Origin of the sequence: Polaromonas sp. AET17H-212 (genome assembly GCF_002379085.1) — a bacterium.
GTDB lineage: Bacteria > Pseudomonadota > Gammaproteobacteria > Burkholderiales > Burkholderiaceae_C > Polaromonas.
This window is the reverse complement of sequence record NZ_NBZW01000022.1, coordinates 1-55,182: the sequence shown is the minus strand read 5'-3', so window position 1 is coordinate 55,182 and position 55,182 is coordinate 1. Positions and strand designations below refer to the sequence as shown.

The following is a 55,182-nucleotide window of genomic DNA, read 5'->3' as shown; positions in this document are numbered from 1 at the left end:
TGCTCATCTTAAGCCGCGCACGCACGCTCCATGCCACTTTTCCCCAGCCGTTGGTGTTGGTCATGTCGGGTCACGGGCCGCCCCGGCCGGGCACTGCTCGCCTTGGTCGCCGGTGGCCTGGCGGCCTGTTGGCTGGCGGCCGGTCCGCCGGTGTTGGCGCAGACAGCGTCGGCCCCGGCCGCCGGATGGCTGGGCCGGCAGGGCGAAGCGCTGGTCCTGGTGGATACCTCGGGTGAGCAGACGCTGGAGCAGGTTCAGCAGCGCTTTGCTCGCGGCGAGGCCACACCGGCCAGCGCCGAGCGCATCATGCCGGCCGGCGGCGCCGTGGCCCTGTGGTATCAGTTGGCCTTGCCTGCTGTCAGTGAACCGACCCCGATGGTGCTGGCGCTGCTGCACCCCGGCATGAACCGCGTGGACCTGTACCGGCCCGCAGCCGATGGCGGCTGGCGTGCCCTGCGTTCGGGCGATTCGATCCCGGTCGCGCAATGGCCCTTGCCCTACCTGCATCCGGCGTTCGAGTTGGTGCAGCAGCCGGGGAAGGCCCGGCCCAGCTACCTGCGGGTGCAGCACAGCCATCCCATCAGCGTGCGCTGGACCGTGTGGTCCGCGCGCGATTTCCAGGCGTCCAGCAAGCGCTGGCATTTTCTGCTGGGCGCCTATGTCGGGCTGGTGGCGCTGGTGCTGGTGGTCTGTACCGTCAACGCCTATTTCTGGCGCGACTCCGTTCATTTCTATTACGCGGCCTATGTGCTGGTGATGGCCTTGGGCCAGCTCTCGCTCACGGGCCTGGCCGGCGAGTATTTCTGGCCCGACAACCCCTGGTGGAATGACGTGGCATCCAATGTGCTTCCGGTGACGGGTGCAGCGCTGGGCCACCTCTTCATGCGTGAGCTGGTGCGCGGGCGCGGCGCCCGCTGGGCCACCCGCCTGATGCTGGTGATGGGGGGCGCCGGTGCCGTACTGGCGCTGTGTTTCCTGTTTGTCGGACGCAACCCGTTTTTTGCGATCTCCGGACCCTACTACCTGGCCAGTTTCGCGATTTACCTCGGTGTGGCGCTGTGGTACGCCTGGCGCATTCCGGGCGTCGGCCTGTGGGTGCTGGCCGGCGTGCTGGCGATGCTGGCTGGCGCCGTGTTCCCGGTCCTGCGCAACATGCAGCTGGTGCCCGTGTCCTTCATGACGCAATACGGGGCGCAGCTGGGCGTGGCCCTGGAGATCCCGTTGCTGCTGGTCGCCCTGTACCTGCGCAACCGGGAATGGCGCGACAACCGGGCGCGTATCGACACCATGGACCGGATTGACCCGCTGACCGGTGCGGTCAACCACCGGGTAATGCTCGAGCGTTTGCAACAGTTGCTCATTGCCCAGCTGCGCGAGCCGGCTTCGGGGGCGGTGCTGCGCGTGCGCATCGGCAACATCCAGGCGATCCGCGACGAATACGGCCTGCAGGTGGCGCAGATGGCGCTGGTCCATGCGGGGGCCTGCATCACGCGGGTGGCCCGGGAGGGCGACACCGTGGCGCGCCACCGCGACGGCGATTTTGTGCTGATCCTCAAGGGCCGCGTCACGCGCGACCAGCTCTCGGACATGGGGCAGCGCCTGATCGCGCGCGGCCTGGCCCCCAGCGAACTGCTGCCACCGGGTGCGGTGTTGCAGCTCAAGGTTGCCATCGCTGTGGCACCGTTTCAGGCGGCGGGGGTGGCCCTGCTGCTGCAGGCGCTGGAGGCGGCGGTCACCGAGATGGCGGCCCGTCCGGGCAAGGCCCTGCGATTTGTCGCCTGAGCTTGAGGAAGCGCCGAACAAGTCCCCTGCGGCGCGCGATCAGCCGGGCTCGGGCGGTCTGCGACGTTGAATTTCTTGCCAATAGCCAACTATTGGCTGCGAAATCCGCCTTGCATCCCATCCCGATCCGGCTGCCGCTCATCCGCCAGGACTCATTCAGCGCTTCCTTACCTGACCCGCATGCCGGGCTGCGCGCCGGGCAGGGGCTCGAGTACAAAGATGCCCGGCTCGGCTTTTTCATTGGCGTGGCTGGCGGCCAGCACCATGCCTTCGCTGATGCCAAACTTCATCTTGCGCGGCGCCAGGTTGGCGACCATCACCGTGTGTTTGCCGATCAGGTCTGCCGGTTGGTAGCTGGAGGCGATGCCGCTGAAGACGTTGCGCAGGGTGCCTTCGCCCACGTCCAGGGTCAGGCGCAGCAATTTGGTCGAGCCCTCCACGGCCTCGCAGTTGATGATTTTGGCAATGCGCAGGTCGATCTTGCTGAAGTCGTCGATGCTGATGGCAGGGGCGATATCCTCACCGCCGGGCGCTATGGATTCTATAGCTGAAGGTGCAGAAAATTCCTGGGCTGGGGGCTCAAACAAGGCATCAAGCTGCTTGATGTCCACGCGTTGCAGCAGGTGTTTGTAGTCACCGATGGCGTGGCCGCTGCCCAGGCCGGCGGCGGCATCGGCAAACGACAGCGGCCCGGTTTTCAGGAAGCCCTCAACCTCGGCTGCCAGTGCCGGCAGCACCGGTTTGAGGTAAATGGTGAGCAGGCGGAAGGCCTCGATACACACCGTGCAGACATCCTGCAGGCGCGTGTCCATGCCGGCCTGCTTGGCCAGTTCCCAGGGCTTGTTCTGGTCCACATAGGCGTTGACGCGGTCGGCCAGCAGCATCACTTCGCGCAGGGCCTTGGCGAATTCACGGAATTCATACAGCTGTGTGATGGTGTCGCTCTGGGCGCGCAGCACGGACAGCAGCGCATCCCCGTCGGCGGAAATTTCCCCCAGCCGGCCGGCGAAGCGCTTGGCGATGAAGCCGGCCGCGCGGCTGGCGATATTGATGTATTTGCCGACCAGGTCGCTGTTGACGCGGGCCATGAAATCGTCGGCATTGAAGTCGATGTCCTCGTTGCGCGCATTGAGCTTGGCCGCCAGGTAATAACGCAGCCATTCCGGGTTCATGCCCAGGCTCAGGTACTTGAGCGGGTCCAGCCCGGTGCCGCGGCTTTTGCTCATCTTCTCGCCGTTGTTGACGGTCAGGAAGCCATGGACAAAGATGTTGTCCGGCGTCTTGCGGCCGCTGAAATGCAGCATGGCCGGCCAGAACAGGGTATGGAAGGTGACGATGTCCTTGCCGATGAAGTGGTACTGCTCGAGTTTGGGGTCGGCCATGTAGGCCGCGTAGTCCTCGCCGCGCTTGTCGAGCAGGTTTTTCAGCGACGCGAGGTAGCCGACGGGCGCATCCAGCCAGACGTAGAAATACTTGCCCGGCGCGTCGGGGATCTCGATGCCGAAATAGGGCGCGTCGCGCGAGATGTCCCAGTCGCCCAGGCCTTCGCTCTGGCTGCCGTCGGCGTTGTCGCGCACCGAGAACCACTCCCTGACCTTGTTGGCCACCTCGGGCTGCAGCTTGCCGTCCTGCGTCCACTGCTCCAAAAACTCGACGCAGCGCGGGTCGGACAGCCGGAAGAAAAAGTGTTCCGAACTCCGGAGCACCGGCGTGGCGCCCGACAGGGCCGAGTAGGGATGGATCAGGTCGGTCGGTGCATACACCGCGCCGCAGACCTCGCAGTTGTCACCGTACTGGTCTTTCGCGCCGCACCTGGGGCACTGGCCCTTGATGAAACGGTCCGGCAGGAACATGTTCTTTTCGACATCGAAGAACTGCTCGATGGTTTTGGTCGAAATCAGGCCGGCCTTCTTCAGGTCCAGGTAGATCTGCTGGGCCAACTGGTGGTTTTCCGGCGCGTCGGTCGAGTGCCAGTTGTCAAAGCTGATGTGAAAGCCGTCGAGGTAGGGCTTGCGTCCCGCGGCAATGTCGGCCACGAACTGCTGCGGCGTCTTGCCGGCCTTCTCGGCCGCAATCATGATGGGCGCGCCATGGGCGTCGTCGGCGCCGACAAAATTCACCGCATGGCCCTGCATCCTCTGGAAGCGCACCCAGATGTCGGCCTGGATGTACTCCATGATGTGGCCGATGTGGAAATTGCCATTGGCGTAGGGCAGGGCGGTGGTGACGAAAAGGCGGCGCTGGGGCATGGTGGTGCTTTGGTGAGCTGTGAGAGCTTGCTGAGGCTAACCCATGATTTTAAGTCGGACCGCCCTGCCGCGTCCGCAGCGCCTGTGCGGGTCACCCGGCCGGCGCTCCTTGGGCGGGAAGCGCTTCCTTTGCTTGATGCAAGTCAACATGAACGCCCGGGCCCCCGTTTTCCGCGCCGCAGGCCGTGGCTATACTGAAATCGGCCCTGTCTCCACCGCGGAGGCGGTCGCCTCCCCGGGCAATGCGCTGCTGTCCGGGAACCACCGGCGGGAGGCTCTGCCACTGCCGGTTGCCAGCCGCCTGGCCTGTTGCGGCTCCAGCGTACTTGAGTGACATCCATGCAAGACGAGGTGACCGATGGACTTGCCAGACGCCAATCCACTGACGCTGCCCGAGGGGGTGGTTGCCTTGGTGCCGATGCGCAATGTGGTGCTGTTTCCGCACGCGCTGGTCCCGATCACCGTTGGCCGGGAAAAATCCATTGCGGCCATCGAGCACGCGAGCAGGAGCGCCACCCCGGTGGGCATCGTGCTGCAGCGGGACGCCCGGGTGGATGATCCCGGCCGCGACGCCCTGTGCGATGTCGGAACTTTCGCCAAGGTCCTGCAGCATGTGGATACCGGTGAAAAACTGCAGCATGCCGTCTGCCAGGGCGTGGCGCGTTTCCGGATAGAGGCCCTGGTCGAGGGGTACCCGTTTCTGGCCGCTCGCGTGGAACCCATTGAGGAGCCGTCCACCGTCTCCACCCAGGCAGAAGCCCTGGGGCTGCAGTTGCGCGAACGTGCCGTGGAAATCCTCTCCCTGTTGCCGGGCGCGCCGGCCGAACTGGCCCACACCCTGCAAACCGTGCGGGCACCGTCGCATCTGGCTGACATCGTGGCCAGCCTGCTGGATACCGAAATCGCGGAAAAACAGATGCTGCTGGAGACGGTGGATTCCGAGGAACGGCTGCAGAAAGTGCTGCAGATCCTGGCGCGACGCATCGAGGTGTTGCGGCTGTCGCAGGAAATCGGCGAGCGCACCAAGGAGCAGATGGATGACCGCCAGCGCAAATACCTGCTGCGCGAGCAGCTCAAGACCATCCAGAAGGAGCTCGGCGAGGACGGCGACGGAGAGGATGTCGCGCGCATCGGCGAGCTGATCACCAAGGCCGGCATGCCCCCCGATGTGGAGGCGCAGGCGCGCAAGGAGTTGGGGCGCCTGCAGCGCATGCCGGAAGCCTCCGGTGAACATTCGATGCTGCGCACCTACCTCGAGTGGATGACCGAGCTGCCCTGGGCGGCGCCGGAACCCGCCCCGATCGACCTGGCCGAAGCGCGGCGGATTCTGGAGGCGGACCATTACGGGCTGGAGCGCATCAAGCAGCGCATTGTCGAGTTCCTGGCGGTGCAAAAACTCAACCCGCAGGGGCGCGCCCCCATCCTGTGTTTTGTCGGCCCCCCCGGCGTGGGCAAGACCTCGCTCGGGCAAAGCATTGCACGCGCGCTGGACCGGCCCTTTGTGCGGGTGTCGCTGGGCGGCGTGCATGACGAAGCCGAGATCCGCGGCCATCGCCGCACCTACATAGGCGCCATGCCGGGCATGATTGTGCAGAGCCTGCGCAAGGCCGGTGCGCGCCACTGCGTGATGATGCTGGACGAAATCGACAAGGTCTCGCCGAGCGCCCACGGCGATCCGTCGGCGGCGCTGCTGGAGGTGCTGGACCCGGAGCAGAACTCGACCTTCCGGGACAACTACCTCGGCGTGCCTTTCGACCTGAGCCGTGTGGTGTTCATCGCGACGGCCAATGTGATGGACCACGTGCCCGCGCCGGTGCGCGACCGCATGGAGGTGATCGACCTGCCAGGCTACACGCAGGAGGAAAAGCTGCAGATCGCGCAGCGTTACCTGGTGCGGCGCCAGCGTGAAGCCACCGGCCTGCACGAGGGCCAGTGTGAGCTGACCACCGCGGCCCTGCAGGCGCTGGTGGCCGACTACACCCATGAGGCCGGGGTGCGGCAGCTCGAGCGCGAGATCGGGCGTGTCATGCGCCACGCCGCGGTGCAGATTGCCGATGGTTCGAAAGTGCTGGTGCGCGTCGATGCGGCGGACCTGGACGCGTTGCTCGGCCCGGCGAAATTCGAACACGAAATCGCCTTGCGCAGCAGTTTGCCGGGTGTGGCGACCGGGCTGGCCTGGACGCCCGCGGGCGGCGACATCCTGTTCATCGAGGCCACCCGCGTCGCCGGCAGCGGCCGCCTGATCCTGACTGGCCAGCTCGGCGACGTGATGAAGGAAAGTGCCCAGGCCGCCCTGACGCTGGTGAAGTCGCGCGCGCCGCTGCTGCGTATTGCGGCGGCCAGTTTCGACGCCGTCGACGTGCATGTGCATGTGCCGGCCGGTGCCATTCCCAAGGACGGGCCGAGCGCCGGGGTGGCCATGTTCATTGCGCTGGCGTCGCTGTTCACCGACCGGGCGGTGCGCCACGAGGTGGCAATGACCGGCGAAATCAGCCTGCGCGGCCTGGTGCTGCCGGTGGGCGGCATCAAGGAAAAGGTGCTGGCGGCGCAGCGCGCCGGCGTACGGACCGTGCTGCTGCCAAGGCGCAACGAAAAGGACTTGCGCGACGTGCCCGAAAGCACGCGGCAGGCTCTGGCCTTCGTCTGGCTCGATCATGTGGATGACGCCATTGCGGCGGCACTGGGCGGCGATGCAGCGCCGGATGCCGGCGGCTTTGTGCTGGTGTGAGGGCGGTGCCATGCCCTGGACGGCTCAGCGTTACCCGGTGTCCATGCGCGGGTTGCCTGAACCCGTGCGCCTCAAGGCGATAGAAGTGGCCAACGCGCTGCTCGCCGAGGGCATGGACGAAGGGCGCGCCATCCGCATCGCCATCGCCAAGGCCCGGCAGTGGGCCGCGCGACGGATGTGATGCCAGCCCATAACGCCGACATCGCCGCGGCCCTGAACGACATCGCGGATCTGCTCGACATCGAGGGGGCGAATCCATTTCGCATTCGCGCCTATCGCAACGCCGCCCGCACGGTCGGCGAACTGGGCCAGCCGGTGCCGGTCATGCTGGCCCAGGGGGCCGATCTCGATGACCTTCCCGGTATCGGCCCGGACCTGGCGGCGAAGATCCGGGAGATCGCGGAAACCGGCTCCTGCGCGCTGCTGGGGCGCCTGCGCCAGGAGCTCCCGCCCGCCATCACCGAACTGCTGAAAGTGCCGGGTCTGGGCCCGAAGCGGGTGCGGGTGCTGCACCATGAGCTCGGTGTCCAGACGATCGAACAGCTGCACCAGGCGGCCCGGGAGGGACGGGTGCAGGCGATTCACGGCTTCGGTCCCAAAAGCCAGCAGGCCATTCTGGATGCGACCGCCGCTCAGTTACAGGAGGAGCGGCGCATTCCACTGTGGCGGGCGGACCAGACGGCCGGGGCGCTGCTGGCGGAGCTTGCGACCCTGCCCGGCGTGGCGCGCGCTGTGGCCGCCGGCAGCCTGCGGCGGCGGCGCGAGACGGTGGGGGATCTGGACCTGCTGGTCAGCCTGAGCGGCCGCAGTCCGGTGATCGAGCGTTTCGTCGGGGGCGAGGATGTGAGCCGGGTGCTGGCCCACGGCAGCACCCGGGCCAGCGTGGTTCTCAAGAGCGGGCTGCAGGTCGACCTGCGGGTCGTGCCGGCGGAAAGTTTCGGTGCGGCCTGGGTCTACTTCACCGGCTCGAAGGCGCACAACATCGCCTTGCGCCGGCTGGCGCAGGAGCGTGGGCTGAAAATCAACGAATACGGGGTCTTCCGGGGCCGGGATCGCCTGCCCGGCGCCACCGAGGAGGCGCTTTACCAGGCCATCGGCCTGCGTTACATCGAACCCGAACTGCGCGAGGACCGCGGCGAAATCGAGGCGGCGCGCCAGGGCCGGCTGCCGGTGCTGGTGGTCCTGGGAAACCTGCGGGGCGACCTGCATGTACACACCCGCGAAAGCGATGGCCAGGACAGCCTGGAAGCCATGGCTGCAGCGGCCCGCGCGCGCGGCCTGCAGTACCTCGCCGTCACCGAGCATTCACGCCGCTTGGGCGTCGCCCATGGCGTCGATCCGGCCCGGCTGGCCAGGCAGATCGATCGCATCGACCGGTTCAACGCGCAGTCGCCGGGCTTCACGGTGCTCAAGGGGGTGGAGGTCGACATCCTCGAGGACGGCACGCTGGACCTGCCCGACACCATCCTGCAGCGGCTGGACCTGGTGGTGGGTGCGGTCCACCATCGTTTTGACCTGCCGCGCGCCCAACAGACCGCGCGGCTGTTGCGGGCGATGGACAGCAGGTATTTCACGCTGCTCGCGCACCCGGGCGGGCGCCTGATCGGCGAGCGACCCGCCTGTGACTTCGATCTGTTGCGGGTGCTGCGCAAGGCGCGGGAGCGGGGCTGCTTCGTCGAACTCAATGCCCAGCCGGCGCGGCTCGATCTGACCGACACGGCCTGCCAGATGGCCAAGGCCGAAGGTGTGCTGGTCTGCATCAACTCGGATGCCCACAGCACGCTGGAGTTCATCCACCTGCCCTCCGGCATCGACCAGGCACGGCGCGGCTGGCTTGAAAAAGCCGATGTGCTGAACACGCGCACGCTGGAAGACCTGCGGCCTCTGCTTGCCCGCACCATGCAATGAATCCCGGGCGGCATCGCCGGCCTGCCGCCGCCGTCGGGCACCCCTGCCATCTGCAGGGGCGTTGATCAACATCACGGCCGGCTTGCCAGCAGGGGACACACTGCACAAAATGGGGTTTGTTGATAGCAATGCCCCGTGCGGGCAAGTGGCCCACTGTCGCCATGGAAGGAGGACGAATGACACGCAAGACAAGTATCCCGGCGGACGCCCGGCACCACCAGGACGAGGACGGCGAGGATGTTCCCGAGGCCTTGCCTGAAGCCGCCGAACCCGTTGAGGAAGCGGGCCGGATCGTGGCCCGCCCGGACGGCTACCACTGGCTGGCGCAGGACGGCAAACAGGAGTTCGGCCCGTTCGAGACGCTGGAGCAGGCGCAGCAGGACATGGATGCCGCCGACGGCGGCGAGCTGGAGCCCACCCTCAGCCTGCAGGAGGCTGAACGCGAGATCGGCATCGGCGAATGGCTGGATCCCGAGACCGGCGAGCCCGCCGAAGGCCCGTCTCCGCCCCACCCGGAAGGGGAGTGACCGTGGCGTCCGCCGCAGGGCGGCAGATTGACGTCTGCAACGGCGATGCCGACGGCCTGTGCGCCGTGCTGCAATGGCGGCTGCAGTGGCCGGCACCGGCCGTGCTGGTCACCGGGCTCAAGCGCGATATCGCGCTGCTGAACCGGGTGCAGGCCGGACCGGGCGACGAGGTGCTGGTGTGCGACGTGTCGCTGCAGCGCAACCGCGCGGCCTTGCTGCGCCTGCTTGCCGCGGGCGCACGGGTGCGCTACTTCGATCACCACGCGCCGCCCGATGTGCCGGACCATCCGAACCTGGAAACCCACATTGACCTCGACAGCCAGACCTGCACCAGCCTGCTGATGGACCGCCACCTCGGCGGGGCCCACCGGGCCTGGGCGCTGGTGGGGGCTTATGGCGACAACCTGACCGGTGTGGCCGACGCGCTCGCCGCGCAGACCGGCATGAACACCGGGGACAGTGACCGCCTGCGCATGCTCGGCGAGGCCATCAATTACAACGCTTATGGTGAAGAGGAGAGCGATGTTTTCATGGCGCCGGCGCGGCTGTACGAGACGCTGGTCAGTTACCGCGATCCGCTTGAGCTGCTGCAGCACGAGTCGATCGCGCAGCAACTCGATGCCTTGCGCCGCGACGACCTGCGGCGGGCGGCGAACCTGCCGCCGCACTGGCAGAACGGCCGTGCCAGCGCCATCCTGTTGCCGGATGCCGGCTGGAGCCGGCGCGTGATCGGCTGCCTGGCCAATGAACTCGCCCGTGCCGAGCCGGAGAAGGCGCATGCCGTGTTGAAGGCCACGCGCGGCGATGCCTATGTTGTCAGCGTGCGTGCGCCGCTGTCCGCCGCAGGTGGCGCGAGGGAGCTGTGCCACCGTTTCGGGGGCGCCGGCCGGGCCGGGGCGGCGGGCATCGACCGCTTGCCGGCACAGGACCTGGACCGCTTCCTGGAGGCTTTTGGCGCGGCCCGCTGGGGCGCAGCCTCCGGGGATGCGGGGATGGACCAGGGCATCCGCAGGCCGTGAGTCGCGCTCAGGCGCGGGTCTTCTGGTAGGTGCCCACCAGTTCTGCGCTGGCCAGCACATGGCCTTGCATGGCGCGCTCGACGGCCGCCTTGGTCGGTTGCTGGAGCGCCGGCAGTGTCGTATCCAGGGCGTAGAGCTTGAAGAAGTAGCGGTGCCGGCCTGTCGGCGGGCAAGGCCCGCCGTAGTCCGGGCGGTGCCAGTCGTTGAGGCCTGGGCGCGCACCGGCCGGCAACGGCCGGCCGACCGCCGGCAAACCGGCGCTGTCCGGCGGCAGGTCGAGCAGCACCCAGTGCACCCAGGTCTGCCGCGGTGCAGCCGGGTCGGGCGCATCGGGATCGTCCACGATCAGCACCAGGCTGCGCGCGGCTGGCGGGACACCGTCCCAGTGCAGCGGCGGGGCGCTGTCGTTGCCTTCGCAAGTGTGGCGCCGCGGTATCTCGCCATTCGGCGCAAAAGCGCTTGAACGCAGTTCCATGGATGTTTCCCGGTCAGGCAGGTTTCATGGCGCCGCCGGGGAACCGACGGTTTGTGCCAGGGCGATGCGCTGGGTCGGGGACAAGCCCAGGGCCGCCGCCAGCCGGCCCCGGTCGATCAGGCCGCGAACCACGGTCGCCAGACCGGTGGCAGCGCAAAACAGGTAGACATTCTGGGCAATGCAGCCGGCGTCGGCGCCGGCAAGAAAATGGCGATCCTCGGCGCTGGCATCGTGCATGCGGCTGAAGTCCGCCACATAGACCAGATTCAGCGGTGCAGTGGCCACGAAGTCCTGCGTGCCGGTGGCACTGCGCAGGTCCTCGGCCTTGACCAGCAGCAACTGGTGGGACAAGGCGTCGTATCGGTAAGCGCCTTCGGCCAGCACGGCGTAAACGTCGATCTCCTGCCAGTTGCGGGCCGACGGTGCGGTGCGGTGGGCGCTGTCCCGCCGGTTGATGCCAAAGCCGGCCCACAGCAGCGCCGACAGCGTTTCCAGCGGCAGGGTGTCCGGCAGGAAGGCGCGCGAACTGCAGCGCTTCTCCAGTGCCTGCGCCAGCGTGGCGCCAGGCGGCAGGACCGGTGGCGGCAGGACCACCGTGTCGGTTTCCAGATTGAGCGGGATCGTGGACATGAAATCCTCCAGCAGGAAGCAGAACCGGTCAAAACGCGCGGGCCGCATATGGGCCGCCGGGCGGATGCCGGGAGGGTGCATGCCGACCCTGCATCTTCACGACAAATCATTTTCCGCCTGTGTCCATGGCACTCATTGAGGCAGATCAAGGCTGCGCCCCGGCGAAAGCCCGCACGCATGGCCGGGTTGTCAGGTCATCGCCGGCCGGCCGGCACCGGCCCCGGCATTGGCTTAGACTTCAACCCATCCCGCTGCCGCGCGGCGCGCCCCGGTGCGGCCGGCTTGCCACCCCCAGATTCAATCGGAGATCCCCCAGATGGCTGTAGAACAACAGGCAATTTTGAACGCCCTGCAAGGCGTGCTCGACCCCAACACCGGCAAGGATTTCGTCAGCACCAAGGCGCTTAAAAACCTGCAGATCGCCGGCGGCGACGTGTCCTTCGACGTCGAACTCGGTTACCCGGCAAAAAGCCAGCTGGCCGGCATCCGCAAGCTGCTGATCGCCGCCGCCAAGGGCGTGACGGGCGTCACCAACGTGTCGGTCAACGTCGGTTTCAAGATCGCCAGCCACAGCGTGCAGCGCGGCGTGCAACTGCTGCCCAATGTCAAGAACATCGTGGCCGTGGCCTCCGGCAAGGGCGGCGTGGGCAAAAGCACCACCGCTGTCAACCTCGCATTGGCCCTGGCCGCTGAAGGCGCGCAGGTCGGCCTGCTCGACGCCGACATCTACGGCCCCAGCCAGCCCATGATGATGGGCATCGAGGGCCGGCCCGAAAGCGTGGACGGCAAGAACATGGAGCCGATGGAAAACTACGGTATCCAGGTCATGTCCATCGGTTTCCTGGTGGCGCAGGACGAAGCCATGATCTGGCGCGGCCCGATGGCAACCCAGGCGCTGGAGCAGTTGCTGCGCCAGACCAACTGGAAAGACCTGGACTACCTGATCGTCGACATGCCGCCCGGCACTGGCGACATCCAGCTCACGTTGTCCCAGCGCGTACCCATGACCGGCGCGGTGATTGTCACCACGCCACAGGACATCGCGCTGCTCGACGCGAAAAAAGGCATCAAGATGTTCGAGAAGGTTGGCGTGCCGATTCTGGGCATCGTCGAAAACATGGCAGTCCACGTGTGCAGCAAATGCGGCCACACCGAACACATCTTTGGCGAAGACGGCGGCAAGAAGATGGCGGCCGACTACGGCATGAGTTACCTCGGCGCGCTGCCGCTGGACATGCAGATCCGCCTGCAGGCCGACAACGGCCGGCCCACCGTGGTGGCCGACCCGGACGGCGAAGTCGCCGGCATCTACAAGGCGGTGGCACGCCAGGTGGCCATCACGATTGCCGCCAAGGCGAAAGATTTTTCCGCCAAATTCCCGACCATCACGGTGTCGAAAAACACCTGACCGTCCCGGGCGCGGAGGCCAACCATGAACATGCTTGCCTCGCTGGGTTATCTGGCGGCCCTCAGCGAGCACCGGCACTGCGCCCGCGCCGCCCAGTCCTGCGGCATCACCCAGCCGGCGCTGTCCAATGCACTGGCGATTCATAGCGGCGGACAGCTTGCAGGGACTGCGGGTTACGGGCGTGGTGCTACCGGAGGTCTTTAACCTTCCAGGCTGTGGGTGACAAAAGAGTTGTGCCACAAATGCGCCTGAAGACAGCCGTACACTGCGTGCATGTCTGAATTCGTCCTGCAGTTTCCCGGTGCCGATACGGCCATTCGCCGTCCCTCTGTGGCGGTGGCCGTGGTCATGCGCCGCGAGCGCATCGACAACCGCTGGCAGCCCTGGCGCTGGGCGCTGGCCGACATCGTGCCGCACGAGGAAAGTTTTGGCGCGCAGCCGCGCCTGCTGCTCAAGGACGAGCAGGAAGAGCGCTGGCTGCATCCCGGTTTCAAGGTCGAGCTGTTCACCGACGACGCGGAAGGTTATTACCTCAACGTCACCACGCCCCAGCCCTGCTTCTGGGTGGTCTGGCGCATGGAGGAAGAGGCGGCGCTGGCCGACGAGCCGGTGGCCGTGCCGCAGATCGTGACCCTGAGTTACCACGACGCCGGACGCTGGCTGGACGCGCAGGAAACCGTGGAGCAGGTGGCGGCGCCGCGCGATGTGGTCGAGTGGGTGCAGGCTTTTGTCGATGCCCATTACGTGCTGGAGGCCAAGCGCCGCCAGCGCCCGCAAAGCTTCAAGCCGCTGCAGGACCGCTTTGGCAACCCCGCGCGCGTGAGCACGGACAAGAAGTTTGGCGGAGGCGGCCATGGCTGACGAAGCCCCCGGATTCCTGGGCCGGTGGGCGCGGCGCAAGACGGACGCCCTGCAGGGCAAACCGCTGGACGAACCGGCGCCTGCCGTGACCCCGCCTGTGGCGGGAGACGTTGCCCGGGCCGGGACGTCAGCCCCCGAGGCCGCCGTGCCGGCTCCGGCCGATGCTGCAACACCAGCCGAAAGAAAGCTGCCGACGCTGCAGGACGCGCAGCTGTTGACCAAGGACTCCGATTTCAAGCCCTTCATGGCCGGCGATGTCGGGCCTGAGGTGCGCAACGCCGCGATGAAAAAGCTGTTTGCCGACCCGCACTTCAATGTGATGGACGGCCTGGACATCTACATCGACGACTATTCCATGTCCGATCCCATTCCCGAGTCCATGCTCCGGCAGATGACGAGCGCCAAGTTTCTCAACCTGTTTGAGGATGAAGAAAAGGAAGAGAAGGAAGAGGGCGGGAAGGCAGCACAGGCGACTGCACCACGGGAAACTGCGAATAACCCCACGGCTGAAACCGTGGCACAGTCCGATGAAGGTCCGGAGTTTCCTCATCCAGCCGATTCCCCAGAACATTCCAGCCAACCCGAGCCGCAGCCTGGCTCTGGCGCCAGCCAAGAAAACCATGCCCACACTGATTTGCGACTGCAACCAGACCATGCCGCTCCAGCCCCAGACGCTGGGCACGGCACTTGACGAAAAACTGACCCTGCATTCGACGCTGTGCCGCCGGGAGGCCGGCGCTTTCCAGAAGGCGGTCCAGTCCGGCGACGACGTCGTGGTGGCCTGCACCCAGGAGACCCGGCTTTTCGCGGAACTGGCGCAGCAGACCGAAGGCGCGACCTCGGTCATCAAGTTCGTCAACATCCGCGAGACCGGCGGCTGGAGCCGGGACGCCGCCAAGGCCAGCCCGAAAATTGCGGCCCTGCTCGCGGTGGCCCACCTGCCGGATGCGGAACCCGTGGCGACCGTGACCTACAAAAGCGCGGGTCGCGTGCTCATCATCGGCGAGCTCGATGCGGGCGAACGCGCCGCCGGCTTGCTGTCGGACGCGCTGGACGTCACGCTGTTCAGTCTGGGCGCGGGCCGTGACGGCGGTCTGCAGGAGCGGCGTTACCCGGTGCTGGCCGGGAAGATCCAGCGCCTGACCGGCTGGTTGGGGGCTTTCGAACTCCATTGGCAGCGCAGCAACGCGATTGACCTCGACCTGTGCACGCGTTGCAACGCCTGCCTGGCGGTCTGCCCCGAAGGCGCCATTGGTTTCGACTACCAGATCGACGACGCCCTGTGCCAGTCGCACCGGGCCTGTGTCAAGGCTTGCGGTGTGGCCGGCGCGATTGATTTCGGCCGCGCACCCGAGGCCTTGAGCGAAAAATTTGATCTGGTGCTGGACCTGCGTGCGACACCGGCCTTCACGCAACATGCCTTGCCCCAGGGTTATTTCCGTTGGGATGGCCAGGACAGCCGCACCCTGCTGCAGCTGCGTTCGCTCGTCGGCGAGTTCGAAAAGCCCAAATTTTTCAACTACAAGCAAAAACTCTGCGCCCACAGCCGCAATGAAAAAACCGGCTGCACGGCCTGTATCGACGTCTGCTCGGCCTCGGCGATCAGCAGCGAGCGCGACCGGCAGCAAATCGTGGTCAATCCCAATCTGTGCGTGGGCTGCGGTGCCTGCACCACGGTCTGTCCGAGCGGGGCACTGACGTTTGCCTACCCGCGTCCCGGGGAGCAGGGCGCGAAGATCAAGACCCTGCTGGGTACCTATGCGCGCACCGGCGGCAAGCAGGCGGCCCTGCTGCTGCACAGCCAGGAAGCGGGCACGCGGCTGCTGGGAGACCTGGGCCGAATGGCGCGACTCGATCTGGCCACGCATGGTGTGCCGGCGCGCGTTTTGCCGCTGGCCTTGTGGCACACCGTCTCGGTGGGCCTGGAATTGTGGCTCTCGGCCATCGCCCACGGCGCTTCCCAGGTATGGGTCCTGATGACGGACGAGGAGGCACCGCAGTACCGCGAGGCTGTGCGCGAGCAGATGGAGGTGGCGCAGGCCATCCTCAGCGGTCTCGGGTACCAGGGGGAGCACTTCCGGATTTTCGAAGCCAGGGATGCTCGCGACTTGGCCGCGCTCGACGCCCAGCTGCAGATGGCGCCTGCGCAGGGCGTGGCCCAGGCGGCCGGCTTTGCCGTGCAGGCCGACAAACGTGCCACCCTGGAGCTCGCGCTGGACCACCTGATGACGCAGGCCACGGCCAGACCCGAGGCGATTGCACTGCCGGCCGCCGGCTCGCCCTTGGGAACGCTGACTATCAACAAGGACGCCTGCACCTTGTGCCTGAGCTGCGTCAGCGCCTGTCCGGCCAGCGCGCTGCAGGACAACCCGGAGCGGCCCCAGCTCAAGTTCATCGAGAAAAACTGCGTGCAGTGCGGCCTGTGCGCGACGACCTGTCCGGAAAACGCCATCACCCTGCAGCCACGCCTGTTGCTCACGCCGCAGCGCAAGGAGGCGCGTGTGCTCAACGAGAGCCAGCCCTACCAGTGCATACGCTGCGCCAAGCCGTTCGGCACCCTCAAGGCGATCGAGTCCATGCTGGGCAAGCTGGCCGGCCATGCGATGTTCCAGGGCGCGGCTGCCGAACGCCTGAAAATGTGCAGCGACTGCCGCGTGATTGACATCTACTCGGCAGACAACGAAATCAAGATCACGGACATTCGCTAAAGCCATCCCATGACCCAGCCCGCCCAACTCGTACCGTCCACGCTGGACGAAGAAACCGCCCGCGCCGAAGTGTATGGGCTGCTGGCCGCGCTGTACTACGCGCCACCGACGGCTGACCTGCTGGGCAACCTGCGGGTGGCGGTGACCGAAGCACCTGCGGCCGGTGCCTTGCTGGAAGCCTCGTGGGCTGAACTGGTCGGCGCCGCCCGCAGGTTGCCGGACGGGGCGATTGCCCGGGAATACGAGGCGCTGTTTGGCGGCGTCGGCAAGCCCGAGGTCTATCTGTTCGGCTCCCACTACCTCAGCGGCTTCCTCAACGAGAAGCCGCTGGCGGCGCTGCGCACCGATCTGGAAGCGCTGGGTCTGGCGCGCGACGAGGCCATGCCCGAAACCGAAGACCATATCGCCTACCTGTGCGAGGTCATGCGTTACCTGATAGCGGGGGACGATGTGGCGGTCGCCAACCTGACGCGCCAGCGCGAGTTTTTTGCACGCCATCTGCAGCCCTGGGCAACCACCCTGTGCGATGCGGTCAGTGCGCACCCGAAGGCCGATTTCTACCGCGGCCTGGCCGGATTCACCCACACGTTTCTCAGCGTTGAAACCCAGGGCTTTGACATGCTGGCCTGAGCAGGCGGGAGGGTGCCAGGTCCGGCGCGCCCTTCGCGCCCCTGCGCTGTGCCTCTGCTGCAACGCGGCACCTCGTTAGGCAGTGGTTTTCTCAAATTGCGACACTTTTTCCTGATTAGTGCCGTCGGGGTAAAAACAAAGATGCCCTATCGTTTTCCCCTAGGTGTTGCATTTGGCCTGACCGGACCGTTGTCGCGTGCGCGTGTCTGACGTAAAGTAAGCGAGTCAGTAAGTATGCAAACCAGTTCATAACAGCAAGCTTCCTTGGAGACCACCATGCAGGACAGCCAGCCAAAACCCTCGCGCCGGGGTTTCTTCTTCGGCGCTGCCGCCACCGGCGCTGTTGCCGCCGTGGCAGTCGCCCTGCCCGGGGTGCAAGCACCCGAGGCGGCCCTCCAGGAACCCAAGCCTGCGCCTGAAAAAGGCGGCGGCTACAGCCTGTCGGATCACGTCAAGCGCTACTACCAGACCACGCGTCTCTGATTCTTCCCGTCCCCCTCTTACGGAGAGCTCCATGCTGCTCACGAAAAAAAATCACGGTGTCCATGGCGATACGGCGCAGCGCGCCGGATCTGCTCGGTTTGTACAAAGCCTGTCGCGCGGACTGTCGAATGCGCTGCCCACCATGGACCGCCGCGCTTTCCTGCGACGTTCGGGCCTGGGGGTCGGCGTCGGTCTGGCGGCCACCCAGCTGACGCTGGTCAAGAAAGCCAAGGCGGCGGCGCCGGGTGCGGGTGACGGTGGCGGAAAAATCGAGGTCAAGCGCACGGTGTGCACCCATTGTTCGGTGGGCTGCGCGGTCGATGCGGTCGTCGAAAACGGCGTCTGGGTCCGGCAGGAACCGGTGTTCGACTCGCCGATCAACCTCGGCGCGCATTGCGCCAAGGGGGCTGCACTGCGCGAGCACGGTCACGGCGAGTACCGCCTGCGTTATCCGATGAAGCTGGTCAACGGCAAGTACGAGCGCATCAGCTGGGACACGGCCCTCAACGAGATCACCGCGCGCATGCTGGAGCTGCGCAAGGCCAGCGGCCCTGATTCGGTGTATTGGGTCGGATCGTCCAAGCACAACAACGAGCAGGCCTACCTGATGCGCAAGTTCGTGAGCTTCTGGGGCAGCAACAACTGCGACCACCAGGCGCGCATTTGCCATTCCACCACGGTGGCCGGCGTTGCCAACACATGGGGCTACGGCGCCATGACCAATTCGTACAACGACATGCAAAACAGCAAGTGCGCGTTGTACATCGGCTCCAACGCCGCCGAAGCCCACCCGGTCAGCCTGTTGCACATGCTGCACTCCAAAGAGACCGGCTGCAAGATGGTGGTGGTGGACCCGCGCTTCACGCGCACGGCAGCCAAGGCTGACGAGTACATCCGCATTCGCTCCGGCTCGGACATCCCGTTCCTGTTCGGCATGCTGTATCACATCTTCAAGAACGGCTGGGAGGACACCAAGTACATCAACGACCGTGTCTACGGCATGGACAAGGTCAAGGAAGACGTGCTCGCGAAGTGGACGCCGGACAAGGTCGAGGAAGCCTGCGGTGTGCCCGAGGCGCGCGTGTACATGGCCGCCGAGATGATGGCCAAGAACCGGCCGTCCACCATCGTCTGGTGCATGGGCCAGACCCAGCACACCATCGGCAATGCCATGGTTCGCGCCTCCTGCATCCTGCAACTGGCCCTCGGCAACGTCGGCGTCTCCGGCGGCGGCACCAATATTTTCCGCGGCCATGACAACGTGCAGGGCGCGACCGATGTCGGACCCAACCCGGATTCGCTGCCGGGCTACTACGGCCTGGCCGAAGGTTCGTGGAAACACTTCGCCAAGACCTGGGGCGTGGACTTCGACTGGATCAAGGGGCGTTATGCCTCGCCTGCCATGATGGGCAAGCCCGGCATCACCGTGTCGCGCTGGATCGACGGCGTGATGGAGAAAAACGAATTCATCGACCAGGATTCCAACCTTCGTGGCGTGGTGTTCTGGGGCCATGCGCCCAACTCCCAGACCCGCGGTCTGGAGATGAAACGCGCCATGGACAAGCTCGACCTGCTGGTGGTGATTGATCCTTACCCCTCGGCCACAGCCGCCATGGCGGCCATGCCGGGCAAGGCCGAAGACCTCAATCCCAACCGTGCCGTCTATTTGCTGCCGGCCGCCACCCAGTTCGAGACCAGCGGCTCCGTGACGGCATCCAACCGCTCGCTGCAATGGCGCGAAAAAGTCATCGAACCGCTGTGGGAGAGCCGCAGTGACCACATGATCATGCACCAGCTGGCCGAAAAGCTGGGCTTCGCCAAGGAGCTGTCGAAGAACTACAAGATGCAGAAGGTCAAGGGCATGGACGAACCCGTGCCGGAAGACATCCTGCGCGAGATCAACAAATGTGTCTGGACCATTGGTTACACCGGACAAAGCCCGGAGCGCCTGAAGGCCCACATGCGCAACATGCACATGTTTGACGTCAAGACGCTGAAATCCAAAGGCGGCAAGGACAAGGAAACGGGCTACGACACGACAGGCGATTATTTCGGTCTGCCGTGGCCCTGCTACGGAACCCCGGAAATGAAACACCCCGGTTCCCCCAACCTCTACGACACCTCCAAACACGTGATGGACGGTGGCGGCAACTTCCGCGCCAACTTCGGCGTTGAGAAGGACGGCAAGAACCTGCTCGCCGAAGACGGCTCGTACTCCAAAGGCGCCGACATCCAGACCGGCTACCCGGAACTTGACCACCTGCTACTCAAGAAGCTCGGCTGGTGGGACGAGCTGACCGAGCCGGAGAAGGCCGCGGCCGAAGGCAAGAACTGGAAGACCGATCCTTCGGGCGGGCTGATCCGGGTGTTCATGACGGGCCATGGCTGTCACCCCTTTGGCAACGCCAAGGCGCGTGCGGTGGTCTGGAACTTCCCCGACGCGATTCCGCAGCACCGCGAGCCGCTGTACGGCAACCGGCCCGACCTGATGGCCAAGTACCCGACGCACGACGACAAGAAGGCCTTCTGGCGCCTGCCGACGCTTTACAAGACCATCCAGCAGAAAAACATCGCCGACAAGGTGCATGAAAAATTCCCGCTGATCATGACTTCGGGCCGTCTCGTGGAATACGAGGGTGGTGGCGAGGAAACCCGCTCCAACCCCTGGCTGGCCGAGCTGCAACAGGAAATGTTCATCGAGATCAATCCCAAGGTGGCTGCCGAGAAGGGCATACGCAACGGCGAACGGGCCTGGGTCAGCACGCCGACAGGTGCGCGCCTGAATGTCCAGGCGCTGGTGACGGAGCGTGTCGGACCTGACACCGTGTTCCTGCCTTTCCACTTTTCCGGGCGCTGGCAGGGCGCCGACATGCTGGCCTACTACCCCAAGGGCGCCGCCCCGGTGGTGCGCGGCGAAGCGGTCAATACGGCGACCACCTACGGCTACGACAGTGTGACGATGATGCAGGAAACCAAGACGACGGTCTGCAACGTCGAGAAGGCATAAGGAAATACCATGGCACGCATGAAATTTGTCTGTGACGCCGAGCGCTGCATCGAGTGCAACGGTTGCGTTACTGCCTGCAAGAACGAAAACGAAGTTCCATGGGGTGTCAACCGCCGTCGTGTGGTGACGCTGAACGACGGTGTTCCCGGCGAGAAGTCCATTTCGGTGGCCTGCATGCATTGCAGCGACGCGCCGTGCATGGCCGTTTGCCCGGTGAACTGCTTTTACCGCACCGACGAAGGTGTGGTGTTGCACGACAAGGACGTCTGCATCGGTTGCGGCTACTGCTCTTATGCCTGCCCGTTCGGCGCGCCCCAGTTCCCGTCCCAGGGCACGTTTGGCGTGCGCGGCAAGATGGACAAGTGCACCTTCTGTGCCGGTGGCCCCGAGGCCAATGGCAGCCAGGCCGAATTCGAAAAATACGGCCGCAACCGGCTGGCCGAAGGCAAGCTGCCGGCCTGCGCCGAACAGTGCTCGACCAAGGCGCTGCTCGCTGGCGATGGCGATGTGGTTGCCGACATTTTCCGCACGCGTGTCGTACAGCGCGGCAAGGGCGCCGAAGTGTGGGGCTGGGGGACGGCCTACGGTTCCAAACAGGCGGGCCAGCCTCCCGTGCAAGGAGCCAAATCATGATGCGCCTCACACTGCTCACGGCTGCCGTCATGGCGCTTGCCGCTTGTGGCGAAAAGCCCCAGTCCGCTGGTGGCGTCAAAAGCGACACGGCCGCGTTCCAGGGCACCAGCAATGCCTTCAATGCCCCGGGCTGGAAAGCCGGCGACAAGACTGCCTGGGAGCAGCAGCTCAAGACGCGCGCGCAGGCCGGCCAGAACGAATACAACCGCGTGAAATAACAGGGAGTTCACATGCAACGCCCATCGCGATTCCTGGCAGCACTCTTTCTTGCAGCGACCGGCTGGTCGGCCACGGTGTCGGCGCAACCCGCGGCCACCCCGGCTCCGGCTCCAACTGCTGCAACGGCTCCGGCTGCAGCAGCACCGGCAGGCGGCATCCAGAGCGCCAACATCTTCGAGGTCAAACCCGACGCAAGCGCTGATCCCAAGTATGCGCAGCAGACCAATGGCGAGCGCGCCAAGGTCCAGCCTGGCAACAACGCGCCCATGTGGCGCCAGGTGGGCTCGGGTGTCACCGGCTACAGCAGCCTGCCGAAAAGCGAGGCGCCTGAGGCCGGCAACCTGATCCAGCCTTTTGTGCGCTACCCCGGTTCACTGTTGACCAACGCCGGAGAGGCCTGGCGCCAGGTCCGCAACAATTGGTTGATCCCCTACGGTGGTGCGCTGCTGCTGATCGTGGTGGGTGCGATTGCGCTGTTTTACTTTGGCAAGGGCCGGATCAACCTGCACGGTGCTGAAACCGGCCGCAAGATCGAGCGTTTCACGCCGTTTGAGCGTTCCGCCCATTGGGCCAACGCGATTGCTTTCTGTATTCTGGCGATCTCCGGGCTCATCATGGCCTTCGGAAAGTTCTTCCTGCTGCCGGTCATGGGTTTGACCCTGTTCGGTTGGTTGACCTACCTGCTCAAGAACATGCACAACTTTGCCGGTCCGCTGTTTGCCGTGTCCCTGGTGATCGTGTTTTTCACGTTTGTCCGCGACAACATGCCCAGCCGCGGCGATATCGGCTGGCTGCTCAAGGGCGGAGGCTTGCTGTCCGGCAAGGAAGTGCCGTCGCACCGCTTCAACGCCGGCGAAAAACTGGTGTTCTGGGGCGGCGTGTTTTTCCTCGGCATCATCGTGGTGGCCTCGGGGCTGGTGCTCGACAAGCTGATCCCCGGGCTGATCTATGTTCGCGACACCATGCAGGTGGCGCACATGGTGCATGCCGTGGCGACGGTGCTGATGATGGCAATGTTCATCGGCCATATCTACATTGGCACCATCGGCATGCAGGGCGCCTATGACGGCATGAAAACCGGCTATGTGGACGAGACCTGGGCCAGGGAACACCACGAGTACTGGTACGACGACGTGAAGGCTGGCAAGATTCCGGCTCAGCGCAGCGAGCCTGCGCCACCGAGCCAGACCGTCCAGGCCTAGGGCCGGTTCACACTATGGATACAAGATGCGTTGCGAGTCAAAAAGGCCATGCGTGAGGCGCAAAATGCAGCCGGGCTGGAGCCCGGCAAGGCTTTGCAACGCTGCGCATGGCTTTTTTGGCCGCAACCCGGAGGGAACGTGGTTAAAACAACGCCACTCGTCGTTGCCCTCCTAGCCCAGCCGCCCAGGCTGGGTGTCGTCGCGCGCCTAGATTGGCGCTGTTTTAACCACGTTCGCACTTGCATCCATAGTGTGAACAGGCCCTAAGATCTGAACAGCGAGGATTCCATGAAAAAAATTCTTATTGCCGCCTTGTTTGCCAGCCTGTCCGCCGTGGCATTGGCCAAGCTCCCTCCGGTCAGCGATGAGGCCAAGGCCAAGGCCGCCGAGGCCGCCGCCAAGGCCGCCTGGGCCGGCAAGGTCGATGGCTACCTGTTGTGCAAATCCATGGACAAGGTGGCAGCCAGTTATTACAAGACGGCCAAGGCGGCCGGCAAGGAAACCAAGCCGCCGGTGGCCACGCCAGCGTGCGCAGACCCTGGGGCCTTCAGCTACACGCCGCCTGAGGCGGCCAAGCCCCTGGAGGCTGCAGGTGCGCACTCCCCGGCAGCGACCGCAACCAGCCCGCCCAGCACCAAGACACCTGCGGCTGCCATTGCCCCCGAAAAGAAATCCTGAGCACCGATACTCTGCAAAAAGGCCGACTCCGCAAGGTGTCGGCTTTTTTGTTGTAGTCTTCCATCATGCCTCTGCCATACCTGACCCAGGCCCGGGCGCCGCTCACCTGCGACATTGACGCTGTCAACGAGTACGGCGACCCGCTCCAGATTGCCATTCCCGCCGAACGCGCCCTGACGGTCTACGTCGACAAGCGCGAGTTGGTGACCTTGATGACGCTCGGTGCCCACCCCGAGCTGCTGGTGCTGGGTTACCTGCGCAACCAGCGGCTGGTCAGGGACGCCGCAGACATTGAATCCATCACGGTGGACTGGGATGTGGGCGCGGCGGCGGTCCGGACGCGCCACGGCATCGTGGATATCGAGGAAAAAACCGCGCGCAAGGTGGTGACCACCGGCTGCGGGCAGGGCAGTGTGTTCGGCGGCCTGATGGACGAGGTCGACCAGATCGAACTGCCGGCCGATGCCAGCATCACCCAAGCCCAGCTGTACAGCCTGGTCAACACCATCCGTCTCAAGGAAACCACCTACAAATCGGCCGGATCCGTTCATGCCTGCGCGTTGTTTTCGCTGGCAGCCGCGGAGCCGGACATGCTGCTGTTTGTCGAGGATGTCGGGCGGCACAACGCCATTGACACCATTGCTGGCTGGATGGCCATGAATATGTTGGCCCCCACGCTCCCCACTGCGTGTGGTTCGCTGCCCTCCGAGGGGGCCGCTGCGCCTGCGGCCCGGCAAAGCCAGATCCGCGGCCCTGGCTGGTCTGGATCCGAAGTCCCCACACTCTCCCCCGAGCCTTCCGGACTCGTGTTCTACACCACCGGGCGGCTGACCAGCGAAATGGTCATCAAGTCGGCGCAAATGGGCGTGCCGATTGTGGTCTCGCGCAGCGGCATCACGCAGATGGGCCACCAGGTGGCGCAGGCTGTCGGGTTGTGCGCCATCGGCCGTGCGACCAACCGGCGTTTTGTCTGTTATGCCCAGCCCGGGCGGCTCAAGCTGCAGCCCGACCTCGCTGGCCCCCGACTGCGGGCGCCAGAGACGGCCTGATGCCTGAGGCCGGACGGTGGTCCGGCACTTCCCCCAGGGGTCCTGGCCCGACGGACCTCCATTGCCGACCGCCGGCAGAAACCGACAGGCTTCGGGGCTGTGGACTTTGCGTTAAGGTCAACCCATGAACACCCTTTTCCTCAAACTCGGCTGGCGGACGCTGCGGCGCGACCTGCGCGCCGGGGAACTGCGGCTGCTGATCGTTGCGGTGACGCTGGCCGTCGCAGCCCTGACGGCCGTCGGTTTTTTTGCCGACCGCCTCAAGGGAGGCTTGCAGCGCGATGCCCGCCAGCTGCTCGGCGGAGATGCCGTGCTGCGCAGCGACGGCATCACCCCCGAGGTGTTTGTTGCCAAGGCGCGCAGTCTGGGCCTGCAGGCGACCTCGACCGTGACTTTTCCGACCATGGGCCGGGCGCGCGAGGAAGACGGTGGCGCCAGCAAACTCGTGGCCTTCAAGGCGGTGCCCGAGGGCTACCCCTTGCGCGGCACCATGCAGGTTGCACCCAGCCCCGAGGCGGCCGGCGCGGCCACGCGCGAGGTTCCCGCGCCCGGCACGGCCTGGGCCGACGCCTCGCTGCTTGATGCGCTGGGCCTGCGCATCGGCCAGACCCTGCTGATGGGCGACGCCCGCTTCACCTTGGCGCGCGTGATTGTCCAGGAGCCGGACCGCGGCGGCGGGTTTGCCAATTTTTCGCCGCGCGTGATGATCAACAGCGCCGACCTGGCCGCCACCGGCCTGATCCAGCCGGCCAGCCGGACCAACTACCGCTTTGCCGTGGCCGGCAGCGACGCCGCGGTGAAAACCTATGTCCAGTGGGCCACGCAGGAAATCAAGAAGGCCGAATGGCGCGGTGTGCGCATCGAGTCGCTGGAAAGCGGCAGCCCCGAGATGCGCCAGACACTGGACCGTGCCGAAAAATTCCTCAACCTGGTGGCCTTGCTGGCGGCCTTGCTGAGCGCCGTGGCCGTGGCCATCGTGGCACGCGGCTTCGCAGCCAAACACCTGGACGACTGCGCCATGCTGCGCGTGCTGGGCCAGCCGCAACGCACCATCGCGCTGGCCTATACCTTTGAATTTGTGCTGGCCGGCATGGCTGCCAGCGCCCTGGGGGTGCTGATCGGTTTTGCCGTGCACTATGGCTTTGTGCTGCTGCTGGCCGGCCTGGTCGAAACGGCGTTGCCGTTTCCCACCTTCTGGCCGGTGGCGTTCGGCATGGGCATGGGGCTGACCCTGCTGCTCGCTTTCGGCCTGCCGCCGGTGCTGCAGCTGGCCCAGGTGCCGCCGCTGCGCGTGATCCGCCGCGATGTCGGCAACCTGCGGCCGGCCTCGCTGGCGGTGCTGCTGGTCGGCGTGCTCGGTTTTGCGGCCCTGCTGGTGGCGGCCAGCAGCGACCTCAAGCTCGGCCTGATTGCCGTCGGCGGTTTTGCTGGGGCGGTGGCGGTGTTTGCCGTGGCCAGCTTCGCAGCCGTCAAGCTGCTGCGCGCCAGCGTCAACGAAGCCACCGCGCCGCGCTGGCTGGTGCTGGCCACGCGCCAGCTGTCGGCGCGGCCGGTGTATGCCGTGGTGCAGGTCAGCGCGCTGGCGGTCGGGCTGCTGGCGCTGATGCTGCTGGTGCTGCTGCGCACCGACCTGATCAGCAGCTGGCGCCGGGCCACACCGCCCGATGCGCCGAACCGTTTTGTCATCAATGTGCAGCCCGAGCAGGGCGCCGCGTTCCAGCAGGCCTTGCGCGATGGCGGCGTCACCAGGTTTGACTGGTACCCCATGATTCGGGGCCGCCTCGTCGCGATCAACGGCAAGGCGGTGGCACCGGAGGACTTCGAGGACGACCGCGCCAAGCGCCTGGTGGACCGCGAGTTCAACCTGTCCCACGCCGCGCAGCAGCCCTCGCACAACCAGGTGGTGGCTGGCCGCTGGACGCCCGATGAGGCAGGCGCCATCAGCGTCGAGGACGGGCTGGCGAAAACGCTGGGCCTGCAACTCGGCGACAGCCTGCGTTTCGACATCGGCGGCCAGCTCAGCGAGGCAAAAATCACCAGCCTGCGCAAGGTCGACTGGGGTTCCATGCGGGTCAACTTTTTCGTGATGTACCCGGTGGCAACGATGCCGGACGTGCCGGTGTCCTACATCAGCGCCTTCCGCGCACCCGAACGTGTGGCCACGCCGGACGGGGTGAAGCCGCGCAGCTTCGACAACGAACTGGTCAAGGCCTTTCCCAACATCACCAACGTCGACATGAGCAGCACCATCGCCCAGGTGCAGCGTGTGCTGGACCAGGTGATACGCGCCGTGGAGTACCTGTTTGGTTTCACGCTGGCCGCCGGCCTGGTGGTGCTGTTCGCAGCCATCACCGCGACGCGCGAGGAGCGCGCGCACGAGTTCGCCATCATGCGTGCCGTCGGCGCGCGCGCCTCGCTGCTGCGCCAGGTGCAGCGCGCCGAACTCGCCGGCGTCGGCCTGCTGGCCGGCTTCCTCGCGTCCATCGTGGCATTGGCGGTGGGCTGGGGTCTGGCGCGTTTTGTGTTCGATTTCAGCTGGACCGGCTCCTGGACCGTGCCGCTGCTGGGCAGCCTCGCCGGCGCCGTGCTGGCGATGGCCGCGGGTTGGTGGGGCCTGCGCTCCGTGCTCAACACGCCGGTTGTGGAAACGTTACGCAAGGCCCAATGAGCATGAACATCGAAGAAAAACCACCGGGTACACCGCCGTTCGACACCCCCTTTGACTGGATAGGCGGCGAAGCGCGGGTGAAGGCGCTGGTGGACCGTTTTTACGACCTGATGGACCTGGAGCCCGGCTACGCAGCGCTACGCGCGGCCCACGGCAGCCATCTGGTCGAGGCGCGCCAGCACCTGTTCTGGTTCCTGTGCGGCTGGCTGGGCGGGCCGCAACACTACACCGAGCGTTTTGGCCACCCCAAGCTGCGCCTGCGCCACATGCCTTTTGTCATCGGCATCCTCGAGCGCGACCAGTGGCTGGCCTGCATGGACCAGGCGATGGGTGAAACCGGCGTCGATGAAGAACTGCGCGCCAAGCTGCGCACCTCGTTTTTTCAGACCGCCGACTGGATGCGGAACACGCCGGCCTGAGCCTGCCCCGAGGACAGGCTGTGGGGTAGTTGCTATAAATTCAGTAGCTGCTTGCGCAGGCCCTGTCAGGGCTGCAGGCCTGTTTTCCTTGAAAATCTGGCGAGTGACCAGTCTTCGAGATGGTCTGGTGGCCCATATTTTTAATGAAATACGCCTTCAGCCCTTTCTGGACGGTCGCAGTCGGCTATCAAATAAATAGCAAATCAGCGCCAGTCGTTACGCCGCCTGGGCTTGCTTCGGCTTGAGCGGCGGCGTGCCCTGCTTGAACATGGACGTCAGCTGCTTGCGCAGATCCGGCGAGTCGGTGTGGCCATGCACGGCCACCGCATGCTGCACGGCGGCTTCGAGCAATTCCTTGTCGTTGTCGGCCGACAGCGCGACGCTGCAGTTCATGGTGCTGGGGAATTCGCGGCAATCAATGTATTGGCGGGACATGATGGCTCCTTTCAGGGTCGGGCTTCAAAAATCAGGTTGAACGGTGTCTGGCTGGCGCGCCTGAAATGGCGGAAGCCGCCTTGCGTGACGACATCGCGCAAGCGGGCCTCGCCAGCCTGGGCAGCCAGACACAGTCCCACCTCCTGCGAACGTGAAGCGGGCGTGCAGATAAAAGTGAAAGTGGAAGCGGAAAAAAGGCCGGGCCCACCGGGGGTCAGGTTGTCTTCGAGCTCGTAACGGACGTAAGCACTTGCAGCCTGGGCTGACCACCATTCGCGCAGATAACGCGGGGCGGTGTGGGGCCGGCTGGCCAGTTCCACCGCCGTCGCAGGGCCTTTGGCTAAAACCTCGTACAAGCCGAACTGGTCGCCAGCCATAGTGGTGGCGGCATGCGTCAGCGCGCCGAAATCGCTCACAAACTGCTCCACGAATGTGTTGAGTTTCCCTTCGTCGATGGCCATCATTTTCTCTTTGTTGCGTTTTTCCGGCGGCCGGGTATCCTCCGGCGAGAGCGGCTTCTATACTGAATTTGAACCACCCGGGAACCGCCCGCCATGCCATCGTGAAGCTGTCCCAGCCCCGTGCCAATACGCAGCAATGCGTATGGACGAACTCCATGGAGCCGCGCCATGAACCACCTCACCCGCAACGATTTCGCCAGCGCCTTGCAGGTGCTGGCGCAGATCGAGGCGCAGGCGGTGGACGTCGACAGCTTCGCGCGCGCGACGGTGCTGGCGCTCAATGCCTACGTGGCCTCCGAACTGACCACGTTGTCGGACTGCGACCTGTTCACCGGCCATCGCCAGGTCGTGGGCCTGACCGGTGTGCGGCTGGGTGCCGACGAGATCGCGTGTTTCGACCGGCATTTTTTCGAGCACCCGCTGGTGCTGCACCATGGCATCGACGGCGGGCTACAGGCGCGGCGCATCTCCGACCTGGTGAGCCGGCACGACTTTCAGCGCAGCGCGCTGTATGGCGACTATTACCAGCGCATCGGGCTGGAATACACCATAGCGGTGCCGCTGTTCCATGATCACCGGCGCCTGGTCAGTGTGGTGCTGAACCGGCGCGGCCTCGACTTCAATGAACGGGACCGCGAGCGGCTGGAGTTGTTGCGTCCGCACCTGGCCTTTTTGTACCAGCACGCGCGCCAGGCGCCGGCCCTGCAGGTGGGCGCAACGCCGCCGCCCGTGGCCAGGCCGGTCGCCGACGTCAGCGCGCCGGGCCTGACCCTGCGCGAGGAAGATGTGATGCACTGGCTGGCCTGCGGCAAGACCGATGCAGAGATCGCGGCATTGCTGTCGATCAGCCCGCGCACGGTACAAAAACACCTGGAGCACATCTATGTGAAGCTGGGCGTCGAAACCCGGACCGCTGCGGTGATGCGGGCGCTGGCCGCCGCCGATCACGATATCCACGTGCTCCCAACAGTGGGAGGGCCGGCGCGGTCCCCGTTACCGCGACAGGCCGGGTAGGCCAGCAAATGGTTTTCCGGCGCATGCATCCGGTGAAAATTTATAGGAAAAGTGGCTCTGGTCCTTGCTGGATAGCCGCAAAATGCTATTAAATAAATAGCGAACCGCCCAGCGACTCAGCTCTGCGCCAGCAGCACCACCAGCGCGCCGGCACCACCTTCGGCCGGCCGCGCCTGCACAAAGGCGATCACTTCCTGCTTCTGGATCAGCCAGCTTTGCACCCGGCCCTTGAGCACCGGCGTCTTGCCGGGCGAACCCAGGCCCTTGCCGTGCACCACCCGCACGCAGCGCATGCCGGCCTTGTGCGCTTCGCGAATGAAGGCCGCCAGGGTGTCGCGCGCATCCTCGCGGCGCAGGCCGTGCAGGTCGAGCTGGCGCTGGATGCTCCAGCCGCCGCGGCGCAGCTTGCGCACCACGTCCGGCCCCATGCCCGGACGGCGAAAACTCAGCGCCTCGTCGGTGTCGAGCAGGGTTTCAACATCAAATTCGTCGGAGATCGCCTCGCGCATCACGGCCAGCTCGTCGCGTTGCTGCTGCACCGGAACCGGTGCGGGCTGGGCCGGCGGCAGGTGCGCCCGGTGGCCCGGATGGCCGGGCCGGTGTCTGGCCGGCAGCGCCTTGACCGGGCCGATGGCGCGCGAGAAAAGCTCCTTTTCCGCCTTCGCTGTCGCAGCGGCAGCCGCGCGCGCCGCCTTGAGGTCGGCTGCCTGCCGGGCCCGGGTTTCTATCTCGAGCTTGACGGCTTTCAGGCCCTTCAGGTCCTTGATGGCCGGTGGTCGGGCCGCCATCAGAGCAGCCCCCGTTCCGCCATCGAGATCGCCTGCGTGCTGGTCACAACAAAATGGTCCAGCACCCGCACATCCACCAGGGCCAGCGCGGCTTTCAGCGTCTGGGTCAGCGCTTCGTCGGCACGCGAGGGCTTGGCTTCACCGCTCGGGTGGTTGTGCGCCAGCACCACGCTGCCGGCGTGCAGGGCCAGCGCCCGCACCACCACCTCGCGCGGGTAAACGCTGGTTTGTGTCAGCGTGCCGCGAAACAGCTCTTCCAGCGCAATCAGCCGGTGCTGGCTGTCGAGAAACAGCACCGCGAAAATTTCGTGGGGCCGGCTGCCCAGCTGCAACTGCAGGTAGTCGCGCACCGCCTGCGGCGTGGTGAACAGCGGCTTGTCCTGCAGCTCCTGCGCCAGCGCGCGGCGCGCCAGCTCCAGCACGGCCACCAGTTCGGCGCGTTTGGCCGGTCCCAGGCCCTTGATGCTGTTGAGGGCTTGGTGCCCGGTGTGCAACAGGCCGGCCACGCCACCGAAAGTGTCCACCAACTCCTGGCCCATCTGCAATGCATTTTTGCCGGGAATGCCGCTGCGCAGCAGCAGGGCCAGCAACTCGGCGTCGCTGAGCGCGCCGGGGCCGCGGGCCAGCAGCTTTTCGCGGGGGCGGGCGTCCTCGGGCAGGTCTTTCAGGAGCATGGGAGGTCTCGGCAGGGGGCAAGCATTGAAAACGCCATCACAGGGGCAGTATCAGGGGTAAACCGGCGGGTCTGGCTGGGCCGGGTCGCACTTTCTACAATAGGGGCAGTTTACAAACAGTTGGCGGCCCGCCGGGCCGGCACCCGAAAGTCCTATGTCCACCGTGGAAACACCCGCTCCCGCCCTCGTTCAGCCTGGTTCCTTCCTGACCCTGCACTACCGCATGGCCGGGCCGTCCACAGACGGACAACCGGGCGCCGACATCATCAACACCTTCGCCGGCAAGCCCGCCACGCTGAGCCTGGGCACAGGCGAGCTGTCGCCCGCGATCGAGCAGCGCCTGCTGGGCCTGCGCGAAGGCACACGCACCAGCTTCGAACTGGCGGCCGGCGAGGCTTTTGGCGAGCGCAACCCCGAGCTGGTGCAGTGGGTGGCGCGCAAGCTGCTCAATGAACTGGGCGACCCCCACGAGCAGTACAAGGTCGGCGATGTCGTGCAGTTCCCCACGCCCGACGGCATGGGCCAGTACGCCGGCAGCGTGCAGCAGGTCAAGGCCGACGGCGACGCCGTGCAGTTTGACTTCAACCACCCGCTGGCCGGCCAGCCGGTGGTGTTTGAAGTCCAGTTGATTGGTGTCCTGTGATCGAAAAAACAAAACCTCAGGAAATCATCCTCGCCGAGCCGCGCGGGTTCTGCGCCGGCGTCGATCGCGCCATCGAGATTGTCGAGCGCGCGCTCGGCAAGTTCGGCGCCCCGATTTATGTGCGCCACGAAATCGTGCACAACACCTATGTCGTCAACGAGCTCAAGGAAAAGGGCGCGGTTTTCATCGAGGACCTGGACGATGTGCCGGTGGGCGCCACGTTGGTGTTCAGCGCCCACGGCGTCAGCAAGGCCACCGAGCGCGAGGCCGAAGCGCGCGGCTTTCGCATCTTCGACGCCACCTGCCCGCTGGTGACCAAGGTGCATGTGGAAGTGGCCAAGCTCAACAAGGAAGGTTACGAGTTCATCATGATCGGCCACAAGGGCCACCCCGAGGTCGAGGGCACCATGGGCCAGCTCGACAGCGGCATCCATCTGGTGGAAGACGTGGCCGACGTGGCGCGCATCCAGCCGGCGCAGACCGACAAGCTCGCGGTGGTCACGCAGACCACGCTCAGTGTGGACGACGCGGCCGAAATCAGCGCCGCCGTGAAAGCGCGGTTCCCGAACGTGCGCGCGCCCAAGCAGCAGGACATCTGTTACGCCACGCAAAACCGGCAGGACGCCGTCAAGATCATGAGCCCGCAGGTGGACATCCTTATCGTGGTCGGCAGCCCCACCAGCTCCAACAGCAACCGCCTGCGCGAGCTGGCCGCCAAGCTGGGCACCGAGGCCTACATGGTGGACGACGCCACCGAGCTCAAGCCCGAATGGTTTGAAGGCAAAAACCGCGTCGGCCTGACCGCCGGGGCGTCGGCGCCCGAAATCCTGGTCAAGCAGGTGATCGACCGCATCAAGGCGCTGGGCGCGGTGTCGGTGCGCAAGATGGCCGGCATCGAGGAAACCATCAAGTTTCCGCTGCCCAAGGGGCTCAAGCTCGACGGCCCCGCGCTGGACGCCATCGGCAGCGACCTGCATGCCGAGTCCTAGGCCGGGTATGCCAGATCGCTATCCAATCGAGAGCTGCCAACGCAGGTTTCAAGAGGGATACAACCACTTTATTCGTCAAACCCCGGTGTGGAAGCTGCCCGGCAAGGCGCTCGGCGTGGATTGCGCTGAAGTCTGGCTCAAGCTCGAGCAGTTGCAGACCAGCGGCAGTTTCAAGGCGCGCGGCATGCTCAACCGTCTGCTGTCCAACCCCATCCCGTCCAGCGGCGTGATTGTGGCGTCGGGCGGCAACGCCGGCATTGCCACCGCCGCCGCCGCGCGTGAACTGGGCGTGCGCTGCGAGGTGTTTGTGCCCGAGGTGTCCAGCCCGGCCAAACGCGCCAAGCTGGCCGCCCTGGGCGCCGAGGTGGTGGTCACCGGGGCGGCGTATTCGGAAGCGCTGCAGGCCTGCCTGGCGCGCCAGCAGAAAACCGGTGCCTTGCTGACCCATGCCTACGACCAGCTTGAGGTGGTGGTGGGCGCCGGCACGCTGGCGCTGGAGATCGAGCAGCAGGCCGGCCTGCCTGACGCCGTGCTGGTCAGCGTGGGCGGCGGTGGCCTGATCGCCGGCATTGCCAGCTGGTTCGAGCAGCGCGCCCGCGTGGTGGCGCTGGAGCCCGAACTCGCGCCCACCCTGTTCCGGGCGCGCGAGGCCGGGCAGCCGGTCGATGTGAGCGTTGGCGGCATTGCCGCCGATTCACTGGGCGCCAAACGCATTGGCGACCTGGGTTGGGCGGCCACCCAGGCGCATGTGCGTGATGCGCTGCTGCTCAGCGACGAAGTCATCCGGGCTGCCCAGCTGTGGATGTGGCGGGAGCTCAGGCTGGCGGTGGAGCCAGCCGCAGCCTTGCCGCTGGCGGCGCTGCACAGCGGCGCCTATGTGCCGCGGCCGGACGAAAAAGTCTGCCTGATCATCTGCGGCGCCAACCTCGACCCGGCCAGCCTGAACTGAACCCCGTCCCGGTGGCCGGCCGGCCGCGGCTCAAAATACAATGACCCCATGCTAGACATCAACCTGCTCCGTAAAGACCTGCCCTCGGCCATCGCCCGGCTGGAAACCCGCAAAAGCCCGCAAGCCTTCCTCAACGTGGAAGCCTTCCAGGCACTGGAGGCCGAGCGCAAGGCGCTGCAGATCCGGACCGAAGAGCTGCAGAACCAGCGCAACACCCTGTCCAAGCAGATCGGCCAGCTCAAGTCCAAAGGCGAAGACGCCAGCGCCGTGATGGCGCAGGTGACAAGCTCCAAGGCCGAGCTGGAAGCTTCCAGCGTCCGGCTCGAGCAGATCCAGGGCGAGATGCAGGCCCTGTTGCTGGCCGTGCCCAACCTGCCGCATGACAGCGTGCCGCACGGTGCGGGCGAGGCGGGCAACGTCGAGGTGCGCAGATGGAGCCCGGTCGAAGGCCTGGGCGGCGAGCCGCCGGCTTTTGCCTTCGAGGCCAAGGACCATGTGGACGTGGGTCAGCCACTGGGCCTGGATTTTGAACTCGGCACCAAACTTACCGGCTCGCGCTTCACGGTCATGCAGGGCCAACTCGCGCGCATGCACCGGGCGCTGTCGCAGTTCATGCTTGACGTGCAGACCGCCGAACACGGCTACACCGAGTGTTATGTGCCTTACATCGTCAATGGCGATTCCCTGCGCGGCACCGGCCAACTGCCCAAGTTTGAAGAAGACCTGTTCGCCGCCAAAAAGGGCGGGCAGGAAGGTGCGGCCGAGGCCGAAAGCACGGCGCTGTACCTGATTCCCACCTCCGAGGTGCCGCTGACCAACTTTGTGCGCGACGAGGTGCTGCCCGAGGCGCAACTGCCGCTCATGTTCACGGCGCACACACCCTGTTTCAGGTCCGAGGCCGGCAGCTACGGCCGCGACACCCGCGGCATGATCCGCCAGCACCAGTTCGACAAAGTCGAGATGGTGCAGATCGTGCACCCGGAGCACAGCTACGACGCCCTTGAGGCCATGACCGGCCACGCCGAGGCCATCCTGCAAAAGCTCGGCCTGCCTTACCGCGTGATGCTGCTGTGCACTGGTGACATGGGTTTCGGCGCCAGCAAGACTTATGACCTGGAAGTCTGGCTGCCGGGCCAGAACGCCTACCGTGAAATCAGCTCCGTCTCCAACTGCGAAGCCTTCCAGGCGCGCCGCCTGCAGGCCCGCTTCAAGAACGCCCAGGGCAAAAACGAATTCGTGCACACCCTCAACGGCTCCGGCCTGGCGGTGGGCCGCACCCTGGTCGCAGTGCTGGAAAATTACCAGTGCGAAGACGGCACGGTGGCGGTGCCGGCTGTTTTGCAGCCCTACATGGGCGGCATCACGGCACTGACACCGCCTGCCCGCTGACAGGTTCGCCGGCCTGATAGAATTGCGGCTCGATTTAGGAGAGGTGGCAGAGTGGCCGAATGTACCTGACTCGAAATCAGGCGTACCGCAAGGTACCGTGGGTTCGAATCCCACCCTCTCCGCCAAGAACCGGTCTGATGTAGTCCAAAGCAGACCCCCAAAAGCCCCGAAAGCCCAGTGTTTACGGGGCTTTTTTGTTTCCGGTGGTCCGATGTGGGGTATTGCAAGCCGGGATCATTTGGGGGTATGTTCGGGGGTATCGGCATAAAACCTTGGGGGTATTTCTCCAAAAAGGCCGTTTGGAGCCTTCCATGCCCCTCACCGACACCGCCATCAAGAAGGCCAAACCCGGCCCCAGCCCGGCCAAACTGAGCGACGGCAAGGGCATGTACCTGCTGGTGACCGAAAGCGGCTCTAAGCTGTGGCGCTGGAAGTACCGGGCAGACGGTAAGGAAAAGGTCATGGCCCTGGGTTCTTACCCGGATGTGTCTTTGGCACAGGCGCGGGAGGCGATGGGCGCGGCGCGCAAGCTGCTGGCGACCGGCAGCGACCCGATGGCGCAGCGCAAGGCTGACAAGCTGGCCAAACAATCCGCAGCCGAAAACTCATTTCAGACTGTGGCCCTGCTGTGGTGGGATCAATGGCGCAGCGCCAAAAGCCCCCGCCATGCCGATGACGTGCATAAGCGTTTGAAGGCCGATGTGTTCCCGGCCATCGGCAAAAGGCCGATTTCAGACATTCAAGCCCCTGAGCTTGTGGCAATGGTCAAGGCCATCGCGGCTCGCGGCGCTCTGGACATTGCCAAACGGGCTTTGCAGACATCGGGGCAGGTGTTCCGCTACGCTATCGCGCATGGGCTGGCACAGCGCAACCCGGCGACCGACATCAAGCCTGCAGACATACTGGCATCACGCAAGGCGGGCAACTATTCGCGGCTTGACGCGAAAGAGCTGCCCGAACTGCTTAGGCACATGGAAGCCTATCAAGGCGCGCCAGTCACGCGGCTGGCCATGAAACTGATGGCGCTGACGTTTGTGCGCACGTCCGAACTGATCGGCGCGCACTGGGCTGAATTTGACCTGGAGGCCGGGCGCTGGGATATTCCACCTGAGCGCATGAAGATGAAAACCCCGCATATCGTGCCCTTGTCATCGCAGGCGGTAACGGTCTTGCGAACGCTGCAATTGGTTTCCGGGCATGGGGCTTTGCTGTTCCCCGGTGAGCGCGACCATGAAAAGCCCATGAGCAACAACACCATCCTGAAGGCGCTGGAGCGCATGGGCTACAAGGGCAGGATGACCGGGCACGGGTTCAGGGGCATCGCGTCAACCGTCATGCATGAAATGGGCTTTAACCATGCCCATATCGAGCTGCAACTGGCGCATCAAGAGCGTGATCAAGTGAGTGCGGCCTACAACCATGCGACCTATCTCAAAGAGCGCGCCAAGATGATGCAGCATTGGGGTGACTATCTGGAGAACTGCGTCACTGGCAAGGTGCTGACATTCAAACGCAAGGCTGCTTGATTCAATCTTTTTGCCAGTCCTAGGCTGATCCCCGAAAACCCGTTTCCCTGACGGGCTGGACTGGCAACCTATCAGGGGGCGTGGGGGCGCTATGGAAATCTCTAACTATTGGGACACTGTGCCGGACTACACCGGCACCGAAGCTGCATATTTGATTTTGGGAATAGAGCCAGAGCAAAAAGTAAATGAGCCGCTAAGCAGTTTCAACCACTTGTACCGACGGATGAAATTGGCATTCATAGACACCTGCGCGCATTATCGTTACTGTACGGAAAACGAACGTGATTGGGACGCCATTAGCCCGGCCTATTGGAATGGAGAGGAACTCGAAACAAACGAGTTGGCCAGCGTACAAATGATCACCCTTGCAAATCAATGCCTCGATGCTCGAGGCGATTCTTCCTACTGTGCATTCAAAGAGTTTTTCCTCGGGTGGCTTGACCAAGCGATTGACCAATTTGAGAGTCAGCGCTTCTCTCGGGAGGAACTGCGGTATTGGCTCGGTGTAAACCAAATCGCTTCTCGCTATGCTTTTCAGATGGAAGTCCAGTTGAGTCCGGAGGAGCGACGCGCGGCGGTGAAAGAGCTCCTTATCCGATACGAAGGCAACAAGAGTGCTGTCGCGCAGCACCTTGGCATAAGTCGGCAGCGCGTTGCGCAGTTGGTGGCAGAGAAACCAACATCTGACCGCAACCCCTTGCGCAATACTTCTCACAACCCTTTCGGTGTTTCTATCCGCAAGAGTGAAATTGAGGAACCCGACTCAGGCAATTGACGCAAGCCCTGCTTGCGCCTCTCAAATTCGCTTGTCATTCACTACAGGACAAGGCGATATGAGTAAAGCCAATACGGTTCAAGGCACCGACCAAAAGCCTCACTATGCACGCGCTAAAGCGGCGTGCGCTCATTTCCAGATAGCCCGATCAACCCTGTGGCAGTGGACAAAATCCCGCCATGGTTTTCCGCAGCCCTTGAAGGCTGGTGAAAAAGTCACGCTGTTCGACATCAACGCCATAGACGCTTTTCTCAAAGCGCACGCGGCGAAGTAAGGGAGCAAGCCATGGAAAAAAATAAGGCCACCTCCCCCGAAAAGAAAGCGGCCCTTGAATCTATCAGGGCAGAGTTTAAGGGCACCAGTTCCGATACGCAATGCGCGCGGCTGCTGGAGGCTCTGACGCGGTATTCCATCACCACGTTCGAGGCCATGCGCTACCTGGACGTTTACCACTGCCCCGCGCGCATCTTGCAGCTACGCAAGGCCGGACACCGAATCCTGACGCACAGGCAAACCGTGGTGACGGAGGCCGGGGTGAGGCATTGTGTGGGCTTGTACACGCGGGAAGGCATGCAATGAACACGCCTGTCGCAGTACACAACGACCTGGACCTGCCTACCGGACAGCGTGAGCGCAAAGCCTATGCAACGCTGGCGGCGCAATTCGCCTTGATCGGCGTAGAGCTGATCAGGGGCGACCCGGAGGTGATCGGCCAAACGCCGTACTACGCAACCCGCTACGGGCTTTGGAAGCCTCTGGAAAGCCTGGACGCGGCGCGCGACTACCTGGCCAAGCGCACAAAGGCAGGCCGTGGCCAAGAGCTACAAACGCAGTAAGGACAAGCGGGACGGGGATCGCTACGTGGCTTTACCGCATGTGGTGATTGACAGCCCCAGCTATCGCGCTTTGGGGTACGCGGCGCGGGCCTTGCTGCTTGATATTGCACGCCAGTACACGGGCAGCAATAACGGGCGGCTGGTGGCCTGCGCCAAGTACCTCAAGCCGATGGGCTGGCGAAGTCACGACACGGTTTCGCGCGCCCTGACAGAAGTCAAAGAGGCGGGGCTGCTGATTGAAACGCGCATGGGTATGCGGCCTAACCGTGCGGCCTGGTTTGCGCTGGGTTGGTATGCCCTGGACGTGACGGACGGCATAGACCTTGATCCCAAAACCTATCGCACAGGCCAATACCGGCTCGCGGCGCTTAACCCGAAGGTCGGGGTAGGGAAGGTATGAACAGCCCCGATTTCTGGCGATGGGGTCAAGGGCTTTGCCCCGGCCATCGGGGCTATCCGACCACTTTTCGGCAAGGTGCTAACCCGATTGGCGGGGAGTATCTAGAAATACCATCTACTGCAGGCATTCAAAGCCACAGATACAGGCATGGGCAAAAAGGCGGGAAGGTTCGGGCGGGTGACTTGTGGCGGCTGATGGCCGTTGCCTTGATTGAAAAAAGGAGAGTTGGCCAATTGATTTCGTTTTCTGTGAACCGCAGAATGAGCAACACAACTAAGGAGGGGGCATATGCAACAGAGTGACTTTTGGAAGATTTGGGCCATCGGTTTGCTTCCAGATATTGGCCTAGCGTGGGCCTACATGAAACTTAGCGACGGCGACACAGCCAGTTTTTGGTGGTGTCTGCTGGCCCTATGGGTGATTGGAACTTTCTTTCTGATTAAGCAGGTTTTAACCGGCACTTTGATTTTTCGCCTTTACGGCAAAGAAAGAATCGCGACATTGCTTGCTCAGGGCATGGAGCGACTGCAGTTTCCAGCGCCTGAGGCGGATGAAGACTTTGAAACCTATATGTGCCGATTGGTGAGCAGTGAAGAATTGCCAATCAATCTGCGCTTGGAGGCTCAGGCGACGCTTTCATCGTTTAGGGCAACACAGGAGCAGGGCCTATTCGTTGCGTTGCGCATGGCCGCAGCTCACAATCTAGCGGTGAAAAAGTACGGCGGAGCTTATTGATGGGCGCTGGTGGAATGAGGTTCGGCGCTGGCAGGCCCAGCTACAAGGTGAAGGCAGAACAACTGCAACGGGTAGAGATTGGCCGATGGCATCGCGGCGGGTATTTGCGCGCTGGGCAGTCGTTCACCTGGCGCTGGCACCGGGGCGATGAACCTACGGGAAGCATCGGGGTTGTGGTGCATGGGGCTGACTCGCTGGCCCTGCAATACATGGTGGGCAGCGACGACCAGCGGCGCGATGGGAGCCAAACTATCCGGCTGGCACACACAGCCTGCAATTACGGCAAGTCCCGGCCCTGGTTTGTCTGCCCTGTCTGCCAGCGACGCGCGGGGGTGCTGTACATGCGCGCCGGGCGCTTTGCCTGCAGGCATTGCCAGCAGGTGGCCTATGCAGGTCAGTCCTGCGATTTGTTGGACCGACTTTGGCGCAAACAGGCCAAGATTGAATCGCGCCTTGGGAAGCATTGGCAGCGACCTAAAGGCATGAGGCAGCAAACTTATGGTCGGCTGATGAAAGAACTACTGAACTGCGAATCGCGTCGAGAAGTTGAGTTTGCTCAGTTTGCGGCGCGGCTGTTAGTGGGCCAAAGCGAGGTTTCGAGATGACGCAGAACCTGCTGACACCGCAGTACACAACTTCTTGGGCTGACCTGCCGGTGGCAAAGGCTTAAGACATTGAAGCTGCAAAAGGCTCATCCAAGTGAACCAAGATGTCCCCTACGTCCCGACAATATAAAATGCGCGCCAATTAGAAGGGAAGTCCTTTTCCTTCCAAGCTAGGTCAAATTTTGCCGGCCCCCAAAAGTCCTTCTTCGTATAGAAGACGGCGTAAAAAAGGTGGTAGTCCAAATCTCCTGTGTATCCTTTTACATCGTCCGCAATCTGCCCGATGGTTGTCTTCAGCTTCTGTTCGGTATCGGCGAACTTGTACTCGATGGCAGCGAAAAGTTCTGGGATCAACACGTCTGGCTTGTACTCCTGAGCGCTCTTGAGGAAGTTGGATTTAGGAGACCGTGCCGAGGGAAATATCGCCTCAAGCACGGATCGAACCGCCTTATAGACCTCTGGCTCGGATTGCGGCGTCCTGCCTGACTTTTGCACGATCGTCGCAGTGTTACGCAGTACGTTCTCCAAATAGATTACGCCTGACAGACGCAAGTAGCGCGAAGAGTCCTGAAAAATGTTCAGTGGGGTGAGGAACTGGCGCAGGTCTTGAAGAAACTTGTTGTGCGGCGTGAATTCAAAGAAAGGCTCGATGTCGAATGAAGAGGCCGCTTTCTGAGCATTGAAGGTCCTACCAAACCTCGTGTAGAACTGCCTCAGATATTCATGCAATCCCGAAGCATCAAGCATATAGACGGTGCAAAGATACAACGACTCCAATACGTATTGGAAGGGCGGACGTACTTCTTCACCTTTCTCAATCAACCAATCCGGTGGTATCGCGTGATCTTCGCTGGTCGCCGACCAATGGGCCCAGTCTTGCTCATACTGACCTACCTCTTCAACGAGTTTCTCGGCCTCGGTGAATAGTTCCTTGAGGGTGGCCGTGGCCGTCGCTATGGCTGTTGATTGGAATTGCATGACCTTTGTGCCCTGAGAGTTCAGAGCGGACTTTAATCCGAATCGTGAAACTGACCGGCAATGATGGGTGGGGGTATTTTTGGGGGTACTTGACGCTTTGAACCTAACAAAACCTAACATCCATGCAGGTTAGCGAAGATGATAGGAACGACACCCTCCCAGATAGTCAATGAATACGGGGCCTCGCGCCCCGTTTTTCATTTAAGCCCACATCTCACCCAACAACCCAATAAGCGCTTGGAAACGGCGGGCTTCTTTGTTGTGCATGACCTATCATGTGTGCGAGTCTGATGGAAACCGCCAATGCCTTTGCCACCACCGTCAACGCCTTGCGCGGCAAGGTCAGCATGTTGTTTGTGACGCACGCATTGCCCAAGACCCTTCAGGTGGACGAAATCTTTGTCATTGGCGGCGGCCAGCACGTGCGCGTCAAGATCGCTGCTTATCCGTTCCAGAAGTACGGTCTGCTCGAAGGCAGCATCCAGACCCTGGCGCCTGACTCCCAAGCCAGCAATAACAACAACCCCGGCCAGTCAGCTCCGCAGGGCTACAAGGCGCTGGTCAAGCTCGACACGCAGTACCTGGAGTCCCTCAACGGCGACGCCAGCCAGCGCAAGGGTCTGGAGGCCGGCATGCAGGTGGCCGCAGAAATTCACCAGGGCCGCAGAACCATCATGGAGTATTTGCTGAGCCCGGTGCAGAGGGTGTCGGCTGAGGCGGGGAGGGAGCGATGAGCTGAATTCTGGATTTGCGAGTGGCACGAAGGCTGCGTCGAGCTTACCTGTTGCCCATGACATACAAATGAAGAGGAATTGAAGATGTTAAAGATGACTGGTTTTGATGTCTTGTTTGCTGCAGCGGGCAATCTGTATTTGTTGCTCGCGTTGGCGGGCATTGGCGTTGCGCTTTGGATGGGCAAGACCTGGGTGCGTAAGCTCACATATGCAGCGCTGGTGCTTGCCGTATTTATTGCGCCAATTGCGCCGGAGATTTACCGGACGGTTGAGTACCGCAGCAAGTTGGCCAAGGCACGAGCCTTGTTCGAGGAGCGATGCAAGACGGCGGGGGAGAAGATCTACAAGACGGTGGATAACGTGGAGGGAGTGCTGTTGGTGAAGATCAGGCCCGACAAGATCAACTTCTCTGAGCAATACGTCATGGATGATCCATATGGACAAGAAAATTCGGGTGGTGATGGATACATCCGGTCGTTTCTTGCGGGGAGAGTGGATGCACATTGGCTCACGGACAAAACGACAAAAGGCGCATACCTTTTTGTAGAAGTCGTTGATCCAGCATCAACAAATATCACTCAATACACGGCCAAAAACGTAAATAAAGATGGTCGCAATAAATTGCTGCTGAACAGTGACGTTAGTTCCCCGCAAGGCGCAAAGTATGTCGTGGATTGGCAAGACGAATCCACAAAAACTGACAGGGACAACTGGATTGCTTGCGGCTCGATAACTGTTTTGGATATCGGCAGTAAGGAAGTGCTTGGAAAGCGTATTGGATGCATGTTTGACATGGGAATGGGGGATACATCGGGGGGACGCTCTCCGTGGGCGTATGCCCGAAATACCGCCTGTCCCACTCCGCGGAAAACACCTGATGGACGCGCTATTTTTGATCCTATCGATCGAAATTTTGTGGAAAAGACCCTTAAACCCAAAACGGAGAGATAGTCGTGGCAGATGAAATTCAAACATATCTCAAGTACGCCAATGTACAGGTGGCGGCTGAAGCACTGCTGGACCTTTTTCCTGTTTCAACAGAGGACGGCTTAAAGAGAGCGCTTGCATTCGGCAACAACCGCTCAAGCAAATTCACCACTGTCCAGGCTGATCAATTCATCGCAGACGGTTGGACCGTGGTCGACCACAAGCCGGATAGACGCCATCAACGGAACCGGCAACAGCCTGAACAACGTGTTGACTGGCAACAGCGCCAACAACACCCTGAACGGCCGCGCCGGTGCGGACGTGATGCACGGCGGCTTGGGCAACGACAGCTACTACGTCGACAACGCCGGCGACCAAGTGTCTGAAGAACAAGACCACGGCACAGACCGAGTGCTCGCATCCATCAGCTACACCCTGGGCGACAACCTTGAGGACCTGCAACTCACAGGCACGGCCAACATTGACGCCACCGGTAACGAAGGCGCCAACAAACTCACCGGCAACGCCGGCGTCAACACCCTGTTCGGCCTGGCCGGCGACGACCGCCTGCTTGGAGGTTTGGGCGCAGACACCATGCTGGGCGGAGAAGGCGACGACCTGTACGAAGTCGACAACTCGGCTGACGTGGTGACCGAACTTGGCGGCGAAGGCATCTTTCCAGATTGCTCCCGATTGCAATTGCCTTACGAGATGCGCAATGGAAAGTGATTTTTGCAATTGCTGACGAAGTCTCTGCACAGCGATTTCTGGCTCCTGCGGACTTCAGCTGCATCAAGCTGCCTCGAATTGCACCAAAAGTGGCAGCAGAGGTATCCGGGCCCCTCAACCACGCTGAGATACTGCTCCGTTTGGGCTTTGAAAGAGTAGACCAAGTTCGATCTGTGCTGGATCGCTGGTACGCCCTGTTTGACGACATCAAACCCACAGCGGTGCTCGTGGATGCCTCACCTGTGGCGCTGTATGCAGCCCGCAGCGCAGGTATTCCGACCGTGGTGATCGGACATGGATTTGAAATCCCACCAGAGCAGGCGCCGCGACCCTGCTTTATGCCATGGGTTGAAAACTCTGCAGCGAGGGCCGAGGAGCTTGAACTTCGTCTGGAGAGAGCGCTGGACGAACTGGCAAAAACCATACCGGCGCGTCTCCGCAAAAATGCCCCAAAGTCAATGACTGAGCTTTTTAGTTCTGACAGCATAGCTTTGTGCGCGTGGTCAGAATTTGATCATTTCGATCGACCGGCCGGAGTTCGCGACGCTGCTGATGTCTACTTCGGACCGATTTGGTCAGAATCGCCGGGGGGAGCGCTGTTGAGCTGGCCAGATGGAGACGGACCGAAAGTACTGTGTTACCTCAACTTGCGAGATAAACGGTATGACCTGACCTGGCAGGCTCTCAAACTTCAGGGGGCAAACGTGCTGGTGATTTCACCTTCAGGCGTACCCAGGGCCTGTGAAGCCGCACGCGGATGGGGCATCAAAGTTGTCGAGCACCCGGTGCAGCTGGATCCACTCATACGAGATAGCGCAGCCATTGTGGGGAACGGAGGCATGGGCCTGACAAGCATGGCACTGCAGGCTGGTAAGCGGATACTGCTGCTTCCTGAGCATATGGAGCAGGCCGTCCTGGCCTATCGGTTGAGTAAACAGGGGTTGGCTCTGGCGACCATACGGAACAAGATTAAAACTGTAGTCGCTGAAAAAGTTGATCAACTTCTGGGCGGTGAAATTTCTGCCGAACGCATTAAGAATTTTTCCTTGAGACACGGTGACTATCGACCCGGAGTGGCTGTACAAAAGACAGTCGCCACACTCTCGAAATTAGGACCACGCTGAGTAAGCCCCGTCAAGGAGTCTGGTCTGGCTCACGACGGAGCGATGTGGCTCCAGCAGAGGCCGAACGCACTTTCATGCAGCGCCGCCGTTGGTCTGTTTCTTGGGCCTTTCGGCGCATTTGCAGCCGTCATGCCCGAATTTACTAATCGGTCAAAAAGTGAAGCCATAGACATATTGCCCAGAACGGCAAGCTACTGTGCACCGTGCAGGACTCAACGAACAGTAAACTGCAGCCATGGATTCAGCCGCCCTGCCTTTACCCGCTGACAGCCGTCATGTCGTGGCAGACATCGCCGCGCGTGATGACTGGGTGGAGGCCAAGCTGACGCGCAACTTCATGCGCAATGCGCGGCCGGCGCTCAATTCAGCCGCGCTGGTGATTCCCGTCATCGTGCTGGTCCTCTACAACAACGTCAACCATTTCGCGTTGTTTAGCTGGACGCTGGCTGCCGTGCTTCTCATGGTGACGCGTTACCGGGTGGTCCGGATCTACCAGCGGGACTATGCCGGTTCCGGCATCGTCCAGCAGCGGGCCTTCATTGCACGGTATGGCTGGACCTGGACCCTGGGGGCCGTGGTCTGGGGCTCGTCGATGTTTCTGTACTTTCGCAAGGCGCCGGTTTTCGACCAGTTCATCTGCCTGATCGTGCTGGTGGGCATGGCGGGTTTTGCGGTGGGTGCATTTGCCGCGTGCCTGCGCTGCTTTCTCGGGTACATCAACGGAATGGCTTACACCATCCTGGCTGCGATGGCCTGGAGCGTGGCGATAGAACGGCCTTTCCCCGGCACCGTCACGACTTATGCGCTGGTGTTGCTGATGCTGATTTACTGGTCGGCGGTCCGCATGGCCGGGCTACGCCTGAACCGCGTGCAGCGCTCCAACCTGGAGCTGCAGTTTGCCAACGCGCAACTGATCGCCTCACTGACCGAAAAGACACGCGTGGCGCTGGAGGCGGTCGAAGCCAAGAACCGGTTTATTGCCAGTGCGGCCCATGATTTGCGCCAGCCTGTGCACGCGCTCAGCCTGTATGCCGACTGGTTGCGCGCCGAGCCGGAACTGGTGCTGCAGATCACGCCGAAAATTGTGCAGTCCACGCAGGCCGTCAATGAGCTGTTTAATTCGCTGTTTGATCTGGCCAGGCTCGATGCCAGCGTGGTGGAAGTGAACTGGCAGCGGGTGGACTTGCCGTCGCTGGTCGGGGAGCTGGAGTTGCAGTACGCCCCGTTGGCGAAGGAGAAGGGGTTGGACCTGCGCACCCATGTGCTTGCGGGGGCGGTGCGCTCCGACCCGGTGTTGCTCAAGCGGCTGCTCGGCAACCTGCTGTCCAATGCGATCCGCCATACCGAACGGGGCGGCGTGTTGCTGGCGGTCCGTCCGGGCGAGGACGGCTGGCGGATGGAGGTGTGGGACACCGGCGTCGGCATTGCGCCGGAGCACCAGCAGGCGATTTTTCAGGAGTTTTACCGCGTGGCCAGGCACAACGGCACCGAGGAAGGCTTCGGGCTGGGTCTGGCCATCGTCAGGCGGCTGTGTGAGGCGCTGAACCATCGCCTGAGCATGCAGTCAAAGCCCGGGCAGGGGACGGTGTTCCGGCTGGACATGGAGGCCTTTGACGACGGGGAGCTCGCCCGCGGGCGACCATACAGCCACCACTGAAGAGGCGAGAAGCCTGTCGGACTTGGGAATCGTCGGCTGCAAATCGACCGCAGCGGTCCATTTTTCACCGTCTTTTTGTCCCATAGCTGGGCTATGGGCCTGCAAATCCGGCAAAAACTGTCCTCGCTGGGGCCGATTTTCGCTTTCGACGCCCCAAGCCCGACAGGCTCCTAGAGCAGGCCTTGGGTACGGGCCAGGTGGCTGGCCTGTGAACGGCTTTTGACATTGAGCCTGCGAAACAGGCGCCACAGATGCACTTTCACGGTGTGTTCGCTGATCTGCAATTCGGCGGCAATGTCGCGGTTGCTCATGCCTTTGTCCAGCATCACCAGCAATTGCTTCTGGCGTTTGGACAGCTTCTCGGGTTCCGTGCTGGCCTCCGGATCGGCGCTGTCGTCCAGAAAGGTTTTCAGGACCTTGGCGATCTCGGTCGCGCCGACGGATTTTTCAATATACACATCGGCGCCGGCTTCCAGCGAGAGATCCTGGTAGTCCTGTGCGGGGGCAGCTGACAACACCACGATAGGCACCTCGGGAAACTGCTGGCGCAGCTCCCGCACGCCCGATACGCCATGGGTGTCCGGCAGCTTGAGGTCGAGGCAGATGATGTCCGGGATGCCATGCTGTTCCACGGCCGGGCCAATGGCCGCCAGCCTGTCGAGCTCGATGACGATCGCTTTTGCATGCAGGCGGCGAATAAGCATCACCACGGCTTCCCGCATGAGAGGGTGGTCATCGATGACAAAAATACGCATGGGGCCTGGCGGTAAGGTTGTGAAAGATTGTCGGTATTTGGATCAAAAAGTAAGCATACCTGCGGACTGTCAAGTTGGCGAGTAAGCGATAGATTTTAAGTCCGGAATTAATCCACAGCTTGGAGCTGAAAACTGAACCTTTCTTATTACTTATCGATGTCGCGCTCCTGTGCCCGCAAGTGTTTTGACGGCTTCTCCCCGACCTTCCCGACCTTCAGGACCGCGCTTCGACCAGTTGCTGCAAAGCCGAATTCAGTGTTGCCGCAGTGATGCCGGGGAGAGGCTGCAGTTTTTCCCGTAGACCGTCGAGTGCGCTGGCGCCCTGGGTTTGCAGCAGACCAATCGCCTGCGCGGCCTCCTTGGGGGCATCGAAGCCGTAGCTTTGCAGCAACAGCTGGCCCTGGGGGTCGACCAGCTTGAAATGGAACTTGCCATCGGCCTCCCGGTATTGCTTGAAGACCGGCAGGGAGGCCTTGGCGGCCTTCGCTGTGGTGACGGCGTTCGTCTGGGCGCCGAGGTTGCGCAGGCCCACCGCGTGGCGCAGTTCCCGCAGGAAGGGGGCCGCGAGCTTGCGTGCCTTGTCGGCGCCGGCCTGCAGGATGGCTTCTATCCTGGCGGGGTCTTTCATCAGGGCCTGGTACTGGGCACGCATGGGCGCCACTTCCTGGTCAATCCGTTCGAACAGGCGCTGCTTGGCGTCGCCCCAGGCAATCCCTTCGCGGTAGGCCTGGCGCAGCGCGGCGGTTTCGGTCTCGCTGGCAAACGCCTGGTAGATCTGGAACAGGGCCGAGCCTTCGGTCTCCTTGGGTTCGCCCGGTGCGCGCGAGTCGGTGACGATGCCGGCGATGAGTTTTTTCAACTGCTCACGCGGCGTGAACAGCGGAATGGTGTTGTCGTAGCTCTTGCTCATCTTGCGGCCGTCCAGGCCGGGCAGCAAGGCAACAGACTCCTCGATCAGCGCCTGCGGCAGCACAAAGTGTTCGCCGTAGAGATGGTTGAAACGCTGCGCCATGTCGCGCGCCATCTCGATGTGCTGGATCTGGTCGCGCCCGACCGGCACCTGGTGGGCCTTGAACATCAGGATGTCGGCGCCCATGAGCACCGGGTACATGAACAGGCCCGCGCTGACATCGGCGTCGGGGTCGTTGCCGGCGGCGGTGTTTTTGTCCACCGAGGCCTTGTAGGCATGGGCGCGGTTGAGCACGCCCTTGGCCGTCACGCAGGTCAGCAGCCAGGTCAGTTCGGGAATCTCGGGAATGTCGGACTGGCGGTAGAAGGTCACGCGTTCCGGGTCCAGCCCGGCAGCCAGCCAGCTGGCGGCGATCTCCAGCGTGGACTGCTGGATGCGCGCCGGCTCGTCGCACTTGATCAGTGCATGGTAGTCGGCCAGGAAATAAAAGCTCTCGGCGCCGGCGCCGATGCTGGCGGCGACGGAGGGACGGATCGAGCCGACGTAGTTGCCCAGGTGCGGCGTGCCGGTGGTGGTGATGCCGGTGAGAAAACGCTGGGGCGTAGGCGAAGTGGCGGGGCGCGCGGCGGCGTCGGAAGGCTTGTTTGTCATCATTTGTCCAGGGTCATTGCACCAGCATCGCCAGAGGCGTCAGCACGATTTCAAGAAGGGCGTAGGTCAGCGTCATCAGCGGTCGCATCCACAGGTTGGTGATCACGCCGGCAATCACCAGCGCCATCACGATGAAAAACCCCCAGGGCTCCACGCGCGAGACCAGCATGGCCTGTTTCCAGGGCAACAAACCCACCAGCACGCGGCCGCCATCGAGCGGCGGCAAGGGGAACAGGTTGAACACCAGCATCACAACATTGACCAGAATGCCGGCCTGGCACATCTTGATGAAAAAGGGCTCGCTGATGCCCGCGCCCTGCAGCAGGTACAGCGCGATGCCCCAGAGCAGGGCCTGGACCAGGTTGGCGCCCGGACCGGCCAGCGCCACCCAGATCATGTGGCGCTTGGGGTTGCGCAGCTTGCCGAACTGCACCGGCACCGGTTTGGCATAACCGAACAAAAAGGCGCCCGAGGTCGCGAAGTAAAGCACCAGCGGCATCAGGATGGTGCCCACTGGGTCGATGTGTTTGAGCGGGTTGAGCGTCACGCGGCCCAGCATCCAGGCCGTGTTGTCGCCGAAGTGCCGGGCCACGTAACCGTGCGCCGCCTCGTGCACGGTGATGGCAAACAGCACGGGAAGCGCGTAAATGGCGACGGTTTGAATCAGGTTGGCAAAGTCCATCCGCCAATTGTCTCAGACCTGCCCCCCACGCTTGTCGCTTCGTACTGCGTTGCTCCCGCGGGGGAGCTCTTCAGATCAGCCGGGGCCGCGGAACCGGCTTTGCCGGGCCGCAGGTGCAGCGGCCCCCTCGGGGGGCAGGAAGCTACACGCAGTGAGCGCCCGTGGGGGCTCTACAAGCCCAACGCTGCCAAATCGCCGCGCCCTTGCCGCACGACCACAAGGTCACCGCCCTGGCCCATGGCGGTCAGGTCGATCACCGTGGTGGCTTCCTTGGGGCAGGCGCCGGCATCAATGACCGCCGCCAGGTCGTGTTCCATCTGGTCGCGAATCTCGCCCGCGTCGTTCAGTGGTTCGGTCTGGCCCGGCGGGATCAGCGTGGTGGCCAGCAGCGGCGCGCCGTGCAGCTCCAGCAGCGCCTGCAGGGTCTTGTGCCCGGGAACACGCAGGCCGATGGTCTTGCGCGAGGGGTGGCTCAGGCGCCGCGGCACTTCCTTGCTGGCCTCAAGGATGAAGGTGTAGGGCCCTGGCGTGGCAGCCTTGATCAACCTGAACTGTTTGTTGTCGACGCGGGCATAGTTGGCCAGCTCGCTGAGGTCGCGGCACAGCAGTGTCAGGTGGTGTTTGTCGTCCACCCCGCGGATGCGTCGCAGGCTGTCGGCCGCCGTCTTGTCGTCGAGGTGGCACACCAGCGCGTAGCTCGAATCCGTGGGCACGGCGATGATGGCGCCGCGCGTCAGCAGCGCCACCGCCTGTTTGAGCAGGCGCACTTGCGGGTTGTCGGGGTGAATCTCGAAATACTGGGCCATGGTGGGTGTTTCGCAAGGATGTCAGGACTCTGCCGGCCGCACACTGAACTCTTTCAGCGCCCGGCTTTCACGCGCCGTCAGCCAGGCCCCTAGCGCGCCGCACAGGGCGATCATCAGCATACCGATCATGGACCAGCCGTCCGGCACATGCGAAAAGGCGATCCAGCCGCCCACCATCGCAAAAGCGATCTGGGCGTACAGGTAGGGTGTCAGGGTGGCGGCCGGCGCCCGCATGTAGCCCAGGATCAGCATGAAATGCCCGACGGTGGCCGCCACACCCATCAGCAGCAGCCAGCCCCACAGCGACCACGAGGGCAGGGTGGTCCAGACAAAAGGCAGGGCCAGCGAGGCCAGCAGCGTGCCGACCCAGCCGGTGTACAGGTGCATGGTGATCGGGTCTTCGGTTTTGGCCAGCCGGCTGGTGAGCACCTGGAAACCGGTGTTGGTCGCCACCATGCCCAGCGGCAGCAGCAGGGCCCAGGTGAAGTCTTCGCCGCCGGGGCGAATGATGATCAGCGTGCCGGCAAAACCGCCGAGCACCAGCGACCAGCGCAGCGCCGAAACTTTTTCGCCCAACGCGGTGGCGGCCAGCAGCGTGATGAGCAGCGGCACGATGGCGCCGATGGCGGTGAACTCGGCCACCGGCATGTACTTGAGGCTCAGGAAGGCGAACAGGCTGCTCAGCAGCAGCAGCAAGCCGCGCAGGCACTGGAATTTCGGGTGGGCGGTGCGCAGCACGCTGAGGCCGCGCAGCGGCAGCACCACGGCCGTGGTGGCGACCGCCTGGAAAAAGTAGCGGAACCACAGGGCCATCAACAGCGGCACGCTGGCACTGACAAACTTGGTGGTGGTGTCCAGCGTCGCAAAAAAACTGGTGGCTGCAATGACCAGTGTGATGCCCGCCAGGGCCGAAGGCGTGCGGCTCACCGGATCCGGTCTTCCAGAAGCTCCCAGACGGGGGTCAGGTGACCGGGCAAAAAGGGCAGCGTGCCCAGGTCGGTGTGGCTTTCGTCGGGGCTGTGGAAGTCGCTGCCGCGCGAGGCGGCCAGGCCGAATTCCATGGCGGTTTCGGCGTATTTCACATATTCCTGCGTGCTGTGGCTGCCGGTCACCACTTCCACCGCCTGCCCGCCATGGGACTTGAATTCGGTGAACAGCGCGTATTCTTCGTTGGGGGTGAATTTGTAGCGCCCCGGGTGGGCGATCACCGCCACGCCTTGGGCGCTGGTGATCCAGGCCACGGCGTCCTGCAGGCTGGCCCAGTGGTGCGGCACGTAGCCGGGTTTGCCCTCGGTCAGGTACTTGCGAAACACCTCGGAGGTTTCCCGGCAGACGCCGGTCTCCACCAGGAAGCGCGCAAAGTGGGTGCGCGAAATCAGGTCCGGGTTGCCGACAAATTTCAGCGCACCTTCATAGGCACCGCGGATGCCGGCCCTGGCCAGCGAGTCGGACATTTGCATGGCGCGCTGTTCGCGACCACCGCGCGTGTTGCGCAGGCCCTGCTGCATGGCCGCGTCGTCGGGGTCAAAGCCCAAGCCGACGATGTGCACGGTTTCGCCGGCAAAAGTCACCGAAATTTCGGTGCCGGTCAGGTAATGCATGCCGTGCGCCCGGGCCGCCGCCGCGGCGCGGTGCTGGCCGCCGATCTCGTCGTGGTCGGTCAGCGCCCAGAGTTCGACGCCGTTGGCTTTGGCCCGTTCGGCCAGTGCCTCGGGGCTCATGGTGCCGTCCGACACCACGGAGTGGCAGTGCAGGTCGGCGTTGAGGATGTTTTTGAGGGTCACCAAACCATTTTAGGCTTTATGCCCTGTCGGCGTTGCGCGCGCCGCCATGGCCTACCATGGCAACACTTCCTGAACCTCACCGGATTGCCCCATGATCACTGTCCACCACCTCAACCACTCCCGCTCGCAACGCATCCTCTGGCTGCTGGAAGAACTGGGCGTGGACTACGAGATCCAGCGTTACGAGCGCGACCCCCAAACCATGCTGGCACCGGCGGCCTTGCGCGCCGTGCATCCGCTGGGCAAGTCGCCGGTCATCACCGACGGCGAGCTGACCCTGGCCGAGTCGGGCGCCATCATTGACTACCTCGTCGAGCGTTACGGCGCCGGAAAACTCGCGCCGGCGGCGGGAACACCGGCGCGGCTGCGCTACACCTACTGGCTGCATTACGCCGAGGGCTCGGCCATGTCGCCGCTGCTGCTCAAACTGGTGTTCGACAAGATCGCAAGCACCCCCATGCCGTTTTTTGCCAAGCCGATTGCCAAAGCCATCAGCGCCAAGACCAAGGCGGCCTTCATCGAGCCGCAGATCAGGCAGCACCTGGACTATCTGGAGGGAGAACTGGGAAAAAGCACCTGGTTTGCCGGTGAGGCGTTCAGCGGCGCGGATATCCAGCTGAGTTTTGTACTGGAGGCGGCGGCAGCGCGCGGCGGGCTGGACGCCAGCCGTCCGAAGCTGATGGCTTTTCTGGCGCGCATTCACACGCGGCCGGCCTACCAGCGGGCCATTGCGCGCGGCGGGGAATACACCCTGCTGCACTGAATCTTCACGTCTTTTTCGCCTTCAGCCCTTGAAGGACGGACGCAGGCAGCTATTTATTCGATAGCATTTTCTGCGCCCGTGCGGATTTCAGCGAAAGCCGAAGTAGGACAGGATGAAGCCGATGATGACGACCAGGCCGACGATGTAAATGATGGTGTTCATGTGTTCCTCTGGGAGGTTTCTGGATGCACCGGGAAGCGCATCTTCTGTTCCAGATCATGAGCGCGGCGGCGGCCGCCGGCTGTAGGCTGCCCCTGCCTGCGGCCGTCGGACAAGGGCTACAACCCCGGGTGCGCGTTGCCGCGCCCCGCGCCCAGCCCCGGCCCGGCCAGTGTGGGCGCGACTTGGGCCAGGGACGGGGGACGCGGCGAGCGGATCGCTCATGCGCGGACGCTCGGTGTCAGTGTGCTGGCAGGCTGTGCCGGCCAAAGATGCTAGCAAATCAATAGCTGCTGGCGCCCGTCCTGGTTGGGCTGGAGGCCAGAATCCTTCATATTTCGGCGGCCTCCACCAGAAAACGCACGCGTTTGATGCCCTGCCATTCGTCGGCATCGAGCCGGAAGGCGAGTTTGACGCGTGCCGGCAGCGTCTCGGTGTGGCCGAACCAGATGCCGTCCACCGGCTGGCCCTGGTGCTTGAGCTTGAGCGACAGGTGTTTTTCGCCGACCAGCCGCTGCGAGACGACCTCGACCTCCTCGCTGAAGGTCGGTGCCGCAAAACCCTGGCCCCAGACCTCTTTGTGCAGCGTGTCCACCAGGTCGGCGCGCCGGTACTCGGGCGCCAGCGGGCCGTCGGTGTCGAGGCGGCGCAGCAAGGTGGCGGCGTCCAGCCACTCGTGCGCCACCTGCTGCAGCGCCTGCTCGAACACCTCGAAGTGCTCCTCGGTGATCGTGCAGCCGGCCGCCATCGCATGGCCGCCGAAACGCAGCAACACGCCGGGGTGGCGTTTGGCCACGAGATCCAGCGCATCGCGCAGGTGAAAACCGGGGATGGACCGGCCAGAACCCTTGAGCTCGTGTTCCTTGCCCGGCGCCTGGCTGGCGGCAAACACAAAGGTCGGGCGGTGCAGTTTGTCCTTGATGCGCGAGGCCACGATGCCAACCACGCCTTCGTGGAAGTCGGGGTCGAAAATGGCGATCGCCGGCGGCGGCTCCTCGTCCTCGTCGATCATCGCGTCGGCCGCGTACTGCGCCTGCTCGCGCATGCCGGCCTCGATGTCGCGCCGCTCGCGGTTGATGCCGTCCAGGGTTTTGGCGAGTTCGTCGGCGCGGCCCGCATCGTCGGTCAGCAGGCATTCGATGCCCAGGGTCATGTCGCTGAGCCGGCCGGCGGCGTTGATGCGCGGGCCGACGGCAAAACCAAAGTCGAAACCGGTGGCCACCGCCGCAACGCGGCCGGCAGCGGTGAACAGCGCAGCCAGGCCGGCTGGCAGGGCGCCGCTGCGTATGCGCTTGAGGCCTTGCGCCACCAGGCGGCGGTTGTTGGCATCGAGTCTGACGACGTCGGCGACGGTGCCGAGCGCCACCAGAGGCAGCAGGGCGTCGAGCTTGGGTTGTGTGGTGGCATCGAACACGCCGCGCTTGCGCAATTCCGCGCGCAATGCGAGCAGCACATAAAACATCACACCCACGCCGGCCATGGCCTTGCTCTCGAACGTGCAGCCGGGCTGGTTCGGGTTGACGATCACGTCGGCGTCGGGCAGCACGATGGCTCCGTCCCGCAGCGCCGGCAGGTGGTGGTCGGTCACCAGCACCTGCATGCCCAGGCCGCGCGCGCGCGCCACGCCGTCGATGCTGGCGATGCCGTTGTCCACCGTCACCAGAAGGTCGGCGCCGGTGGCCTTGACGCGTTCGGCAATCGACGCGGTCAGCCCGTAGCCGTCGACCACCCGGTCGGGCACGATGTAGCCGACCTGGGTGGCACCCAGCAGGCGCAGGCCGCGCAGCGCGACCGCGCAGGCGGTGGCGCCGTCGCAGTCGTAGTCGGCCACCACGCAGATTTTTTTGTTCGCGGCGATGGCATCGGCCAGCAGCACGGCGGCCTCCAGCGTGCCTTTCATGGTCGCCGGTGGCAGCAGCCGCGCCAGGCCGTCGTCGAGTTCATCGGCGGTGCGCACCCCGCGCGCGGCATACAACTGCGCCAGCAAGGGGTGGACGCCGGCCTGCTGCAGCGCCCACACGCTGCGCGGCGGTGCTTCGCGTACTATTATTTTCATAGCTGCTCGAGCAGGGTCGACAAGGGCTGCTGGCCAAAAAGACTTTTCATGCGGGAGAGAATTCCGGTGGAGGTGGTTTCAAAGGTCTGGGCGTTGCGCTCGCCGCACAGGCTCAGCCGGACGCTCGCGCCGCCTTGCTGCAAGGCGAGCAGCCGCGCGCCTTCGCTGGCATCAAGCGCCGTCCAGGCGTGTGTATAGGCGGCCCAGTCGTCGCTGAACGCGGCCTGTGCCAGGCTGCGTGAGACCGTGGTGTCGGGCGGCACCCTGGCATGAAAGGAGTCAGGCAAGGCGCCGCTGCCGCTGATCCAGAAGGAGTTGACGGCCAACTGCCTTCCTGCCGCACGCGCATCGTTGACCGCGTGGGTGTAGAGCAGCATCTGCATTTCGTTTTGCAGCAACCGCATGGCGCGGCCGGGAACGCCGCCGGGCAGCCAGGGGTCCACATTGCGGCCCAGCACACGGTCCAGCGAGGCACTGGGCAGGTCGCGAAACAGCTCGCCCTCGGCCAGCCAGCGTGTCGGCGCCGCATGGTGCAGCGTGATGCCGTAGGTCTCGAAATAGGGCTGCATGGCCGCCAGCAGCGTGCGCGACTCAGCCTCGGACAGGTCCAGCGCGGCCGGGTCGGTCATGGTGGCGTGTTCGCGGCCCATGGCCCAGTGGCAGGGCGTGATGAACGCCCAGGCCCGGGCCGCCGGTGCGCCGCCGCCCTGCAGTTGTTCCCAGGCCGCCCAGGGGATCAGGCCGTCGGGCGCCTGCAGGCCCAGCGCACGGGCCAGTACCCGCTCGTGCGGCGGCGACAGCGAGCGCACATCGCCGCTGTCGGTGTGGACCCGCTTCATGCCCTGCAGCAACTTGCCCAGGTGGCGCGAGGCGGCGGGCGGCATGGCTTGGACGGCAGGCAGCCAGTCATCGGAGGCGCAGGCGGCAAAGGGCAGCACCCAGTGGTGTTGGGGCGGGGGGAGGGA

Annotated in this window: 57 protein-coding genes, 1 tRNA gene and 1 pseudogene (1 of these 59 only partly in view); 42 read left to right on the top strand and 17 right to left on the bottom strand. The window is 63.8% G+C overall.

Features of this window, described 5'->3' with window-relative positions; all coding sequences use genetic code 11:
• Positions 1 to 64 carry the 5' portion of a hypothetical protein gene (locus B7G53_RS23235; protein ID WP_255250044.1) on the bottom strand. It extends 59 nt beyond the left edge of the window, so the window shows 64 of its 123 coding nt (coding positions 1-64); its start codon is at positions 62 to 64; its stop codon lies off the left edge, out of view.
• A gap of 38 nt (positions 65 to 102) precedes the next feature.
• Between B7G53_RS23235 and B7G53_RS16330 the strand changes: the two genes are divergently transcribed.
• Positions 103 to 1,782: a sensor domain-containing diguanylate cyclase gene (locus B7G53_RS16330; RefSeq protein ID WP_176491383.1), complete on the top strand. Its 1,680-nt coding sequence runs from the start codon at positions 103 to 105 to the stop codon at positions 1,780 to 1,782.
• Positions 1,783 to 1,949: 167 nt separating this feature from the next.
• Here the strand turns inward: B7G53_RS16330 and metG are convergent, their stop codons facing one another.
• Positions 1,950 to 4,031, bottom strand: a complete 2,082-nt coding sequence (gene metG, locus B7G53_RS16325) for a methionine--tRNA ligase (protein ID WP_096669580.1) — start codon at positions 4,029 to 4,031, stop codon at positions 1,950 to 1,952.
• Positions 4,032 to 4,389: 358 nt separating this feature from the next.
• Between metG and lon the strand changes: the two genes are divergently transcribed.
• From lon to B7G53_RS16300, 5 genes are all read left to right on the top strand, one after another.
• Positions 4,390 to 6,759: an endopeptidase La gene (gene lon / locus B7G53_RS16320; RefSeq protein WP_096669578.1), complete on the top strand. Its 2,370-nt coding sequence runs from the start codon at positions 4,390 to 4,392 to the stop codon at positions 6,757 to 6,759.
• 10 nt (positions 6,760 to 6,769) lie between these two features.
• Entirely contained in the window at positions 6,770 to 6,940 is a 171-nt protein-coding gene (locus B7G53_RS22885; RefSeq protein WP_176491382.1) for a hypothetical protein, read from the top strand.
• Positions 6,940 to 8,667: a DNA polymerase/3'-5' exonuclease PolX gene (gene polX / locus B7G53_RS16310; protein ID WP_096669574.1), complete on the top strand. Its 1,728-nt coding sequence runs from the start codon at positions 6,940 to 6,942 to the stop codon at positions 8,665 to 8,667. Before B7G53_RS22885 ends, polX begins: the two co-directional genes overlap by 1 nt.
• 161 nt (positions 8,668 to 8,828) lie before the next feature.
• A complete protein-coding gene (locus B7G53_RS16305) occupies positions 8,829 to 9,194 on the top strand; it encodes a hypothetical protein (RefSeq protein ID WP_255250043.1) in 366 nt (121 codons plus the stop codon).
• Between the two features lie 2 nt (positions 9,195 to 9,196).
• Complete coding sequence (locus B7G53_RS16300; protein WP_176491381.1) at positions 9,197 to 10,213, top strand: hypothetical protein; 1,017 nt, start codon at positions 9,197 to 9,199, stop codon at positions 10,211 to 10,213.
• Positions 10,214 to 10,220: 7 nt separating this feature from the next.
• On the opposite strand, the gene B7G53_RS16295 is transcribed toward B7G53_RS16300, so the two are convergent.
• Positions 10,221 to 10,688 (bottom strand): YbhB/YbcL family Raf kinase inhibitor-like protein, encoded by a 468-nt coding sequence (locus B7G53_RS16295; protein WP_096669570.1) that lies wholly within the window; start codon positions 10,686 to 10,688, stop codon positions 10,221 to 10,223.
• Positions 10,689 to 10,712: 24 nt separating this feature from the next.
• Positions 10,713 to 11,318 (bottom strand): SagB/ThcOx family dehydrogenase, encoded by a 606-nt coding sequence (locus B7G53_RS16290; RefSeq protein ID WP_096669633.1) that lies wholly within the window; start codon positions 11,316 to 11,318, stop codon positions 10,713 to 10,715.
• Between the two features lie 316 nt (positions 11,319 to 11,634).
• Here B7G53_RS16290 and apbC point away from each other — a divergent pair, with 316 nt between their 5' ends.
• From apbC to B7G53_RS16215, 15 genes and pseudogenes are all read left to right on the top strand, one after another.
• Positions 11,635 to 12,726, top strand: a complete 1,092-nt coding sequence (gene apbC, locus B7G53_RS16285) for an iron-sulfur cluster carrier protein ApbC (protein ID WP_096669568.1) — start codon at positions 11,635 to 11,637, stop codon at positions 12,724 to 12,726.
• 24 nt (positions 12,727 to 12,750) lie between these two features.
• Positions 12,751 to 12,861 (top strand): annotated as a pseudogene (locus tag B7G53_RS16280) (LysR family transcriptional regulator); the annotation flags it as partial.
• A 138-nt stretch (positions 12,862 to 12,999) separates the two neighbouring features.
• Positions 13,000 to 13,587, top strand: a complete 588-nt coding sequence (locus B7G53_RS16275; RefSeq protein WP_096669566.1) for a DUF3305 domain-containing protein — start codon at positions 13,000 to 13,002, stop codon at positions 13,585 to 13,587.
• Positions 13,580 to 14,278, top strand: a complete 699-nt coding sequence (locus B7G53_RS16270) for a DUF3306 domain-containing protein (protein ID WP_096669631.1) — start codon at positions 13,580 to 13,582, stop codon at positions 14,276 to 14,278. Before B7G53_RS16275 ends, B7G53_RS16270 begins: the two co-directional genes overlap by 8 nt.
• On the top strand, positions 14,208 to 16,295 hold the full coding sequence (locus B7G53_RS16265; protein ID WP_096669564.1) for a 4Fe-4S binding protein: 2,088 nt from the start codon (positions 14,208 to 14,210) through the stop codon (positions 16,293 to 16,295). The genes B7G53_RS16270 and B7G53_RS16265 overlap by 71 nt, the downstream gene beginning before the upstream one ends.
• A gap of 9 nt (positions 16,296 to 16,304) precedes the next feature.
• On the top strand, positions 16,305 to 16,925 hold the full coding sequence (locus tag B7G53_RS16260; protein ID WP_096669562.1) for a TorD/DmsD family molecular chaperone: 621 nt from the start codon (positions 16,305 to 16,307) through the stop codon (positions 16,923 to 16,925).
• 276 nt (positions 16,926 to 17,201) lie between these two features.
• Positions 17,202 to 17,408 (top strand): formate dehydrogenase, encoded by a 207-nt coding sequence (locus B7G53_RS16255; RefSeq protein WP_096669629.1) that lies wholly within the window; start codon positions 17,202 to 17,204, stop codon positions 17,406 to 17,408.
• A 31-nt stretch (positions 17,409 to 17,439) separates the two neighbouring features.
• Positions 17,440 to 20,415, top strand: a complete 2,976-nt coding sequence (locus B7G53_RS16250) for a formate dehydrogenase subunit alpha (protein WP_096669560.1) — start codon at positions 17,440 to 17,442, stop codon at positions 20,413 to 20,415.
• Between the two features lie 9 nt (positions 20,416 to 20,424).
• The gene (fdh3B, locus tag B7G53_RS16245; protein ID WP_096669558.1) at positions 20,425 to 21,048 is read left to right on the top strand and encodes a formate dehydrogenase FDH3 subunit beta; all 624 of its coding nucleotides are present in this window, start codon (positions 20,425 to 20,427) and stop codon (positions 21,046 to 21,048) included.
• Positions 21,045 to 21,266 (top strand): hypothetical protein, encoded by a 222-nt coding sequence (locus B7G53_RS16240; RefSeq protein WP_096669556.1) that lies wholly within the window; start codon positions 21,045 to 21,047, stop codon positions 21,264 to 21,266. Before fdh3B ends, B7G53_RS16240 begins: the two co-directional genes overlap by 4 nt.
• Positions 21,267 to 21,278: 12 nt before the next feature.
• Positions 21,279 to 22,469: a formate dehydrogenase subunit gamma gene (locus B7G53_RS16235; protein ID WP_096669554.1), complete on the top strand. Its 1,191-nt coding sequence runs from the start codon at positions 21,279 to 21,281 to the stop codon at positions 22,467 to 22,469.
• A gap of 288 nt (positions 22,470 to 22,757) precedes the next feature.
• Positions 22,758 to 23,147 carry a hypothetical protein gene (locus tag B7G53_RS16230; RefSeq protein ID WP_096669552.1) on the top strand — a complete coding sequence of 130 codons (390 nt, stop codon included), beginning with the start codon at positions 22,758 to 22,760 and terminating at the stop codon, positions 23,145 to 23,147.
• Between the two features lie 65 nt (positions 23,148 to 23,212).
• Complete coding sequence (locus B7G53_RS16225; protein WP_176491380.1) at positions 23,213 to 24,196, top strand: formate dehydrogenase accessory sulfurtransferase FdhD; 984 nt, start codon at positions 23,213 to 23,215, stop codon at positions 24,194 to 24,196.
• 124 nt (positions 24,197 to 24,320) lie between these two features.
• A complete protein-coding gene (locus B7G53_RS16220; protein ID WP_096669550.1) occupies positions 24,321 to 26,864 on the top strand; it encodes an ABC transporter permease in 2,544 nt (847 codons plus the stop codon).
• Between the two features lie 2 nt (positions 26,865 to 26,866).
• Positions 26,867 to 27,283 carry a group II truncated hemoglobin gene (locus B7G53_RS16215; protein WP_096669548.1) on the top strand — a complete coding sequence of 139 codons (417 nt, stop codon included), beginning with the start codon at positions 26,867 to 26,869 and terminating at the stop codon, positions 27,281 to 27,283.
• 216 nt (positions 27,284 to 27,499) lie between these two features.
• On the opposite strand, the gene B7G53_RS16210 is transcribed toward B7G53_RS16215, so the two are convergent.
• Together B7G53_RS16210 and B7G53_RS16205 are read right to left on the bottom strand one after the other, a co-directional pair.
• Positions 27,500 to 27,718 (bottom strand): DUF1059 domain-containing protein, encoded by a 219-nt coding sequence (locus B7G53_RS16210; RefSeq protein ID WP_096669546.1) that lies wholly within the window; start codon positions 27,716 to 27,718, stop codon positions 27,500 to 27,502.
• 11 nt (positions 27,719 to 27,729) lie between these two features.
• The gene (locus B7G53_RS16205; RefSeq protein ID WP_096669625.1) at positions 27,730 to 28,179 is read right to left on the bottom strand and encodes a hypothetical protein; all 450 of its coding nucleotides are present in this window, start codon (positions 28,177 to 28,179) and stop codon (positions 27,730 to 27,732) included.
• A gap of 168 nt (positions 28,180 to 28,347) precedes the next feature.
• Here B7G53_RS16205 and B7G53_RS23230 point away from each other — a divergent pair, with 168 nt between their 5' ends.
• The gene (locus tag B7G53_RS23230) at positions 28,348 to 29,193 is read left to right on the top strand and encodes a helix-turn-helix transcriptional regulator (protein WP_255250042.1); all 846 of its coding nucleotides are present in this window, start codon (positions 28,348 to 28,350) and stop codon (positions 29,191 to 29,193) included.
• A gap of 116 nt (positions 29,194 to 29,309) precedes the next feature.
• On the opposite strand, the gene B7G53_RS16195 is transcribed toward B7G53_RS23230, so the two are convergent.
• Together B7G53_RS16195 and radC are read right to left on the bottom strand one after the other, a co-directional pair.
• Positions 29,310 to 29,981 carry a Smr/MutS family protein gene (locus B7G53_RS16195; protein ID WP_096669544.1) on the bottom strand — a complete coding sequence of 224 codons (672 nt, stop codon included), beginning with the start codon at positions 29,979 to 29,981 and terminating at the stop codon, positions 29,310 to 29,312.
• Entirely contained in the window at positions 29,981 to 30,655 is a 675-nt protein-coding gene (gene radC, locus B7G53_RS16190) for a RadC family protein (RefSeq protein ID WP_096669542.1), read from the bottom strand. The genes B7G53_RS16195 and radC overlap by 1 nt, the downstream gene beginning before the upstream one ends.
• A gap of 154 nt (positions 30,656 to 30,809) precedes the next feature.
• Here radC and B7G53_RS16185 point away from each other — a divergent pair, with 154 nt between their 5' ends.
• The 14 genes from B7G53_RS16185 to B7G53_RS23390 all read left to right on the top strand — a co-directional run bounded on the left by B7G53_RS16185 (position 30,810) and on the right by B7G53_RS23390 (position 39,567).
• A complete protein-coding gene (locus tag B7G53_RS16185) occupies positions 30,810 to 31,298 on the top strand; it encodes an FKBP-type peptidyl-prolyl cis-trans isomerase (protein ID WP_096669540.1) in 489 nt (162 codons plus the stop codon).
• Complete coding sequence (gene ispH / locus B7G53_RS16180) at positions 31,298 to 32,287, top strand: 4-hydroxy-3-methylbut-2-enyl diphosphate reductase (RefSeq protein WP_096669623.1); 990 nt, start codon at positions 31,298 to 31,300, stop codon at positions 32,285 to 32,287. Before B7G53_RS16185 ends, ispH begins: the two co-directional genes overlap by 1 nt.
• Positions 32,288 to 32,294: 7 nt before the next feature.
• Complete coding sequence (locus B7G53_RS16175; RefSeq protein ID WP_096669538.1) at positions 32,295 to 33,236, top strand: threonine/serine dehydratase; 942 nt, start codon at positions 32,295 to 32,297, stop codon at positions 33,234 to 33,236.
• 48 nt (positions 33,237 to 33,284) lie between these two features.
• Positions 33,285 to 34,625: a serine--tRNA ligase gene (gene serS / locus B7G53_RS16170; RefSeq protein ID WP_096669536.1), complete on the top strand. Its 1,341-nt coding sequence runs from the start codon at positions 33,285 to 33,287 to the stop codon at positions 34,623 to 34,625.
• A gap of 37 nt (positions 34,626 to 34,662) precedes the next feature.
• Positions 34,663 to 34,750: transfer RNA gene (locus B7G53_RS16165), tRNA-Ser, on the top strand.
• A gap of 186 nt (positions 34,751 to 34,936) precedes the next feature.
• Entirely contained in the window at positions 34,937 to 36,151 is a 1,215-nt protein-coding gene (locus B7G53_RS16160; protein WP_096669533.1) for a tyrosine-type recombinase/integrase, read from the top strand.
• Between the two features lie 91 nt (positions 36,152 to 36,242).
• A complete protein-coding gene (locus B7G53_RS16155) occupies positions 36,243 to 36,926 on the top strand; it encodes a hypothetical protein (protein ID WP_096669531.1) in 684 nt (227 codons plus the stop codon).
• Between the two features lie 58 nt (positions 36,927 to 36,984).
• A complete protein-coding gene (locus B7G53_RS23030) occupies positions 36,985 to 37,200 on the top strand; it encodes a helix-turn-helix transcriptional regulator (protein WP_217992625.1) in 216 nt (71 codons plus the stop codon).
• Positions 37,201 to 37,211: 11 nt separating this feature from the next.
• Positions 37,212 to 37,505 (top strand): helix-turn-helix domain-containing protein, encoded by a 294-nt coding sequence (locus B7G53_RS16150; RefSeq protein WP_096669529.1) that lies wholly within the window; start codon positions 37,212 to 37,214, stop codon positions 37,503 to 37,505.
• Positions 37,502 to 37,762 carry a hypothetical protein gene (locus B7G53_RS16145; RefSeq protein ID WP_096669527.1) on the top strand — a complete coding sequence of 87 codons (261 nt, stop codon included), beginning with the start codon at positions 37,502 to 37,504 and terminating at the stop codon, positions 37,760 to 37,762. Before B7G53_RS16150 ends, B7G53_RS16145 begins: the two co-directional genes overlap by 4 nt.
• On the top strand, positions 37,737 to 38,162 hold the full coding sequence (locus B7G53_RS16140) for a hypothetical protein (RefSeq protein WP_141396361.1): 426 nt from the start codon (positions 37,737 to 37,739) through the stop codon (positions 38,160 to 38,162). Before B7G53_RS16145 ends, B7G53_RS16140 begins: the two co-directional genes overlap by 26 nt.
• Positions 38,163 to 38,450: 288 nt before the next feature.
• Positions 38,451 to 38,897 carry a hypothetical protein gene (locus B7G53_RS16135; protein ID WP_096669523.1) on the top strand — a complete coding sequence of 149 codons (447 nt, stop codon included), beginning with the start codon at positions 38,451 to 38,453 and terminating at the stop codon, positions 38,895 to 38,897.
• Positions 38,897 to 39,502: a hypothetical protein gene (locus tag B7G53_RS16130; RefSeq protein ID WP_096669520.1), complete on the top strand. Its 606-nt coding sequence runs from the start codon at positions 38,897 to 38,899 to the stop codon at positions 39,500 to 39,502. The genes B7G53_RS16135 and B7G53_RS16130 overlap by 1 nt, the downstream gene beginning before the upstream one ends.
• Positions 39,499 to 39,567, top strand: coding sequence for a DUF4113 domain-containing protein (locus B7G53_RS23390; RefSeq protein WP_096669621.1), 69 nt, complete (start codon positions 39,499 to 39,501; stop codon positions 39,565 to 39,567). The genes B7G53_RS16130 and B7G53_RS23390 overlap by 4 nt, the downstream gene beginning before the upstream one ends.
• A 46-nt stretch (positions 39,568 to 39,613) precedes the next feature.
• Here B7G53_RS23390 and B7G53_RS16120 read toward each other — a convergent pair whose 3' ends face one another.
• Positions 39,614 to 40,480: a hypothetical protein gene (locus B7G53_RS16120; protein ID WP_096669518.1), complete on the bottom strand. Its 867-nt coding sequence runs from the start codon at positions 40,478 to 40,480 to the stop codon at positions 39,614 to 39,616.
• 275 nt (positions 40,481 to 40,755) lie between these two features.
• Between B7G53_RS16120 and B7G53_RS16115 the strand changes: the two genes are divergently transcribed.
• From B7G53_RS16115 to B7G53_RS16095, 5 genes are all read left to right on the top strand, one after another.
• Positions 40,756 to 41,214 (top strand): hypothetical protein, encoded by a 459-nt coding sequence (locus B7G53_RS16115; protein ID WP_096669516.1) that lies wholly within the window; start codon positions 40,756 to 40,758, stop codon positions 41,212 to 41,214.
• An 84-nt stretch (positions 41,215 to 41,298) separates the two neighbouring features.
• Positions 41,299 to 42,165 carry a hypothetical protein gene (locus tag B7G53_RS16110; RefSeq protein WP_096669514.1) on the top strand — a complete coding sequence of 289 codons (867 nt, stop codon included), beginning with the start codon at positions 41,299 to 41,301 and terminating at the stop codon, positions 42,163 to 42,165.
• A 111-nt stretch (positions 42,166 to 42,276) separates the two neighbouring features.
• Entirely contained in the window at positions 42,277 to 42,870 is a 594-nt protein-coding gene (locus tag B7G53_RS22560) for a calcium-binding protein (protein ID WP_255250041.1), read from the top strand.
• The gene (locus B7G53_RS22555; RefSeq protein WP_141396360.1) at positions 42,825 to 43,994 is read left to right on the top strand and encodes a glycosyltransferase family 1 protein; all 1,170 of its coding nucleotides are present in this window, start codon (positions 42,825 to 42,827) and stop codon (positions 43,992 to 43,994) included. Before B7G53_RS22560 ends, B7G53_RS22555 begins: the two co-directional genes overlap by 46 nt.
• 235 nt (positions 43,995 to 44,229) lie before the next feature.
• Positions 44,230 to 45,651: a sensor histidine kinase gene (locus B7G53_RS16095; RefSeq protein ID WP_096669508.1), complete on the top strand. Its 1,422-nt coding sequence runs from the start codon at positions 44,230 to 44,232 to the stop codon at positions 45,649 to 45,651.
• Between the two features lie 170 nt (positions 45,652 to 45,821).
• Here the strand turns inward: B7G53_RS16095 and B7G53_RS16090 are convergent, their stop codons facing one another.
• The 6 genes from B7G53_RS16090 to B7G53_RS16065 all read right to left on the bottom strand — a co-directional run bounded on the left by B7G53_RS16090 (position 45,822) and on the right by B7G53_RS16065 (position 51,176).
• Positions 45,822 to 46,406, bottom strand: coding sequence for a LuxR C-terminal-related transcriptional regulator (locus tag B7G53_RS16090; RefSeq protein WP_096669506.1), 585 nt, complete (start codon positions 46,404 to 46,406; stop codon positions 45,822 to 45,824).
• Positions 46,407 to 46,620: 214 nt separating this feature from the next.
• A complete protein-coding gene (locus B7G53_RS16085) occupies positions 46,621 to 47,970 on the bottom strand; it encodes a tryptophan--tRNA ligase (protein ID WP_096669504.1) in 1,350 nt (449 codons plus the stop codon).
• Positions 47,971 to 47,980: 10 nt separating this feature from the next.
• Positions 47,981 to 48,649, bottom strand: a complete 669-nt coding sequence (locus B7G53_RS16080) for a site-2 protease family protein (protein ID WP_096669502.1) — start codon at positions 48,647 to 48,649, stop codon at positions 47,981 to 47,983.
• Positions 48,650 to 48,819: 170 nt separating this feature from the next.
• Entirely contained in the window at positions 48,820 to 49,455 is a 636-nt protein-coding gene (locus tag B7G53_RS16075; protein WP_096669500.1) for an L-threonylcarbamoyladenylate synthase, read from the bottom strand.
• 21 nt (positions 49,456 to 49,476) lie between these two features.
• Entirely contained in the window at positions 49,477 to 50,382 is a 906-nt protein-coding gene (locus B7G53_RS16070) for a DMT family transporter (RefSeq protein WP_255250040.1), read from the bottom strand.
• Entirely contained in the window at positions 50,379 to 51,176 is a 798-nt protein-coding gene (locus tag B7G53_RS16065; protein ID WP_255250046.1) for a PHP domain-containing protein, read from the bottom strand. Before B7G53_RS16065 ends, B7G53_RS16070 begins: the two co-directional genes overlap by 4 nt.
• Before the next feature lie 154 nt (positions 51,177 to 51,330).
• Between B7G53_RS16065 and B7G53_RS16060 the strand changes: the two genes are divergently transcribed.
• Entirely contained in the window at positions 51,331 to 52,002 is a 672-nt protein-coding gene (locus B7G53_RS16060; RefSeq protein ID WP_096669496.1) for a glutathione S-transferase family protein, read from the top strand.
• A 490-nt stretch (positions 52,003 to 52,492) separates the two neighbouring features.
• On the opposite strand, the gene recJ is transcribed toward B7G53_RS16060, so the two are convergent.
• Both recJ and B7G53_RS16050 read right to left on the bottom strand, forming a co-directional pair.
• Positions 52,493 to 54,217 (bottom strand): single-stranded-DNA-specific exonuclease RecJ, encoded by a 1,725-nt coding sequence (recJ, locus tag B7G53_RS16055; RefSeq protein ID WP_096669494.1) that lies wholly within the window; start codon positions 54,215 to 54,217, stop codon positions 52,493 to 52,495.
• Positions 54,214 to 55,182, bottom strand: a 969-nt coding sequence (locus B7G53_RS16050) for a hypothetical protein (protein ID WP_369680286.1), incomplete at its 5' end; no start/stop codon positions are given. The genes B7G53_RS16050 and recJ, both read right to left, overlap by 4 nt.

What these genes read in the sequence shown, in the direction of transcription:
- B7G53_RS16120 (WP_096669518.1), bottom strand. Translation starts at nt 40,480, where the DNA reads ATGCAATTCCAATCAACAGCCATAGCGACGGCCACGGCCACCCTCAAG.
- B7G53_RS16270 (WP_096669631.1), top strand. Translation starts at nt 13,580, where the DNA reads ATGGCTGACGAAGCCCCCGGATTCCTGGGCCGGTGGGCGCGGCGCAAG.
- B7G53_RS16275 (WP_096669566.1), top strand. Translation starts at nt 13,000, where the DNA reads ATGTCTGAATTCGTCCTGCAGTTTCCCGGTGCCGATACGGCCATTCGC.
- B7G53_RS16110 (WP_096669514.1), top strand. Translation starts at nt 41,299, where the DNA reads ATGTTAAAGATGACTGGTTTTGATGTCTTGTTTGCTGCAGCGGGCAAT.
- B7G53_RS16095 (WP_096669508.1), top strand. Translation starts at nt 44,230, where the DNA reads ATGGATTCAGCCGCCCTGCCTTTACCCGCTGACAGCCGTCATGTCGTG.
- fdh3B (WP_096669558.1), top strand. Translation starts at nt 20,425, where the DNA reads ATGGCACGCATGAAATTTGTCTGTGACGCCGAGCGCTGCATCGAGTGC.
- B7G53_RS16145 (WP_096669527.1), top strand. Translation starts at nt 37,502, where the DNA reads ATGAACACGCCTGTCGCAGTACACAACGACCTGGACCTGCCTACCGGA.
- B7G53_RS16195 (WP_096669544.1), bottom strand. Translation starts at nt 29,981, where the DNA reads ATGGCGGCCCGACCACCGGCCATCAAGGACCTGAAGGGCCTGAAAGCC.
- B7G53_RS16085 (WP_096669504.1), bottom strand. Translation starts at nt 47,970, where the DNA reads ATGATGACAAACAAGCCTTCCGACGCCGCCGCGCGCCCCGCCACTTCG.
- B7G53_RS22885 (WP_176491382.1), top strand. Translation starts at nt 6,770, where the DNA reads ATGCCCTGGACGGCTCAGCGTTACCCGGTGTCCATGCGCGGGTTGCCT.
- B7G53_RS16215 (WP_096669548.1), top strand. Translation starts at nt 26,867, where the DNA reads ATGAACATCGAAGAAAAACCACCGGGTACACCGCCGTTCGACACCCCC.
- polX (WP_096669574.1), top strand. Translation starts at nt 6,940, where the DNA reads ATGCCAGCCCATAACGCCGACATCGCCGCGGCCCTGAACGACATCGCG.
- metG (WP_096669580.1), bottom strand. Translation starts at nt 4,031, where the DNA reads ATGCCCCAGCGCCGCCTTTTCGTCACCACCGCCCTGCCCTACGCCAAT.
- B7G53_RS16305 (WP_255250043.1), top strand. Translation starts at nt 8,829, where the DNA reads ATGGAAGGAGGACGAATGACACGCAAGACAAGTATCCCGGCGGACGCC.
- B7G53_RS16115 (WP_096669516.1), top strand. Translation starts at nt 40,756, where the DNA reads ATGTGTGCGAGTCTGATGGAAACCGCCAATGCCTTTGCCACCACCGTC.
- B7G53_RS16080 (WP_096669502.1), bottom strand. Translation starts at nt 48,649, where the DNA reads ATGGACTTTGCCAACCTGATTCAAACCGTCGCCATTTACGCGCTTCCC.
- B7G53_RS16090 (WP_096669506.1), bottom strand. Translation starts at nt 46,406, where the DNA reads ATGCGTATTTTTGTCATCGATGACCACCCTCTCATGCGGGAAGCCGTG.
- B7G53_RS16250 (WP_096669560.1), top strand. Translation starts at nt 17,440, where the DNA reads ATGCTGCTCACGAAAAAAAATCACGGTGTCCATGGCGATACGGCGCAG.
- B7G53_RS16235 (WP_096669554.1), top strand. Translation starts at nt 21,279, where the DNA reads ATGCAACGCCCATCGCGATTCCTGGCAGCACTCTTTCTTGCAGCGACC.
- B7G53_RS16060 (WP_096669496.1), top strand. Translation starts at nt 51,331, where the DNA reads ATGATCACTGTCCACCACCTCAACCACTCCCGCTCGCAACGCATCCTC.
- serS (WP_096669536.1), top strand. Translation starts at nt 33,285, where the DNA reads ATGCTAGACATCAACCTGCTCCGTAAAGACCTGCCCTCGGCCATCGCC.
- B7G53_RS16220 (WP_096669550.1), top strand. Translation starts at nt 24,321, where the DNA reads ATGAACACCCTTTTCCTCAAACTCGGCTGGCGGACGCTGCGGCGCGAC.
- B7G53_RS16205 (WP_096669625.1), bottom strand. Translation starts at nt 28,179, where the DNA reads ATGGCCATCGACGAAGGGAAACTCAACACATTCGTGGAGCAGTTTGTG.
- B7G53_RS16175 (WP_096669538.1), top strand. Translation starts at nt 32,295, where the DNA reads ATGCCAGATCGCTATCCAATCGAGAGCTGCCAACGCAGGTTTCAAGAG.
- B7G53_RS23230 (WP_255250042.1), top strand. Translation starts at nt 28,348, where the DNA reads ATGAACCACCTCACCCGCAACGATTTCGCCAGCGCCTTGCAGGTGCTG.
- B7G53_RS16160 (WP_096669533.1), top strand. Translation starts at nt 34,937, where the DNA reads ATGCCCCTCACCGACACCGCCATCAAGAAGGCCAAACCCGGCCCCAGC.
- B7G53_RS16210 (WP_096669546.1), bottom strand. Translation starts at nt 27,718, where the DNA reads ATGTCCCGCCAATACATTGATTGCCGCGAATTCCCCAGCACCATGAAC.
- recJ (WP_096669494.1), bottom strand. Translation starts at nt 54,217, where the DNA reads ATGAAAATAATAGTACGCGAAGCACCGCCGCGCAGCGTGTGGGCGCTG.
- B7G53_RS16065 (WP_255250046.1), bottom strand. Translation starts at nt 51,176, where the DNA reads ATGAGCCCCGAGGCACTGGCCGAACGGGCCAAAGCCAACGGCGTCGAA.
- B7G53_RS16255 (WP_096669629.1), top strand. Translation starts at nt 17,202, where the DNA reads ATGCAGGACAGCCAGCCAAAACCCTCGCGCCGGGGTTTCTTCTTCGGC.
- B7G53_RS16185 (WP_096669540.1), top strand. Translation starts at nt 30,810, where the DNA reads ATGTCCACCGTGGAAACACCCGCTCCCGCCCTCGTTCAGCCTGGTTCC.
- B7G53_RS16260 (WP_096669562.1), top strand. Translation starts at nt 16,305, where the DNA reads ATGACCCAGCCCGCCCAACTCGTACCGTCCACGCTGGACGAAGAAACC.
- B7G53_RS16130 (WP_096669520.1), top strand. Translation starts at nt 38,897, where the DNA reads ATGGGCGCTGGTGGAATGAGGTTCGGCGCTGGCAGGCCCAGCTACAAG.
- radC (WP_096669542.1), bottom strand. Translation starts at nt 30,655, where the DNA reads ATGCTCCTGAAAGACCTGCCCGAGGACGCCCGCCCCCGCGAAAAGCTG.
- B7G53_RS16240 (WP_096669556.1), top strand. Translation starts at nt 21,045, where the DNA reads ATGATGCGCCTCACACTGCTCACGGCTGCCGTCATGGCGCTTGCCGCT.
- B7G53_RS16265 (WP_096669564.1), top strand. Translation starts at nt 14,208, where the DNA reads ATGCCCACACTGATTTGCGACTGCAACCAGACCATGCCGCTCCAGCCC.
- B7G53_RS16150 (WP_096669529.1), top strand. Translation starts at nt 37,212, where the DNA reads ATGGAAAAAAATAAGGCCACCTCCCCCGAAAAGAAAGCGGCCCTTGAA.
- B7G53_RS16135 (WP_096669523.1), top strand. Translation starts at nt 38,451, where the DNA reads ATGCAACAGAGTGACTTTTGGAAGATTTGGGCCATCGGTTTGCTTCCA.
- apbC (WP_096669568.1), top strand. Translation starts at nt 11,635, where the DNA reads ATGGCTGTAGAACAACAGGCAATTTTGAACGCCCTGCAAGGCGTGCTC.
- B7G53_RS16225 (WP_176491380.1), top strand. Translation starts at nt 23,213, where the DNA reads ATGCCTCTGCCATACCTGACCCAGGCCCGGGCGCCGCTCACCTGCGAC.
- B7G53_RS16155 (WP_096669531.1), top strand. Translation starts at nt 36,243, where the DNA reads ATGGAAATCTCTAACTATTGGGACACTGTGCCGGACTACACCGGCACC.
- B7G53_RS16295 (WP_096669570.1), bottom strand. Translation starts at nt 10,688, where the DNA reads ATGGAACTGCGTTCAAGCGCTTTTGCGCCGAATGGCGAGATACCGCGG.
- lon (WP_096669578.1), top strand. Translation starts at nt 4,390, where the DNA reads ATGGACTTGCCAGACGCCAATCCACTGACGCTGCCCGAGGGGGTGGTT.
- B7G53_RS16075 (WP_096669500.1), bottom strand. Translation starts at nt 49,455, where the DNA reads ATGGCCCAGTATTTCGAGATTCACCCCGACAACCCGCAAGTGCGCCTG.
- B7G53_RS16290 (WP_096669633.1), bottom strand. Translation starts at nt 11,318, where the DNA reads ATGTCCACGATCCCGCTCAATCTGGAAACCGACACGGTGGTCCTGCCG.
- B7G53_RS16230 (WP_096669552.1), top strand. Translation starts at nt 22,758, where the DNA reads ATGAAAAAAATTCTTATTGCCGCCTTGTTTGCCAGCCTGTCCGCCGTG.
- B7G53_RS23030 (WP_217992625.1), top strand. Translation starts at nt 36,985, where the DNA reads ATGAGTAAAGCCAATACGGTTCAAGGCACCGACCAAAAGCCTCACTAT.